Raw genomic sequence first — 57671 nt, forward strand, 5'->3', positions numbered from 1 at the left:
CTGATCGAGGTACAGGCCGCCATCAAACGCTTCATCGCCGAGAGCAACGGCAATCCGAAGCCGTTCGTCTGGACCGCCGACCCGGATCGCATCATCCAGGCCGCAAAGCGCGGGCACCAAGTGTTAGACTCGTACCACTAGTACGTGCCGAACTTGTAGTTGATGCCGGCGCGGGCGAGACTGCCCTCGGTCGAGAGGCGCGAGATGTAGCCGATGCCCGGCGTGCCGGCGGGGCCGACATTGGCGACGAAGAGGTTGCGACTCCCGAGGTCGTAGCGGAGGTACTCGCCCTTGATCGTGACCGCGCTGGCGCGGAAGAAGTTCAGGAACGACTCGGTCGGCAGCGCGTACTCGATGCCGCCGCCGTAGGCGTAGCCGGTCTCCATGCTGGAGCGGCGGGCGGCGTAGGTCACCGGAGCGCCGGTCTGGAACGTGACGGACTGGGTCACGTCGCCGTAGGCGAAGCCGCCGGTGCCGTACACGAACACCCGGTCGAAGGCGTAGCCGATGCGGCCGCGCACGGTGCCGAGGTAGTTCAGCTCGGTGCGGTAGCTGTTGGTGAGGACGTTGGGGTTGAAGGCCGGGTTGAAGATCGTCTCGGTGCGGCGGCGCTGCAGGTCGGTGTACTGCGCGTCGGCCTCGATGCCGACGACGATGCCGGAGCCCGGGGTGAACTGGTAGTTCTAGCCGATCTGGCCGCCGCCGGTGAAGCCGTCCTGCGGCAGCGGCACGCTCGAGCGGCGCAGGCCGCGGTCGACGTTGAGCTGCAGCGCGCCGATGCCGGCGGTGCGGACGTTGTCGCGCTCGGAGAAGGCGTAGCCGGCATTCGCGCCGAGGTAGAAGCCGGTCCAGGTGAAGACCGGGACGGGCGTGAACACCGGCGGCGGGGCCCGGCGCGGAAGATCGGCGGCGCCGGCTGAGGCGGCGAGGGTCGCCGAGGCGACGGCGGCGAGGGCGAAGGACTTCAGCACGGGCGGCATCCGGGGTTGGGGACTGACGTTGCAGACCAGTAACCCCGCCGCCTCACCTTGAATATGACTTCGCGGCAACACTCGGAAACATCGTTAGTCCAGTCGCGACGATGCTTTCGTCGATTCTATACGCTACGTTTATCCCGAAAAAATCATCCCACGCCGAGCATCATTTTTTCTAGCACGCGCAAAAAGCCGGTGCCGAAACCCTGCAGGACGGCTGGATCCGCCGCCATGCAGGGCCACCGCCTCACGCCGTCTCGTCGATGATCTCGCCGCCTTCGTCCTCGCCGGCGATGTGCTCGACGGAGACGACGCGCTCGTCCTTGGCGGTGTCGAACACGGTCACGCCCTGCGAGGCGCGGCCGACGACGCGGATGTCGTCCACTGGCACGCGGATGAGCTGGCCGGCATTGGTCACCAGCATGATCTGGTCCGCCGCCTCGACCGGGAAGGAGGCGACGAGGTTGCCGTTGCGGGCGTTGACCTCCATCGCCTTGATGCCCTTTCCGCCGCGTCCCGAGGTCCGGTACTCGAACGACGAGGTCCGCTTGCCGTAGCCGCGCTCGGCCAGCGTCAGAACGAACTGCTGGTTGGCGCCCATCTCGGCGTAGCGCTCCTGCGACAGCAGCGGCGCATCGGTGGCGGCCTCCTCGGCATCGGCGTCGCCGGCCTCAGGTGCGGTGTCGCCGATGACGGCGCGCTGCATCTTCAGGAAGCCGACGCGCTCCTCGGGCGTCGCGTCGAAGCTGTTGAGGATCGTCATCGAGATGACGCGATCGCCCTTGCCGAGGCTGATGCCGCGGACGCCGGTGGAATCGCGGCCCTTGAAGACGCGGACGTCCTCGACGGGGAAGCGGATGCACTGGCCGAGCGCGGTGGTCAGCAGCACGTTCTGCTCGGGGCGGCAGATCTCGACGTGGACGATGTGGTCGCCCGGATCGAGCTTCATCGCGATCTTGCCGTTGCGGTTCACCTGCACGAAGTCGGAGAGCTTGTTGCGCCGGACGCCGCCGGACGCCGTCGCGAACATCACGTCCAGCGTCTCCCAGGACGATTCGTCCTCGGGCAGCGGCATGATCGTGGTGATGCGCTCGGCCTGGTCCTGCAGCTGCAGGATGTTGACGAGCGCCTTGCCGCGGGCGTTCGGCGCCGCCATCGGCAGGCGCCAGACCTTCTCCTTGTAGGCCTGGCCCTGGCTGGAGAAGAACAGCACCGGCGTATGCGTGCTCGCCACGAACAGGCGGGTGACGAAATCCTCCTCGCGGGTGGACATGCCGGAGCGGCCCTTGCCGCCGCGACGCTGGGCCCGGTAGGTCGAGAGCGGCACGCGCTTGACGTAGCCGGCATGGGACACGGTGACGACCATGTCCTCGCGCTGGATCAGGTCCTCGTCGTCGACGCTCGAATCGTAGTCGAGGATCACCGTCCGCCGCGGAGTCGCGAACTGGGTCCGCACCTCGGCGAACTCGTCCTTGACGATGGTCTGGATGCGCTGGCGCGAGCGCAGGATGTCGAGGTAGTCGGCGATCTCGTCGGCGAGCGACTTCAGCTCGTCGCCGACCTCGTCACGGCCGAGCGCGGTCAGGCGCTGCAGGCGCAGGTCGAGGATCGCGCGGGCCTGCACCTCCGAGAGGCGGTAGGTGCCGTCGTCCGCCACCCGGTGGCGCGGGTCGTCGACCAGGGCGATCAGCGGGGCGATGTCGTGGGCCGGCCAGTCGCGGGCCATCAGCGCCTCGCGCGCCGAGTTCGGGTCGGGCGAGGTGCGGATCAGCCGGATCACCTCGTCGATGTTGGCGACCGCGATCGCGAGGCCGCACAGCACGTGGGCGCGCTCGCGGGCCTTGTTCAGCAGGAACTTGGTGCGGCGGGAGACGACCTCCTCGCGGAAGTCGATGAAGGCCTGGAGCAGGTCCTTCAGGTTCATCAGCTCGGGGCGGCCGCCGTTCAGCGCCACCATGTTGCAGCCGAACGAGGATTGCAGCGGCGTGAAGCGGTAGAGCTGGTTCAGCACCACCTCCGCCATCGCGTCGCGCTTGATCTCGACGACGATGCGCATGCCGTCGCGGTCGGACTCGTCGCGCAGGTCCGAGATGCCCTCGACGCGCTTCTCCTTGACCAGCTCGGCGATCTTCTCGACCAGCGTGGCCTTGTTCACCTGGTACGGGATCTCGGTGAAGATCAGAGCCTCGCGCTCCTTGCGAAGCTCCTCGACGTGGGACTTCGCCCGCATGATGATCGAGCCGCGGCCGGTGGCGTAGGCCTGGCGGGTCCCGGCGCGGCCGAGGATCGCCCCGCCGGTCGGGAAGTCCGGGCCGGGTACGATCTCGGTGAGCTGCTCGATCGTCAGCCCCGGATCGTCGATCAGCGCGATGCAGGCGTCGATCAGCTCGCCGAGATTGTGCGGCGGGATGTTGGTCGCCATGCCGACGGCGATGCCGCCGGCGCCGTTGACGAGCAGGTTCGGGAACCGCGCCGGCAGGACCGACGGCTCCTCGCGCGACTCGTCATAGTTCGGCTGGAAGTCGACGGTGTTCTTGTCGATGTCGGCGAGCAGCGCGGTCGCCGGCTTGGCGAGCCGCGATTCGGTGTAGCGCATCGCCGCCGCGGGATCGCCGTCGACCGAGCCGAAGTTGCCCTGGCCGTCGATGAGCATCAGCCGCATCGAGAAGTCCTGCGCCATGCGGACCAAGGCGTCGTAGATCGATTGGTCGCCGTGCGGGTGGTAGAGACCGATCACGTCGCCGACGATGCGGGCCGACTTGACGTACTTGCGCTCCGGCAGGTGCCCGCTCTCGTAGGCGGCGAACAGGATGCGCCGGTGCACCGGCTTGAGGCCGTCGCGCGCATCCGGCAGCGCCCGGCTCACGATCACGCTCATCGCGTAGTCGAGGTAGGACCGGCGCATCTCGTCGGTGATGGAGACGGGCTTGATGTCGCTGGCGGGCGGCGGCGTGCCGGCCCCTGTCTCGTCGTTGTCGGCCAAGGGCTTTTATCCGTGTGGCGAAGGCCCCGCGTCCGGGGCCGTTGTCAGGTGCATCCCACGCCGAAGCGCCGCGCGCGGCGCGACGTGGGGGAAGACGAATGATATCAGACGGTTAATTATTCCTCCCGCCGCACCGGCGCAAGCACCCGATCCCGGCCCGTCCGCCGCCTTTTTCGCAACCGCAAGCGACGCCTGCAACCGCAGGATCCCCGCGCGTTCCCGCCTTGCGCCGGCTCCGGCCAAGCTCGCGCCCGAATGCCGCCGCGCGATCGGCAGGGTTTGGGTGCGGTGCGGGGAACAAGAGCTGGGCCGACCGCTTCTGTGACAGACGTGGCTGTTCACGCCCGGCACCGTTCCGGGGATCGCCCCCGCGCGATCCGGACCGACCCGTGAGCCCCGAACGATGAGGATGGTGGCCCGATGCGGCGCACGCACAACATGGCCTTCGGCGCCGAGATCGCGGACCAAGGCGTCCGCTTCGCGCTCTGGGCCCCGACGGCACGGGACGTCGTGCTGGTGGTCGACGGGACGGATCACGCGCTTCCGGATGCCGGCGAGGGCTGGCGCCGAACGACCGTCCCCGGGGTCGCGGCCGGCGCCCGCTACGGCTTCCGCGTCGACGGCGACCTCGTGGTGCCCGATCCCGCCTCGCGCTTCCAGCCGGACGACGTGTCGGGCCTGTCCGAGGTGATCGACCCGGCCGCCTTCGCCTGGAGCGACGACGCGTGGAAGGGCCGCCCGTTCGAGGAGGCGGTGATCTACGAGACGCATGTCGGCACCGCGACGCCGGAGGGCACCTATGCCGGGCTGCAGAAGCGGCTGGCCGACCTGAAGGCGCTCGGCGTCACCGCCATCGAGCTGCTGCCGCTCGCCGACTTCAAGGGCACCCGCAATTGGGGCTACGACGGGGTGCTGCCCTACGCGCCGGACGCCGCCTACGGCCGCCCCGACGACCTCAAGCGCCTGATCGACGCCGCGCACGGGCTCGGGCTGATGGTCTACCTCGACGCGGTCTACAACCACTTCGGGCCGGCCGGGAACTATCTCCACGCCTACGCCAAGACCTTCTTCACCGAGCGGCACCAGACCCCGTGGGGCGCGGGCATCAACTTCGACGGCAAGGAGAGCGGCCACACCGTGCGGCAGTTCTTCATCCAGAACACGCTGTACTGGCTCGAGGAATACCATTTCGACGGCATCCGCTTCGACGCCGTCCACGCGATCCTCGACGATTCGCCGACGCACTTCCTGGCCGAGCTCGGCGAGACGGTCCGCGCGGCCTTCCCCGATCGCCAGATCCATCTCATGCTCGAGAACGAGGCCAACCAGGCCAAGTGGCTCGAGCGCGACGGCTCGGGCAAGCCGCTCCAGCACGACGCCCAGTGGGCCGACGACCTGCACCATTGCTGGCACGTGCTGCTGACGGGCGAGGATTCCGGCTACTACGAGAGCTTCAGCGACAAGCCGGTCGAGCGGCTGGCGCGCTGCCTGTCGGAGGGGTTCGCCTATCAGGGCGAGCCGTTCAAGACGCTAGGCGACCATCCGCGCGGCGAGCCCTCGGCCCACCTGCCGCCGACCGCGTTCGTGACGTTCCTACAGAACCACGACCAAGTCGGCAACCGCGCGCTCGGCGAGCGCCTGAGCCAGCTCGCCGATCCGAAGAAGCTCGATCTGGCGCGCGCCGGGCTCCTGCTCAGCCCGCAGATTCCGATGCTGTGGATGGGCGAGGAATGGTCGGCCTCGACGCCGTTCCTGTTCTTCGTCGATTTCGCGCCGGACGCGGAGCTGAACAAGGCCGTCCGGGAAGGGCGCCGCAAGGAGTTCAAGAGCTTCGCGGCCTTCGCCGACGACACGTCGGTGATCCCGGATCCGACCGAGGCCGAGACCTTCGAAGCGTCGAAGCTCGACTGGTCCGAGCGCGAGCGCTCGCCGCACCGGGAGGTGCTGGCCGAGACCACCCGGCTCTTGGCCCTGCGCCGGGACGTGGTGGTGCCGCTCGCCAAGTCCGGCTATCGCAACGCGAAGGCGGTCCTTCCCCGCGCCGACGTGGTCGACTGCACCTGGTCCTACGCGGGCGGGACCCTGCGGTTCGTCGCCAATGTCGGCGATGCGCCGTTCTCCGTCGAGACCGGCGACGACACGCCGGTCTGGACCAATGCGCCGGACGGCACCGGTGCGACTCTGCCCGCCTGGACGGGTGTATTTCTGACGAAAGCGGCCCGATGAGCAGTGCACTGCAACGCCTTGCCGACCTCGCAGGCATCGCCGACGGCTACGTCGACGCCTTCGGCAAGCCGGTCGAGACCGCGCTCGAAGTCCGCCGCGGCATGCTCGCGGCGCTTGGCTTCGCGGTCGACACCGACGAGGAGATCGCCCGGAGCCTCGGCGAGGTCGAGGCCCTGCGCAACGGCCTGATTCCGCCGCTGCTGCCGGTCGAGGCGCGCCGCGCGGTGCGCGTTCCGGTGCGCGGGGAGGGGACGGCGGTCTGGCGCCTCGTCGACGAGCGCGGCAACGCCCGCGAGGGCCGCGCGACCTTGTCCAGCGATACCGCCGGGTTCGAGCTGCCGCCGCTGACGCCGGGCTACCATCACCTCGCCGTCACCCTCGGCGACCGGACTGCGGAAGCCTGGATCATCTCGGCGCCGCAGCGCTGCTGGCGTCCGCGCGCCTATGCCGACGAGGGCGCCAGCGATTGGGGTCTCGCGGCCCAGCTCTACGGCCTGCGTTCCGACACCAACCTTGGCATCGGCACTTATGCCGACGCGGGTCAGGCGGCGCGTGATGCGGGCCTGCGCGGCGCATCGTTTCTCGGCCTGAGCCCGGTGCACGCCCTGTTTGCCGCCGACCGGACCAAGATCTCGCCCTACTCGCCGTCCTCGCGCCTGTTCCTCGACACGCTGTTCATCGCGCCGACGAGCATGCCGGGCTTCGTCGGCTCGCGGGCGGAAAGGCGTCTCGCCGAGATGGCGCCCCGCGTCGAAGCGTTGCGCGCCGCCGCCCTGGTCGACCACCAGGGCGTGTGGGACGTGCTCTCGCCGGTGCTGCACGACTTCTGGGCGGAGTCGGATGCGAGCCGGGGCGCGGATGCGGGCTTCACGGCCTTCCGGGAGGAGGGCGGCGAGGATCTTCAGTCGCACGCCACGTTCGAGGCCTTGTCCGAGCACTTCAAGGGGCGGGGCGCCCAGTGGCTCGGCGACTGGCCGGAGGAATTCCGGCGCGCCGGAACGGACGCCGTCGCGGCCTTCGCCGACGAGCACCGCGACGCGGTGTCGTATCACGCCTGGCTCCAGTACCTCGCCGACCGGCAGCTCGCAGACGCCTCCGAGCGGGCGCTCGCGACCGGCATGCGCATCGGCCTCTACCGCGACCTCGCCGTCGGCGCAGACCGTGGCGGCTCGGAGATCTGGTCGCATCCCGAGCGCTTCGCCGACCGCGTCTCGATCGGCGCACCGCCGGACCTGCTCGCGCCCAAGGGCCAGGATTGGGGACTGCCGGCCTTCGATCCGCTCGAGATGGAGCGCGACGGGCTCGCCGCCTTCCGGGCGCTGGTGCGCGCCAACATGCGCCATGCCGGCGCGATCCGCATCGACCACGCCTTCCAGCTCGCCCGCCTGTTCCTGATCCCGCTCGGCGGCGGCGCGAAGGACGGCGCCTACGTGGCGATGCCGTTCGAGCCGATGATCGCGGTGCTGCGCCTGGAGAGCCATCGCAACAAGTGCCTCGTCATCGCCGAGGATCTCGGCACCGCGCCGGAGGGCTTCTCGGACGCGCTGATGCAGGCCGGCATCCTCAGCTACCGGATCCTGGCGTTCGAGCGCGAGCAGGACGGGCGGTTCAAGGCGCCCGAGGCCTATCCCCGCGACGCGCTGACCGCGATCACCACGCACGACCTGCCGACCTTCGTCGGCTGGTGGCGCGGGGTCGACACCGACACGCGCCAGTCCCTCGGCCTCTACGACGCCGAGCGTGCCGAGGCGGAGCGCAACGAGCGTGTCACCGAGCGCCGGCGCCTGTCCGAGGCGCTGGCCGCGCAGCAGCTCATCGTCGGCGCCGAGCCGCCGGACGCGGCCCCGTTCGAGGCGGCGGCGCGCTACCTCGCCCGCGCTCCGTCGATGCTGACCGCGGTGCAGTACGAGGACGTCGTCTCCGAGCTGAGCCAGGCCAACGTGCCGGGCTCGACCGAGGGCTACCCGAACTGGCGGCGCAAGCTCGACCGCGACCTCGCCGCCATCGCCGCGCCGGGCGGCCCGCTGGCGAAGCTCGCCGCCGCCCTGTCGGCCGAGGATCGCGGCCCGCGCTCCGGTGCCGCCCGCCTCGCGACCGCCCCGCCGCGCGCGACCTACCGCCTGCAGTTCCACAAGGACTTCACCTTCGCCGACGCGGAGAAGATCGTCCCGTACCTGGCGAAGCTCGGGATCAGCCACGTCTACGCCTCGCCGCTGCAGAAGGCCCGGCCCGGCTCGACCCACGGCTACGACATCGTCGACCACGGCGCGATCAACCCTGAGCTCGGCGGCGAGGCCGGCTTCGTGCGCCTGTCCGACGCGCTGCGGGCGCACGGGCTGAAGCTGCTGCTCGACATCGTCCCCAACCACATGGGCGTCGGCGGCGCCGACAACCCGTGGTGGCTGTCCGTGCTCGAATGGGGCGCGCTCTCGCCCTTCGGCCATGCCTTCGACATCGATTGGGAACGCCTGGGCGCCAACCGCAACCTGGTGATCCCCTTCCTCGGCGAGCGCTACGGCGAGGCGCTGGAGAACGGGAACCTCGAGCTCAAGTTCGACGCGGTCGCCGGGGCCTTCAGCGTCTGGCACTACGAGCACCAGTTCCCGATCCGCCCGCTGAACTACCCGACCATCCTCAATCGGGTGCTGGCGGCGCTCGGCGACGTGGACGAGGAGGCGCAGGGCGAGCTGCTCGCCATCTCCGAGCGCCTGCGCACCATGGGCGCCGAGACCGACGCGAAGCGCCGCGTCGCCTTCCCGGAGGAGGCGGAAGGGCTCAAGCAGCGGCTCGCCACCGTCTGCGCCGCATCGCCTGAGATCCGAGCCGCGATCGACCGCAGCCTGAAGCTACTCAACGGCTTCAAGGGCCGCCCGGACAGCTTCGGCCCGCTGCACCGGCTCCTGGAGAGCCAGGCCTATCGCCTCGCTCATTGGCGCGTCGCGTCGAGCGACATCAACTACCGGCGCTTCTTCGACGTGAACTCGCTGGCGGGCCTGCGCGTCGAGCTGAACGACATCTTCCACCGCTCGCACGAGACCGTGTTCCGGCACGTCCGCGAGGGGCGGATCGACGGTCTGCGCATCGACCACATCGACGGCCTGGCCGACCCGCAGGGCTATGCGCGGGCGCTGCAGGCGGCCGTCGGACCGGGCTTCTACGTCGTGGTCGAGAAGATCCTGGAGCCGGGCGAGAAGCTTCGGCCGTGGCCGGTCGCCGGCACCACCGGCTACGACGTGCTGAACCACCTCGACGGCATCCTCGTCGACCAGGGCAAGCGCGGCAAGATCAAGCGGCTCTACGAGTGGGCCACCGGCTTCGACGAGCCCTACGGCTTCCAGCTTCGCGCCGCGAAGGCCGAGATCCTCGAGATCAGCTTCGCCAGCGAGCTCGAGGTGCTGACCACCGACCTCAAGGAGATCGCCGATGCCGACCGGCGCACGCGCGACTTCTCGGTCAACGCGATCCGCCGGGCGCTCATCGAGATCATCGCGCGGTTCCCGACCTATCGCAGCTACCTGCCGCCGGACCTCGACGAGAGCGATGTCGAGGCCGAGGACGTTCGGCTGATCGAGGGCGCGGTCGCCAAGGCCAAGCGCTGGTCGGCGCTGCCGGACCGCTCGGTTCACGACTTCGCGGCCGCCGCGCTCATCGGCCGGATCGAGACCTCCGGGCCCGGACGGCCGGACCCGATCGTGATCCTGCGGTTCCGCCGCCGCTTCCAGCAGCTCACCGGCCCGGTGATGGCCAAGAGCCTGGAGGACACGCTGTTCTACCGCTACGCGATGCTGCTCGGCCTCAACGAGGTCGGCGGCGATCCGGGCGAGTACGGCCTCGACGCGGAGCACTTTCACGCGCTCCAGGCGGCGCGTGCCCGCGACTGGCCGAACGCGATGATCACGACGGCGACCCACGACACCAAGCGCGGCGAGGACGCGCGCTCGCGCCTGCTCGCCCTGTCCGAGCTGCCGGAGGAATGGGCCCGCGCCTGGGACCTGTGGCGCGCGATCGCCGTCCCGCACCTGACGACCATCGACGACGAGCCGGCGCCGGACGCCAACGACCAGTGGATGTTCTTCCAGGCCATCCTCGGGGCGTGGCCGCTCGAGCTGCTCGATGCCGACGAGCCGAACGCCATCGAGGATTTCAGCAAGCGCCTGACCGCCTACAGCGAGAAGGCGATGCGGGAGGGCAAGCGCAGGTCGAGCTGGGTCAACGTCGACGAAGCCTACGAGGGTGCGGTCGCCAAGCTGTTCGAGGCGCTGATCGCGCCGGGGTCCGAGTTCCTGGCCAAGCTGCGGCCGTTCGCCCGGCGCCTCGCCCATCTCGGGATGATCGCCGGCCTTGGCCGCACGGTCCTCAAATGCACGCTGCCCGGCCTGCCGGACGTGTACCAGGGCACCGAGTTCTGGGACTTCTCGTTCGTCGATCCCGACAACCGCCGGCCGGTGAACTACGCGGCGATGGAACGCGCTCTTGCGGACCAGGGGGCGCTGCCCGAACTGCTGGCGCATTGGCCGGACGGGCGGGTGAAGCAGGCGACGCTGACGCGTCTGCTCGCCGACCGCGCCGCGCGTCCGGCCTTCTATGCCGAGGCCGACTACCGGGCGATCGAGGCGACGGGGCCGCGTGCGGACAACGTCGTCGCCTACCTTCGCTCCGACGCGAGCGCGGACGGCGACATCTTCGTCGCGGTCCCGCGACTGGTCGCCGGACTGGTCACGGACGCCACCTGGTCGGGGGCGGGGTTCGCCGGCACGACGGTCGATCTCGGCGCGGGCACGTCCTGGCACGACATCGTCACGGGGGCCGGCTACGACGGCTCCGCCGATCTCGGAGCGTTGTTCTCCACGCTGCCCTACGCCGTCCTCCGGCGCCGGGCGTGATCCGAGCGTGCCGCACCGCATCCGCGGGCACGGCACGCACCCGGCATTCGGGCGTTAGTCGATGACGCCATCCAACAACTCGAGGCCAGCATGAACGCACCGACCACCGCATCGAGGAATGCCGCAGCGGATGGGGCCGCCCCCGTCGCGCCGCCGGCCGGCCTCGCGACGCGGGCCTCGGACGCGCGCATCCAGGGGCCGCGGATCTACAACCTGTTCCCGCTCCTCGTCGGGCGGGTCTCGGACTGGACGGCCGAGCTGCCGCGGATCGCCGCCCTCGGCTTCGATTGGGTCTACCTGAACCCGTTCCACGCCACCGGCGGCTCGGGCAGCCTCTACGCCGTCGCCGACCCCGAGCGGCTGGACGATCGCTTCCGCGATCAGGACGGCACCTCCGACGACGATCAGATCCGGTGCTTCTGCACGGCGGCCGAGGCCATCGGCCTCTCGGTGATGACCGACCTCGTCATCAACCACACCGCCAACGACGGCCGCCTCGCCCGCGACAGGCCGGACCTGTTCGTGAAGGAGGCCGACGGCTCGATCGCCAGCCCGGCGGCGGTCGATCCCGACGATCCGTCGATCCGCACCGTCTGGGGCGATCTCGCCGAGCTCGATTACCATTCCGAGGGCCCGCGCAGCGAGCTGACCCGGATCTGGGACGCTTACATCGCCCATCTCCAGAGCCTCGGCGTCGCCGGCTTCCGCTGCGATGCGGCCTACAAGGTCCCGCCAGAGACGTGGCGCGCGCTGATCGGGCAGGCGAAGGCGCGCGAGGCCGGCTGCCTGTTCGCCGCCGAGACCCTGGGCTGCACCTTCGAGGAGGCGAAGGCCACCGCCGGCGCCGGGTTCGACTACCTCTTCAACTCGTTCGCGTGGTGGGACCTGAAGAAGCCCTGGGCACTGGAGCAGTACGAGCGCCTGCGCGTCATCGCCCCCTCGATCGCGTTTCCCGAGAACCACGACATGCCGCGGCTCGCGGCCAAGGTGTCGGGCGGCCCGGAGGCCGTCGCCGCGCAGCTACGCAGCCGCTACGCCCTCGCCGCGTTCTACTCGGCCGGCGTCCTGATGCCGATCGGCTACGAGTGGGGTTATCGCCGCGCGGTCCACGTCGTCGACACGACGCCTGCGGACCGCGAATCCGAGACCGGGATCGACATCTCGGCCTATGTCGCCGCGATCAACGCCCTGCGCGCCGAGCTTCCGGCCGCCAACGTCGAGGGCGCGCAGGCTCGGATCTCCGCGCCGGACGCCGATTTCGTCGCGCTCGCCCGCTACGATTCCGGCCATGCGGCCTCCGCCCGGCACGCCGTCATCCTGCTCTTCAACCCGACCGACAAGCCGGTGCCGGTCGATGCCGGAGCGCTGATCACCCGGACGGGCGGCCTGCTCGGGCCGTTCGTCGACCGCACGCCGGAAGCCGAGCCGATCGCCTTCCATCCCGGCAGCGCCATCGACCTGGCGCCGGGCGAGCTGCGCATCATCAGCGCCGTCGCGGCGGCCGTGACCAAGCTGCCGAGCCGCGGAACGCCGGACGGCACCGGCCGCGTCGTGATCGAGGCGGTGACGCCGGAACTCGACGGCGGCCGCTCTCCGGTCAAGCGCGTCGTCGGCGAGAACCTGCGGATCGAGGCCGACATCTTCTCGGACGGTCACGAGATCCTGAACGCGGCGATCCTGTCGCGCGTCGTCGGCGCGAGCGAATGGCGCCGGGACCCGATGGTCTTCGTCGACAACGACCGCTGGGCCGGGCAATTCCCGCTCGAGAAGAACGCCCGCTACGAGTTCACCATCGAGGGCTGGCGCGACGGATTCTCGTCCTGGATGCGCGATACGCTGAAGAAGCGCGACGCCGGCGTCGACGTCCGCCTCGAGACGATCGAGGGCGTCACCCTGGTCCAGACCGCGGCGGACCTCGCCGAGGGGCGCGACAAGGAGCGGTTGCAGGCGCTCGTCGCCGCGCTCGGCGCCGAGGAGACCGGCTCGGCCACCCAGCTCGACCGCATCCTCGTGCCCGACGCGGCGAGCCTCGTCCGCCGCAACGCGGAGCGGGTGAACGCCTCGCGCTACCCCGTGACGGCGCAGGTGATCGCCGATCGGCTCGCGGCCCGGTTCTCGGCCTGGTACGAGATCTTCCCGCGCTCGCAGTCGATGGACGTGAATCGCCACGGCACCTTCGACGACGTGATCCGCCGCCTGCCGGAGATCCGCGAGCTCGGCTTCGACGTGCTGTACTTCACGCCGATCCACCCCGTCGGGCGCACCAACCGCAAGGGCAAGAACAACACCCTGAAGGCGCTGCCGGGCGACGTCGGCTCGGTCTACGCGGTCGGCACCGAGGAGGGCGGCCACGAGGCGGTCCATCCCGAACTCGGAACGCTGGCCGACTTCGAGCGCCTGGTCGCGGCGAGCCACGCCCACGGCATGGAGGTGGCGCTCGACTTCGCGATCCAGTGCTCGCCCGACCATCCCTGGATCAAGAACCATCCCGAGTGGTTCGAGTGGCGCCCGGACGGGACGCTGAAGTTCGCCGAGAACCCGCCGAAGAAGTACGAGGACATCTCCAACGTGCACTTCTACGGCGGCGCGCTGCCGTCGCTGTGGATCGAGCTGCGCGACATCCTGCTCGGCTGGTGCAGCCGCGGCGTGCGCATCTTCCGGGTCGACAACCCGCACACCAAGCCGATCCCGTTCTGGGAATGGGTGATCGCCGAGGTGAACGGGCGCTATCCGGACGCGCTCTTCCTCGCCGAAGCCTTCACCCGGCCGAAGATGATGAAGAAGCTCGCCAAGGCCGGCTACCAGCAGAGCTACACCTACTTCACCTGGCGCAACACCAAGGCCGAGCTGACCGAGTACGCGACCGAGCTTGCGGGCGAGATGGGCGAGTACTATCGGCCGAACTTCTTTGCCAACACGCCCGACATCAACCCGCATTACCTCCAGACGAGCGGCCGCGCCGGCTTTGTCGTGCGGGCGACGCTGGCCGCGACCCTGTCGTCGGTCTACGGCATCTACAACGGCTACGAGATGTGCGAGGCGGCGCCCTATCCCGGCAAGGAGGAGTACCTCAACTCCGAGAAGTACGAGCTGAAGGCCTGGGACTACGACCGACCCGGCAACATCCGCGAGCACATCATCAAGCTCAACCACATCCGTCGCGAGAACCCCGCGCTCTGGGATTTCCGCAACGTCGTGTTCACGGCGGCCTACAACGACAGCATCATCGCCTACGCCAAGACGACGCCCGACCGCGACAACTGCGTGTTCGTGATGGTCAACCTCGATCCCAAGAACCGCCAGGAATGCACCTACGAGGTGCCGCTCTGGCTGCTCGGCGAGGGCGACGGCGGGGCGGTCGCCGTCGAGGACCTGCTCGACGGCTACACGTTCGAGCTGCGCGGCAAGTCGCACCGCATCGCCCTCGATCCCGTCGAGCGCTCGTGCATCATCTGGCGGCTCAGCCGGCCGAAGCGGGTTGCGGGCTGAGGCTGCCCGTGTGAACAGAAATCCAGCGCGATCGGCCCGGTCGGTCGCGCTGTCGCCACCATCCTGCGGTTCTACAGCCGCACACCGATCACGCGACGATCATCCTCGCGCGGGACCGGCACCACCGCCCCTGAATCCGACGTGCGAGGCAACGACGCGATGATCGATCGCAGCGATCCGCAATGGTACCGTGACGCCATCATCTACCAGATCCACGTCAAGTCGTTCTTCGACTCGAACAACGACGGGATCGGGGATTTCGAGGGCCTTACCCAGCGGCTGGATTATGTCCGAGACCTCGGCGTCACCGCCATCTGGCTGATGCCGTTCTATCCGTCCCCGCTGCGCGACGACGGCTACGACATCGCCGACTACGAGGAGGTCAACCCGTCCTACGGGACGATGGCCGACTTCCGGCGCTTCGTAGACGCCGCGCACGAGCGCGGCCTGCGGGTGATCACCGAGCTGGTCATCAACCACACCTCGGACCAGCATCCGTGGTTCCAGCGCGCCCGCGAGGCGCCGGCCGGATCGCCCGAGCGCGACTTCTACGTGTGGTCGGACACCGACACGCCGTATTCGGACACGCGGATCATCTTCCTCGACACCGAGACCTCGAACTGGACCTGGGACCCGGTCGCCAAGCAGTATTTCTGGCACCGCTTCTACAGCCACCAGCCCGACCTGAACTTCGACAACCCGAAGGTGCTGGAAGCGGTCATCGAGACGATGCGCTACTGGCTCGACATGGGCGTCGACGGCCTGCGCCTCGACGCGATCCCGTACCTGATCGAGCGCGACGGCACGAACTGCGAGAACCTGCCCGAGACCCACACGGTCATCAAGGCGATCCGCGCGGCGCTGGATGCGAGCTATCCCGACCGGATGCTGCTGGCGGAAGCCAACCAGTGGCCGGAGGAGACCGCGCAGTATTTCGGCGACGGCGACGAATGCCACATGGCGTTCCACTTCCCGCTGATGCCGCGCATGTACATGGCGATCGCCCGCGAGGACCGGCACCCGATCACCGACATCATGCGCCAGACGCCCGAGATCCCGGAAGGGTGCCAGTGGGCGATCTTCCTGCGCAACCACGACGAGCTGACGCTCGAGATGGTGACAGCGGAGGAGCGCGACTACCTGTGGTCGTTCTACGCCGCGGAGCGCCGCGCCCGCATCAACCTCGGCATCCGCCGCCGTCTCGCGCCGCTGCTCGAGAACGACCGGCGCAAGATCGAGCTGATGAAGTCCCTCGTCCTGTCGATGCCCGGCACGCCGGTGCTGTACTACGGCGACGAGATCGGCATGGGCGACAACATCTACCTCGGCGATCGCGACGGCGTGCGCACGCCGATGCAATGGTCGCCCGATCGCAACGGCGGCTTCTCGCGGGCCAACCCGCAGCGGTTGTTCCTGCCGGCGATCCAGGACCCGATCTACGGCTTCGACGCCCTCAACGTCGAGGCGCAGACGCAGTCGCAGACCAGCCTGCTCAACTGGACGCGGCGGATGATCGCCATTCGCAACAACAGCACCGCGTTGGGCCGCGGCTCGATGCAGTTCCTGTATCCGTCGAACCGCAAGGTGCTCGCCTGGATCCGCGAGTTCGAGGGCGAGCGCGTGCTCTGCGTCGCCAACCTGTCGCGCGCGCCGCAGGCGGTGCAGCTCGACCTGTCCGAGCTGCGCAGCGCCGTGCCGATCGAGCTCACCGGCGGAACCGAGTTCCCGCCGATCGGCGAGCTGCCCTACCTGCTCACCCTGCCATCCTACGGCTTCTACTGGTTCTCGCTGTCGTCGGCGAACACCGGCACGATCGGGCCGATGAAGGAGGCGCCCGAGCTGTTCACGCTGGTGCTCACCGGCGGCATCGAGAGCCTGATGGCCGGTCGCGAGCGCCTCGCTTTCGAGCGCACGGTGATCCCGCCCTTCATCGCCAGCCGGCGCTGGTTCGGTGCCAAGGGCTCGCGGATCAAGAGCGTGCAGGTGGTCGACTGCGCGACCGTGAAGGAGGCCGGCGGCGAAGCCCGCTTCCTGCTGCCGCGCCTCGACGTCCAGCTCTCCAACGGCGAGCGCCAGCAATACTTCGTCCCCGTCGGCGTCGACGAGGGGCGCGAGGACGAGACGCTGCTCGAATTCGCCGTGGCGCGCGTGCGCCGCGGCCCGCGCACCGGCCTGCTCTACGGCGCGGCGGCCTCGCCGGACTTCGCGATCTGCCTCGCCGAGGGGATGCGCGACGGCCGCGAGATCCCGACCGAGGGCGGCAAGCTCGTGTTCTCCTCGACCTCGGCCTTCGACCATAGCGTGCCGTTCGAGGCGAGCGACGTCCGCCGGCTCTCGGCGGAGCAGAGCAACACCTCGATCGCCATCGGCGCGAAGATGATGCTCAAGCTGCTGCGCCGCCTGCAGCCGGGCACGCACCCGGAAGTCGAGGTCGGGCGCTTCCTCACCGAGGAGGCCAAGTTCCCGAACACGCCGGCGCTGCTCGGCACCCTCGAGCACGTCGCCGAGGACGGCACGCGCACGGCGCTCGCCGTGCTGCAGAGCTTCGTCCTGAACCAGGGCGACGCCTGGACGGTGATGCTCGAAGGCCTGCGCCGCGATTTCGAGACCGTGGTGCTGGCCCCCGAGAGCGAGGCGCCGACGCCGGCGGAGGCGTTCCACGATCACCTGCGCTGGGCCGACCTGCTCGGACGGCGGACCGCCGAGATGCACAACGCCTTCGCGATCGAGACCGGCGACGCGGCCTTCGCGGCCGAGCCCTTCACCGCCGACGACCTGGCGGTGCTCGGCGCCGATGCCCGTCACCAGGCCGATCGGGCCTTCCGCGGCCTGAAGGCGATCGCGGAGCGCGGGCTCGATGCAGGCCGCCCGTCGAGCGTCGCGCTCGCCGGGCGTCGCGCCGAGGTCGATGCCCTGATCGCGTCGCTGACCCGCGACCCGCCGAAGGGCGCGTTCAAGACGCGGATCCACGGCGACTACCATCTCGGGCAGGTACTGGTGTCGAGCGGCGACCTGGTGCTGGTCGACTTCGAGGGCGAGCCCTCGCGTCCGGCCGACGAGCGCCGGGCGAAGTCGACGCCGCTGCGCGACGTGGCGGGCATGCTGCGCTCGTTCGCCTACGGCGCCGAGACGGTGACCCGCGAGATCGCCGGCCGCTTCGCGGATTCGGAGGATCGGGCGCGCACCGCCGCCTTCGCGTGGCGTGGCATGATCGATGCGGCGTTCCTGAAGGGCTACGAAACCGCGGTCTCGGAAAGCCGCGCCGCCGTGACCGACCCCGAGACGCATGGCCGGCTGCTTCGCCTCTGCCTGCTGACCAAGGCGCTCTACGAGGTCGATTACGAGGCCAACAACCGCCCCGACTGGATCGAAATCCCCGCCCGTGGGGTTCTGACCATTCTGGAGGACGCCAAGGCGTCCTGATCCCATGCGCGTGCCGACGGGGCAAGAACGGCTTCGTCGGCGCGCGCGGAGACTGACCGGCCTGAAGCCGTCCGACCTTCTCGGACGCCGCTTCGGTCACCCGAGAGAGGCACCTGAATGACGGCCATCGACCAGACCTTCGCGACCCGCACCGATCCGTCGGACACGAACCCGGTCTCGAATGTCGCCCCGTCCGGCTCCGCGCAGGCGGGCACGACGCACAGCGTGCATCCCGATGCGATCGCGGCGGTGATGGCGGCCAACCACGGCGACGCGTTCAGCGTGCTCGGCCCGCATCAGGTCGGGCCCGGAGCCTGGGAGGTCCGAGCCGTGCTGCCGGAGGCGAAGTCCGCCGCGCTCATCGTTGGCGGCGAGGCGGTGCCGTTCGAGCGGCGCCACCCGGACGGGTTCTGGGTCGCCAAGGTCGAGAGCCAGGGCCGGCCGCTCTACGAGATCGAGGTCGAGACCTGGGACGGGGCCAAGCGCCGCCGTCACGACCCCTACGGCTTCGGCTCGTCGCTGGAGCAGCACGACGTCGACACCCTGCGCGAGGTCGGGACCAACCTCGTCTACAAGATCCTCGGCGCGCAGCTCGGCTGCCTCGATGGCATCGACGGCTTCCGCTTCGCGGTGTGGGCGCCGAATGCCCGGCGCGTCAGTGTCGTCGGCGACTTCAACGAGTGGGACGGCCGCCGCCATCCGATGCGCCTTTGGCAGAACGGCGGCCTGTGGGAGCTGTTCGTGCCCGGCCTCAAGGCCGGTCAGCACTACAAGTTCGAGATCCGCGGCCCGGACGGCGCGCTGCTGCCGCTGAAGGCCGACCCGGTCGCCTTCGCCGCGCAGCACCCGCCGGAGACGGCCTCCGTGCTGCAGGGCACCAGCGAGCCCGCCTGGCACGACAAGCAGTGGATGGCGACCCGCGGCGACAAGGACCCGCGCCACGCCCCGATCTCGATCTACGAGGTGCATCTCGGCTCGTGGGCGCGCGTGCCCGACGAGGGCAACCGCTACCTGACCTACAAGGAGATGGGCGAGCGCCTGATCCCGTACGTCAAGGAGATGGGCTTCACCCATATCGAGATGCTGCCGATCACTGAGTTCCCGTTCGACGGCTCCTGGGGCTACCAGCCGGTCTCCCTGTTCGCGCCGACGAGCCGGCACGGCACGCCCGACGACTTCGCGGCCCTCGTGAACGCGGCGCACGAGGCCGGCATCGGCGTGATGCTCGACTGGGTGCCCGGCCACTTCCCGCTCGACGCGCACGGCCTCGGCCAGTTCGACGGCACGCACCTCTACGAGCATGCCGACCCGCGCCAGGGCTTCCACCAGGATTGGGGCACGTACATCTACAATTTCGGCCGGGCCGAGGTCGCGACGTTCCTCGCCGCCAATGCCCGGTTCTGGCTCGAGCACTACCACCTCGATGGCCTGCGCGTGGATGCCGTCGCCTCGATGCTTTACCTCGACTACTCGCGCCGCCAGGGCGAGTGGATCCCGAACCAGTACGGCGGCAACGAGAACCTCGACGCGATCAACTTCCTGCGGAAGACCAACGAGGCGACCTACGCGCACGCCCCCGGCACGATCACGGTCGCCGAGGAATCCACCTCCTGGCCCGGCGTCTCGCACCCGACCTACACCGGCGGGCTCGGCTTCGGCTTCAAGTGGAACATGGGGTGGATGCACGACACCCTGAACTTCGTCTCGACGGACCCGATCCACCGCCGCTACCACCACCACGACCTGACCTTCGGGCTGCTCTACGCCTTCTCCGAGAACTTCATCCTGCCGCTGTCCCACGACGAGGTGGTGCACGGGAAAGGCTCCCTGCTCGGCAAGATGCCCGGCGACCGCTGGCAGAAGTTCGCCAACCTGCGCGCTTATTTCGGGTTCATGTGGGGGCATCCCGGCAAGAAGCTGCTCTTCATGGGCGGCGAGTTCGGCCAGGAGCGCGAGTGGAACCACAACCAGTCGCTCGACTGGCACCTGCTCGACGACCCCGCCCATGCCGGCGTCAAGGACGTGATCCGCGACCTGAACCGGCTCTACGTCTCGACGCCGGCACTGCACAGCCGCGACACCGAGGCGGCGGGCTTCCAGTGGCTGGTGGCCGACGACCAGGACAACAGCGTGATCGCCTGGGCCCGAAAGGGCCGCGAGGCCGGCGAGATCGCCATCGTCGTCTCGAACTTCACGCCCGTGCCGCGCGAGAACTACCGCATCGGCGTCCCGACGGGCGGCTTCTATCGCGAGGCGTTCAACTCGGATGCCGGCATCTACGGCGGCTCGAACATGGGCAACATGGGCGGCCGCGAGGCCGACGCGGCGGAGAGCCACGGCCAGGGTCATTCCCTGAGCCTGACCCTCCCGCCGCTCTCGACCATGATCTTCGTTCGCGAAGGCTGAGGGCATCGCTGAGACGGCGGTACCGAAGGGGTCCCGCCGCCCGCGACGCGCGACGAGGGGAGGTCGCCTTGCTCGAATCGGTGCGGACGTCGTCGGTCGCTCTGCCGAGCATCCGCCTGCACGTCGCGGAAGCCGGTCCGGCGGACGGGCTTCCCACGATCGTCCTGCACGGCTTCCCCGAGTTCTGGTACGGCTGGCGCCGTCAGATCGGCCCCTTGACGGAGGCGGGCCTGCGCCTCGTCCTGCCCGACCAGCGCGGGTACAATTGCAGCGACAAGCCCGAGGGTCTCGCCGCCTATCATCTCGACCGGCTCGCCGCCGACGTGATCGAGCTGGCCAACCATTACGGCTTCGCGGCGTTCCGGCTCGTCGGCCACGATTGGGGCGGCCTCGTCGCGTGGTGGACGGCCTCGTTCCATCCCGAGCGGATCGTGCGGCTGGCGATCCTCAACGCGCCGCATCCGGCGGTCTTCGGCCCCTACGTCCGGCGGCATCCGACGCAGATGCTGCGCAGCCTCTATGTCGGCTTCTTTCAGATCCCGCGCCTGCCCGAAACGCGCCTGACCGCGAACGACGGTGCGGTGCTACGCCAGGCGCTGGCGAAGACCGGGCGGAAGGGCAGCTTCACCGCGGCGGACCTGGATCGCTACGCCGAGGCCTGGGCCAGGCCCGGAGCGATGACGGCGATGCTGAACTGGTACCGGGCGCTACGCCTTCCGCGGCCCGGCACCGCGCCGCGGATCACGATGCCGACCCTGATCCTGTGGGGGCGGCGCGATCACGCGCTCGAATCCGGCCTCGCCGAGGCGAGCCTCGCGCTCTGCGATGCGGGCCGCATCGCATGGTTTCCCGAGGCGACCCACTGGGTCCAGCACGACGCGGCGGAGGCGGTGAACGCGTCGCTGATCGCCTTTCTGGCCGACGGGAAGATCGAAACATGAGGAAGCCCGCGGATCCTTCGATCCGCGGGCTTCCACGCGCTTGCGAAACGTCGCGAGGCTGAGGTTCAGCGCTTGAACTTGCCGTCGTATTTGAACTCGGGCGCCGCCTTGAGCTGGTCCTTGGTGGCGCCGATGATCGCCTTCCACTTCTTCGCGCCCTCGTCGTAGCCGAGCGCCACCGAAGACGGCTCGACCGAGACGTAGCGCTCGCCCATGCCGAGGAAGCCGCCGACCGAGAGGATGTAGCTGCTGAGCTTGCCGTTCTCGATCGCGAGATCCTTGATCTCGCCGACGTTGTTGTTCGAGCCGTCCATCACGTTCAAGCCGATCAGGTTGTAGCTCAGCACCGCGTCCTGTGGGACCGGGACGAACTTCGCGGCCGTGGTCGGGGTGGTCTGCTTCTCGGCGGCGAACGCCGTGCCGGAAACGGTGAGGGCAACCATGGATGCCAGGATCAGACGACGCATTGCTATCTCCACAACCCGAATGGGGTGGCTAGGAATGCTGCGCGGCCGCGATCGTTCCGTCACCGATTCGTGGGTGATCGCGCCTGTTCCGATGTCCCGAAGCCGAACGGAAAAAGCCCGCGGATCGCTGGGATCCGCGGGCTGGGCAGTCGGGCCGAGCAGCCCTTCAGGCCGCTTGCTTGCGCTTCTCCGGCGCCGCCTTCTCCAGGGCCGCCTTCTCGGGCTTCGCCTCGGTCCGCGTCTTCGAGGCTATCAGCGGCAGCTCGATGTCGAGCCCGAGCGTCGAGACGCCCTCGCCGCGTTCGAGCGTGATCTTGACCTTGTCGCGCTCGACCGAGACGTGCTTGGCGATGACCGCCAGGATCTCCTCGCGCAGCGTGATCACGAGGTCGGGCTGGCCGGTCTCGGAGCGCTCGTGGGCGAGGATCAGTTGCAGGCGCTCGCGGGCGACGGAGCCGGATGCGCGCTTGTTGAAGAGACCGAGGAGGGTCATGCGGCCCTCCGCAGGAACAGCTTGTCGAGGAAGGACTTGCGGTCCGTCGGCATGGTCATCGGCAGCTCTTCGCCCTTGAGCCGGCGCACCGCGTCGGAATAGGCACGGGCCGGCGCGCAGTGCGGGTTGTTCAGCGTCACCGGGCAGCCGACGTTCGAGGCGCGCAGCACTTCCTGGCTCTCGGGGATGATCGCCAGGAGCGGGATCGAGAGGATCTCGAGCACGTCCTCGACCTTGAGCATGTCGCCGCGGTCGGCCCGGGCGGGGTCGTAGCGGGTCAGGATCAGGTGCTTGTCCATGTTCTCGCCGCGCTCGGCCTTGATCGTCTTGGAGTCGAGCAGGCCGATGATGCGGTCGGAGTCGCGCACCGACGAGACTTCCGGGTTGGTCACCACCACCGCGACGTCGGCGTGGCGCATGGCAAGCTGGGCGCCCCGCTCGATGCCGGCGGGCGAATCGCAGATCACCCAGTCGAACTTCTCGCGAAGCTCTTCCATGACGCGGGCGACGCCCTCGTCGGTGAGCGCGTCCTTGTCGCGGGTCTGCGAGGCCGGCAGCAGGTGCAGGGTCTCGAGCCGCTTGTCGCGGATCACCGCCTGGTTGAGCTTGGCATCGCCGTTGACCACGTTGATGAGGTCGTAGACGACCCGGCGCTCGGCACCCATGACGAGGTCGAGGTTGCGCAGGCCGACGTCGAAATCGACGACGCAGACGCTCTGCCCGCCCTGCGCGATCGCGGCACCGAGTGCCGCCGTTGTCGTCGTCTTGCCGACGCCGCCCTTGCCCGATGTGACGACCAAAACCTTTGCCACGCGTGTCGCTCCTTGATCTGCGGTGATCGGATCGAGTTCTGAAAGTTCGAAAGTCATTCCAGGCCGGCCATGCGGATCGCGCCGCCGTCGAGCCAGATCTGTACGGGTTTGCCCTGCAGCTGCGTGCCGATGTCCTCGGCCGTGCGGACGAGGCGATCGATCCCGAGCAGCTCGGGCTGGAACTTGCGGCAGTAGATGCGGGCCCGCGGGTTGCGGGCGGCGCCCGCGATCGCCCGGCCGCGCAGCGCGCCGTAGATGTGGATGGAGCCGCCCGCGAGGATCTCCGCCCCGGACGAGACCGAGCCCATCACCGTGACGTCCCCGGTGGGATGCACCACCGTCTGCCCGGAGCGGACCGAGCCCTCGATGGTGATCGAGGTGGAGACCGGCTCGTCCGGCACCTTCGGCAGATCCAGATTGGTCGCCGGACGCCCGCCGACGAGCAGCGGCGGCAGGCCGGGTGCGATCGTCTCCACGCCCTCAAAGCCGAGGATGCGGACGCGTCGTCCGACGAGGTCGGCCACCAGCGCCTGCAGCGCGTCGTGGTCCGGGCGCAGGGCGCCGAGATCGAGGATGATCGCGCGCCCGTCGAACAGGGTCGGCGAGCGCTTGAGCGCCGCGTCGAGGTCCGCCAGCCAGTCGGCGAGCGGCGGCTCGGGCTTCAGCGCCATCGCCTTGAACGCACGCCCTCGGAAGGCGAGGGCGCGTCGGGCGGCGGGCTTCGCCGGGGCGGCAGGTTTTGCCGGGTCCGAGGCGGCCGTAGCCGGCTCGGGCGCGGACGATTCGGTGCCGGCGGGCGCAGCAACCGTCTCCAGGGAAACGGCTTTCTCGGGCTGTGCCGGAACGGGACGGTCGGGGTCCGGAAAGATCTGTGTTTTCACGGGTCAACGATTCCTTACCGGATCATTGACGGCGGATATGGTTACCGAACGGTTAAGGATGAGGATCCTGTCGCAATCTCATGCCCGGATCCTGTGACGTCGGCTCAGCCGCGCTCCAGCAGCGCCAGGCGGATCGCGTCCTCGACGAGCCGCACCTCGACGCCCTGGCCGGTGAAGCTCGGATCGAGGTCGTCGGCGGCCTTGTACAGGCCGTCGATCGCGATCAGCTCGGGCTCGAACTTGCGGCACCAGATCCGCGCGTTCGGGTTGCCGGCGGCACCGGCGATCGCACGGCCGCGCAGGGCGCCGTAGACGTGGATCGAGCCGCCGGCGATCACCTCGGCGCCCGAGGCGACGGCGCCCATCACCGTCACGTCGCCTTCGAGATGCAGGACCGCCTGGCCCGAGCGCACCGGTGCGTCGAGGATCAGCGAGACGGCCGAAGCCTGCGCGGGCGGCGCCGGCACGGCCGCCTCGGGGGAGGGGGCTTCGGCCTCGGGGATCTCGATCTCCCCGGTCGGCCGCCCTCCCGCCAGCGCCGGCGGCAGGCCCGGCCCGAGCAGCGCGGGCGCCGCGCCCTCGATCCCGTAGATCGCGATGGCGCGCGCCGAGAGCTCGGCCACCAGACCGGTCAGGTCGTCGCGATCGAGCGTGAGCCCGGTGAGATCGAGGATCACCGGGCGCCCGGCGAAGAACGCGGGTGCGCGCTGGCGCAGGGCGTCGAGATCGGCGAGCCAATCCTCGATCGGGGGCAGCGGCGCGAGCACGGTCGCCATGAACGAGCGGCCGCGGAAGCGGATCGGCGGACGGGGCGCATCGGGCTTGGGCTGGGTCACGGGGGTCGGCATCTCGCGTGTCGGGCCTGGACCCTGCCTGCATGCGGCGTGCGCGCCCGCGGAGCAATCCTTGCCGGGCGCTTGCCCACGCCCCTTGTCGCCCGCCGATGGTCGCGCACGTTCGAGACGCACCCCGCAATCCCGTCGTCGACGGCAGCTAAACCGTTGGGCGAGAACTGGAATGGTTCTGAAACATAGCGGTTGCGCGGCCGCAGGGCGCCTTGCTACCCCCGGCACGGAACGCCGCCCTTCGAGGGCGTGAAGCCCCGTGGAGTCGGCCCGATGGCACCGCAGAAGGACGCACGCCGCCGTCCGGCCTACCGCCTCGCGGTCGTGGGGCGGATCGTGCTCGCGGTCGCCGGCGGCTACGCGGTCGCGGCGCTGCTGACCGCCCTGCTGGCGTTGACGCTGCCGCTCGTCCGTTCCGAGGCGGTCGCGACGGCGACCCTCCTGAGCTTCGCGGTGATGGTCGCCGTGGTGATCTACGTCTTCGCCGCGCCGACGCTCGGCCGTGCCGCCCTGACGGTCGCCGGGCTCGCAGCCGTCCTCGGCGGCGGGCTCTGGCTCGCCGGCGGCTTCGCCGCGGTCGGTGCTGCATGAGGCAGGGTTTTCGCCAATCGATGGCGTGGCTGCACGCCTGGTCCGGCCTCGTCGTCGGCTGGGTGCTGTTTTGCGTCTTCGTCACCGGTACCGCGAGCTACTACCGGACCGAGATCTCGCAGTGGATGCGGCCGGAGCTCGCCGAGACCGCGAGCGACCCGGCCCGCTCCGCCGACCTCGCCGCCGCCTACCTGCAGAGGGCGATGCCCGACGCCACCGGCTGGTACATCGAGCTGCCGAAGCCCGAGAAGCCGCTGATCGGCGTGATGTGGTGGAAGAGCCTGGAAGGCCCGTTCCATCAGGCCCTGCTCGATCCCGCCACCGGGACGCCGACCAAGGCCCGCGACACCCGCGGCGGCGACTTCCTCTACCGCTTCCATTTCGAGCTCGGCATGCCGCCGCTTTGGGGCCGCTGGATCGTCGGCACCTGCGCGCTGGTGATGCTGGTGGCGCTAGTCTCGGGCATCGTCACCCACCGCAGGATCTTCGCCGACTTCTTCACCTTCCGGCGTCGTCGCTCGCAGCGCGGCTGGCTCGATGCGCATAACGTGTTCGGCGTGCTCGCGCTGCCGTTCCACCTGATGATCACCTATTCCGGCCTCGTCACCCTCGCGCCGATGTACATGCCGTGGGGCGTCGTCTCCGCCTACAAGGGCGACGAGATGCGCTTCTACGTCGACAGCGGGCTGATGCCGGAGCTGCGCGCCCCGTCCGGGAAGCCCGGCACCTTGGCGCTGCTCTCCGGCATGGTCGCGCAGGGCATCGCCGCCAGGGGCGAGGCGCCGGAAGGGGTCTCCGTCTTCAACCCCGCCGACGCGACGCCCTCCGTGCTTGCGGTCTTCGAGGAGCCGCACGGGCTTGCCCACGAGCATCCGCAGATCGCGTTCGACGGCGCGACCGGGGCGATGCTCGGCAGCAACGGCGCGACCCGCGCCGCGGCCAAGACCTCGACCGTCATGCTCGGGCTGCACGAGGGGCACTTCGCCGGCGCGGCCCTGCGCGTGCTGTTCTTCCTGTGCGGGGTGATGGGCGCCGCCACCGTCGCCACCGGGCTCGTGCTGTGGGCCGTGGCGCGGGCGCCGCAGGGGGCGGAGGCGGAAGGCTTCGGCCTGCGGCTGGTGCGGACGCTCAACGTCGGGACCATCGTCGGCTTGCCCGCCGGAATTGCCGCCTACTTCCTGGCCAACCGCCTGCTGCCGCTCGACCTTGCCGCCCGCGCGGATTGGGAGGTCGGAACGTTCTTCGGCGCCTGGGCGCTGGTGGCGGTCGCCGGCGCCCTCCGCCCGGCCGGATCGGTCTGGCGCGAAGGCCTCGGGCTGGTCGGAGGCCTGTTCCTGGCGGTGCCGGTCGTCGGCGCGCTCACCACCGGCCTGCATCCGCTCGCCGGCGAGACGCGCTTCCTCGGCTTCGACGCCGCGATGATCGCCCTCGGCATCCTCCTCGGGCTCGCCGCGCGGAAGGCGGGGCAGGCGCGGCTCCGGCCGGCGCTCCGGGCGGACGCCGGCATCACGGGCGGGGAGGCCCTGCGCGCGTGACCGCCATCGTCGTCGGCCTCAACCTCGCCCTGTGCTTCGCCGGACTGTCGGCGCTGGCGCTCAGCCTCGACCGTCACCATCGCGACGCCTTCCTGGTGCGTCCCGGCGCGGCCCGCGCCCGGACCCTGCGCATCGCCGGCTGGGCCGGCATCGGCCTCTCCTTCGTGGCGGCGGTGGCGCTGGAAGGCTGGAACTTCGGTCCGGTGCAATGGATCGGCGCCCTGACCGGCGCGGCGCTGCTCGTGGTCGCCTTCCTGTCCTACCGCCCGGGCTGGCTCCGCCCGGCGGCGTTGCTGGCGCTACCGATCGCGCTCGTGGCGCTGCCGCTCGCCCTGAACGGTTGAGCAGGGCTCGCGATCACCGCAGAACCGCTGCCCCCTTGCCGCCGAGGCCGACTCCTTATATTGCGGCGCAATAGCTCGAACCCGTTCTCGACCCGGCGTGGCCGACTGCAATCGCGGTCCGTCCCGTGGCGGGTTCTACTCGCTTCGGAAACACCATGAAGCTGCGCAACATCGCCATCATCGCCCACGTCGACCACGGCAAGACGACGCTCGTCGACAAGCTGCTGTCGCAGTCCGGCTCCTTCCGCGACAACCAGCGGGTCGAGGAACGGGCGATGGACTCGAACGACCTCGAGAAGGAGCGCGGCATCACCATCCTGGCCAAGGCGACCTCGGTCGTCTGGAAGGATACCCGCGTCAACATCGTCGACACCCCCGGCCACGCCGACTTCGGCGGCGAGGTCGAGCGCATCCTGTCGATGGTCGACGGCGTGATCGTGCTGGTGGACGCGGCCGAAGGCCCGATGCCGCAGACCAAGTTCGTGGTCGGCAAGGCCCTCAAGATCGGCCTGCGCCCGATCGTGGCGATCAACAAGGTCGATCGTCCCGACGCCCGCATCACCGAAGTGGTGAACGAGGTGTTCGACCTGTTCGCGGCGCTCGACGCCACCGACGACCAGCTCGACTTCCCGATCCTCTACGGGTCCGGCCGCGCCGGCTGGATGGCCACGACGCCGGACGGCGATCAGAGCGAAGGGCTCGCGCCGTTGTTCGATCTCGTGCTCGAGCACGTGCCGCAGGCCCGCGTCGAGGAAGGCCCGTTCCGGATGCTCGGCACCCTGCTCGAAGCCAACCCGTTCCTCGGCCGCATCATCACCGGCCGCATCGCCTCCGGCACCGTGAAGCCGAACCAGGCGATCAAGGTGATGGACCGCGAGGGCAAGCTCGTGGAGACCGGCCGCGTCTCGAAGATCCTCGCCTTCCGCGGCCTCGAGCGGGCGCCGATCGATGTCGGCGAGGCGGGCGACATCGTTTCCATCGCCGGCCTCGTGAAGGGCACCGTCGCCGACACGTTCTGCGACCCGCAGGTCGAGACCCCGATCCAGGCCCAGCCGATCGATCCGCCGACCGTCACCATGTCCTTCATCGTCAACGATTCGCCGCTCGCCGGCACCGAGGGCGACAAGGTCACCAGCCGCATGATCCGCGACCGCCTGTTCAAGGAGGGCGAGGGCAACGTCACGCTGAAGATCGAGGAGGCCGCCGACAAGGACAGCTTCTTCGTCTCTGGTCGCGGCGAGCTGCAGCTGGCGATCCTGATCGAGACCATGCGCCGCGAGGGCTTCGAGATCGCCGTGTCGCGTCCCCGCGTCGTGCTCTCGAAGGACGAGGATGGCGGCATCCTCGAGCCGATCGAGGAGGTCGTGGTCGACGTCGACGAGGAGTACTCGGGCGTCGTCGTGCAGAAGATGTCCGAGCGCAAGGCTGAGATGATCGAGATGCGTCCGTCGGGCGGCGATCGCCTGCGCCTCGTCTTCCACGCACCGACCCGTGGCCTCATCGGCTACCAGAGCGAGCTGATGACCGACACGCGCGGCACGGCGATCATGAACCGCCTGTTCAAGGCCTACGAGCCCTTCAAGGGCGAGATCGCCGGCCGCCGCAATGGCGTGCTGATCTCGAACGACAAGGGCGAGGCCGTGGCCTACGCCATGTGGAACCTCGAGGACCGCGGCCCGATGATGATCGAGCCCGGCGCCAAGGTCTACCAGGGCATGATCATCGGCGAGCACAACCGCGAGAACGACCTCGAGGTGAACGTGCTCAAGGGCAAGAAGCTCACCAACATCCGCACCACCTCGAAGGACGAGGCCGTGCGCCTGACCCCGCCGATCCGGATGACGCTGGAGAAGTCGCTCGCCTGGATTCAGGACGACGAGCTGATGGAAGTCACCCCGAAGTCGATCCGCCTGCGCAAGACCCACCTCGATCCGAACGACCGCAAGCGCTTCGAGCGCTCGGGCGGAGCGGCGAGCAGCGCGAGCTGAGGATCGCTGGAGATCGGAATACGAAGGGCCGGGCGGCGATCACCCGGCCCTTTTTCGTTGGGTCGATATCGTGACGCTATCGAAATAGGGGCAGCCCCCTCCCCCCTCTGCGGGGGAGGGTGGCCCGCGAAGCGGGTCGGGTGAGGGGAGCGCGCTGTCCGGAGAGGTCGCTCCCCTCTCCCGACCCTCGCTCACGCGAGGCCCACCCTCCCCCGCAGAGGGGGGAGGGAAGGTGCGTCTGCCGCCCGGCAGGAGAGGCGGGCACCGTCGGCGAGCCTCACCCGCCGCCCGGGTCGGTATCCTTGTCAGTGCCGCCGCCCTTCGGCCCCATGCCCGGATGGCCCTCGGTCTTCTCGTTCGGGTCCATCACCGCATCGGGTGCGGCATTCGCGGGCTTCTTCGTGTCCGGCGTCTCGTCCGCCGGCTTGTCGTGATCGCTCATTCGCCCTCCTCGCGCTCGGCCTTGTAATGCCCGGAGGCGACGGTCTCGTCGGCCTGCGGGCCGCGCGATGCCTTCTGGTCGGAATGCCCGCCCGACGATCCGCCGGGCGTCGGCGGAGCGCGGCCGGGCTCGCCGCCCTGCTTCCAGTCGGACTTGCGCTCGGGGTCGGACTTGCCGCCCGTGCCCATGTCGGTGATCGCCGACTGCTCGGCGGTGTGGCCGCCGCCGCCGGCCGCGGGCTCGCCGCTGCTGCCGACCTGATCGTCCGGCTTGCGGGTGACGGTCTGCGAGGCCTCGTCCGTGTCGCGGGCCATCAGCGCTTGCCGTCGTCGTGGCCGACCGGCGCGGTGGCACGGTCGATCGCCTCGGAGGCGGAGGCGCCCGGCTGACCCTCGCCGCGGATCGCCCGCAGGTTCTCGGCCGGCGTCTCGGCCTCGGTCTGGTCGGTCGCGTCCTCGCTCGGCATGCCCGAGGCGATCCGGGCGGTCTCGGCGTCACCCGCCGGGTCGCCCTTCAGATCGGCCTGGGTCCGGGCCGGGCTGCCGACGTCGAGGGGCGAATCCTGCCCGAGATCCTGCCCGTTGCGATCCGCGTTCGCGGAAAACCCCTTCAGCGAGGGGCGGTCTGCGTCGTGCTCGGCCATGATGCGCCTTTCGGGCTGTCGATCCATCGTGTGGACCAACAACACCGACGGCAGGCGGCGGTTGCTTCCGACCGCCGGGCGCGATCGTCACGCGCCCCGCCCGCCACATGGCGCAACGCGGCGTCTTCGGCGTCGCGAGGGCGGCGGAACCGGTCGATCAGGCGGCCGTCTCGGGCTTGCGGGATTCCGGCGTGCCCGAGCGCATCAGCGTCACGAACCTCTCGAACAGGTAGTGGCTGTCGCGCGGGCCCGGCGAGGCTTCCGGGTGGTGCTGGACCGAGAAGGCAGGCCGGTCGGTGAGCGTCAAACCGCAATTCGAGCCGTCGAACAGCGAGACGTGGGTCTCGACCGCGGTCTCGGGCAGGCTCGCCGGATCGACGGCGAAGCCGTGGTTCATCGAGACGATCTCGACCTTGCCGGTGGTCTTGTCCTTGACCGGATGGTTCGCGCCGTGATGGCCCTGGCCCATCTTCACCGTGCGGCCGCCGAGCGCGAGCCCCATCAGCTGATGGCCGAGGCAGATGCCGAAGGTCGGCACCTTCTCGGCGAGCAGTTCGCGGATCACCGGGACGGCGTACTCGCCGGTCGCCGCCGGATCGCCGGGGCCGTTCGAGAGGAAGACGCCGTCGGGCTTCAACGCCAGGATGTCGGCCGCGCTGGTGGTGGCGGGAACGACCGTGACCGAGCAGCCGGCCTCGGCCAGCAGGCGCAGGATGTTGCGCTTCACCCCGTAATCGATCGCGACGACGCGCAGGCCCTCGCCCGGAACGCCGCGGCCGTAGCCGGCCTTCACCGTCCAGGTCGATTCGCTCCAGTCGGAGCGCTCGCGGCTGGTGACCGGGGGCACGAGGTCGAGACCTTCCATCGGCGCCAGCGCGGCGGCGCGCGCCTTCAGGGCCTCGCGGTCGAAGTTGCCCTGGGGGTCGTTGGCGATCACCGCGTTCGGCATGCCGTGGTCGCGGATGCGGGCGGTCAGCGCGCGGGTGTCGATCCCGGTGATGCCGAGGATGCCGCGGGCCTTCAACCACGCATCGAGGTGGGACGACGAGCGCCAGCTCGACGGCTGCGTCACGGCCGAGGCGATCACCGTGCCGCGTACGCCCGAGGCCGGGGCCGCGTCGAGGCTCTCGAGGTCCTCGTCGTTGGTGCCGGTGTTGCCGATATGCGGGAAGGTGAAGGTGACGATCTGCCCGGCATAGGACGGATCCGTCAGGATCTCCTGGTAGCCGGTCATCGCGGTGTTGAAGCAGACCTCGCCGTCGGCGATCCCGGTCTGGCCGATGCCGAAGCCTTCGAGGATGGTGCCGTCGGCCAGAACCAGCAGGGCGGTGGCGACGGGCTCGGCCCAGGGGGCGGGGGCGGGGCGCGCCTGAGCGGCGGCGCCGTCTTTCGGCGCGGAAGCGCTGTCTTGCAGCATCGGCGTGATCTCGCTTATGTCCGGCCTCGACCGGCGCCGTCGAGACGGCGTGAGCGGGCGGCTGATGATCGTGTGCCGCGGTCTTATCGAGCCCGCGGCGATGGGGTCAATGTGGGGCCGCGTCGAAGGCGGCTCAATCGCTGCAAACCGCAGGCCAGCCACCCGTTTCTGCACAACAAGGACAACATCGATGCTGCGCGCCCGCCTCACCACCGAGATGAAGGAGGCCATGAAGGCCGGCGAGAAGGCCAAGCTCGCCACGATCCGCATGATTCAGGCGGCGCTGAAGGACAAGGACATCGAGGCGCGCGGGCTCGGCAAGGAGCCGGCGACCGACGACGAGATCCTGGCGCTGCTGCAGAAGATGATCAAGCAGCGCGCCGAATCGGCCTCCGTCTACGAGCAGGGCGGCCGGCCGGAGCTCGCCGAGAACGAGCGCGCCGAGATCGCGATCATCGAGGGCTACCTGCCCCGGCAGATGGACGAGACCGAGACCAAGGCCGCCGTCGACGCCGCGATCGCCGAGGCGGGCGCCGCTGGCCCGAAGGACATGGGCAAGGTGATCGCCGTGCTGAAGGGCGCCTATGCCGGCCGCATGGACTTCGCGAAGGCGAGCGGGCTGGTGAAGGCGGCGCTGAACGCCAAGGCGTGAGAGGTCCGGTCAAGCACGATCGCCTTTGCCGCGTGCCTCCACGTAGGCACGCAGCACGGCATTGATGCGGCTTTGGTAACCGTCGCCGCCGCGCTTGAAGTGCTCGACGAGATCCCGGTCGAGGCGGATCGAGATCGCGACCTTGCGCGCTGGAACCACCGGCTCCCCGGCCGCCCAGTCGAGATCGAGGGGAGCTGCGTCGGGGTCCGCCGCGACACGCTCGGCGATCGCCTCATCGCTCAGCCGATCCAAGGCAGCCCAGTCGGTGCGGCCGCGGCTACGATCGTCCAGCGACGTAGGCGTGATATTGCTCTTTCTCATTTCGCCTGGCGGCACGCGCAGAGATCAGACGCCGGTTGGGCCCGCGCGGCGTGAAGACGACCACGATGACCCGTTCCCCGGCCTGACCCAGTGCGCCCCACCGCTCCTCTCCGTTTCGATCCGATCGGATCAGGATATGCGGATGCGCGAAGACTTCGAGCGCATCCATGAAGTCGATGTGGTGCTTATGCAGGTTGGCGCTACGCTTGGCCTCGTCCCACTCGTAGGCGTCCGACATCCCGGCGTGTCTCGGTGCCGCACCTCGGGAAGATCGTATATACAACGCGACGCGTCAACGGCTCGCCGGAAGCGGGACGCCTTTCGGCCGTGGGGACTCGTTAGGGCGGTTCAGGCTATGATGAGCGATTGCCGAAAGAGTCCCGCATCTCCGTGCGCTACCCGCCCCACATCCTCGAAGAGATCCGCAACCGGCTTCCCGCCTCCGACGTGGTCGGCCGGCGGGTGAAGCTGAAGAAGGCCGGGCGCGAGTGGCGCGGGCTGTCGCCGTTCAACGCCGAGAAGACGCCGTCCTTCTACGTCAACGACCAGAAGCAGTTCTACCACTGCTTCTCGTCCGGCAAGCACGGCGACATCTTCAGCTTCCTGATCGAGACCGAAGGCCTGAGCTTCCCGGAAGCCGTCGAGCGGCTCGCCGCCGACGCCGGCGTGACGTTGCCGGCCCCCACCGCCGACACCCGCGAGATGGAGACCAAGCGCCGCGGCGCGATCGAGGTGATGGAGCTGGCCACCGCGTGGTTCGAGGAGCGGCTGGCCTCGCCCGCGGGCGCGGCCGCCCGCGCCTATCTCGACCGGCGCGAGCTCGGCCCCGAGATCCGCCGGAGCTTCCGCCTCGGCTACGCTCCGGCCGACCGCTACGGCCTGCGCGACCACTTGGCGGGCAAGGACGTCGACAAGGCGCTGATGGGCGAGCTCGGCCTGCTGGTGACCGGCGACGACATCGCCGTTCCCTACGACCGGTTCCGCGACCGCATCATCTTCCCGATCGCCGACGTGCGCGGCCGGGTGATCGCCTTCGGCGGCCGGGCGATGCAGGCGGACGCCAAGGCGAAGTACCTGAACTCGCCCGAGACGCCGCTCTTCCACAAGGGGCACGGCCTCTACAATCTCCATCACGCGAGGAAGCCCGCGCACGATCGTGGCACGATCATCAGCGTAGAGGGATACGTCGATGCCATCGCGATGACGCGGGCAGGCTACCCCAACACCGTGGCACAGCTCGGCACTGCGCTGACGGAGGAGCAGCTGGCGCTCATGTGGCGCTACGCCGACGAGCCGATCCTCTGCTTCGACGGCGACGGCGCCGGCCAGCGTGCCGCGAACCGTACCCTCGACGTGGCGCTGCCGATGCTGGAGCCGGGCCGGTCGCTGCGATTCGCGATGTTGCCGGAGGGCCAGGACCCGGACGACCTGCTGCGCTCGGGCGGCTCGGACGCGATCGACAAGGTGGTCGAGGCGGCCAAGCCCCTGGTGGAGATGCTGTGGAGCCGCGCCGTCGAGACCGGCTCTACCGACACGCCCGAGCGCCGGGCGGGCCTGGCCAAGACGCTGCGCGGCCTCGTCGCCGGCATCCGCGACGAGACGGTGCGGGGCTACTACCGCGACGAGATCGAGGAGCGGTTGCGCAGGCTCTCGCCGCGCGGCGCGACGCAGCAGCGCGGCGCCTACCAGCCGGGCGGGCGGCCGAATGCCTACCTCCGCAAGCCGCGCCCCGGCGATCCGCCGCCCTCGCCGCGGCTGACCGCCGGGCCGAGCGCGGGCCTCGCCCGCTCGAACGGCTTCTCCGGCAGCGGCGGCTCGCGCGAGGCGATGATCGTGGCGAGCCTCCTCGTGCATCCCGAGCTGCTCGGGCTCGAAGCCGAGGATCTCGCCGCCCTCGATCTCGAGGACGCGGATGCGGTGGCCTTGCGCTCGGTTCTGCTCGACCGCGCCGCCGACGCGGCGGACCCGGACGTGGCGGTGGTCGAGAATCGGCTGGCGCGGGCCGGTCTCGAGGCGGCGAGCGCGCGGCTGGCGGCACGGGTGCGCCCGGGCGACCGCTGGGCCCTCGATCCGCACGCCGATCTCGTCAAGCTGGAGGACGCTTTGCGGCAGGCCGTGATCTTGCACCGCAAGGCCGGCGCGCTAAATAGCGAACTCCGACAGGCGGAACGTGCGCTCGTCGAAGAAGAAACAGAGGCGAACTTCGCTTGGCTGTGCGACGTCAAGGAGCGCTTGGCGGTGATCGCGGGAGCGGAGACCGAAGCGGACCTGCAGGACACGAACGACTCGACTGTGTCGTAGGGCCTGTGCGATGGCGGAATACGACACGCCTTCGCGGCATGGTTAACAATCGGTCAAGCGTCTCGCTTGCATACCGAGCTCGAGAATACGACGCGGTCGAAGCGGTTCGCCCGGGTCTCACACGCATTGCGGCGCCGACGGCGCGGCGTGGCCGAAAGGCCCCCGCATCGTGGCGCGCCGAAACAATAGGCTGATCATGGCGACGAAGGCAACGGAACGGGACGAGACGGACACCGCTCCGGCAGAGCAGACCGATGGGCCGCTCCTCGACCTGACGGATGCTTCGGTCAAGCGGATGGTGAAGCTCGCCAAGAAGCGCGGCTACATCACCTACGAGGAGGTCAACGAGGTCCTCCCCGAGGGGCAGTCCGACCCCGACCAGCTCGAGGACGTCCTGTCCCAGCTCTCCGAGATGGGCATCAACGTCGTCGAGGCCGAGGAGACCGACGAGGCTGCTGCCGACAAGCCGGCTAATGGCGAGGCGTCGGACGACGAGGAGAGCGCCGAGGGCACGGAGGTGGCCGAGGTCGCCCCGACGCGCGCCGTCGCCGTCGTCACCGCGACCAAGGAGCCGACCGACCGCACCGACGATCCGGTGCGGATGTACCTGCGCGAGATGGGCTCGGTCGAGCTGCTGTCGCGCGAGGGCGAGATCGCCATCGCCAAGCGGATCGAGGCCGGGCGCGAGGCGATGATCGCCGGCCTGTGCGAGAGCCCGCTGACCTTCCAGGCGATCATCATCTGGCGCGACGAGCTCGTCGACGGCAAGGTGCTGCTGCGCGACATCATCGATCTCGAAGCGACCTATGCCGGCCCCGACGGCAAGAACCCGCAGATCGCGGAGGCCGCCGCCGAGGGCGAGGATGCCGAGCCGGAAGCGCCGACGCCCGAGGGCGGCGACGACGACGACGACATGGAGAACAACGTCTCGCTCGCGGCGATGGAAGCCGAGATCAAGCCGCGCGTGCTCGAGACGTTCGACGCGATCGCCAACAACTACCGCAAGCTGCGCAAGCTCCAGAACGAGGAGACCGAGCGCAAGGCGAACAGCGAGAAGACCACGCCGGCCCAGGAGAAGAAGCAGGCCGAGTTCAAGGACACCGTCGTCGCCGACGTGAAGTCGCTGTCGCTGAACAACAACCGCATCGAGGCCCTGGTCGAGCAGCTGTACGACATCAACAAGCGCCTCATCTCGCACGAGGGCCGGCTGATGCGCTACGCCGAGAGCCATGGCGTCGCCCGCGACGAGTTCCTGCGCCACTACCAGGGCTGGGAGCTCGACCCGAACTGGATGACCCGCGTCGGCACGCTCGGCGGCAAGGGCTGGAAGAACCTCGTCGAGAAGGGCTCGAAGCAGGTCTCGGACCTGCGCGAGCAGATCCTGACGCTCGCCTCCGAGACGGGCCTGGAGATCGGCGAGTACCGCAAGATCGTCAACATGGTCCAGAAGGGCGAGCGCGAAGCCCGCCAGGCCAAGAAGGAGATGATCGAGGCCAACCTCCGCCTCGTGATCTCGATCGCCAAGAAGTACACCAACCGCGGCCTGCAGTTCCTGGACCTGATCCAGGAGGGCAACATCGGCCTGATGAAGGCGGTCGACAAGTTCGAGTACCGCCGCGGCTACAAGTTCTCGACCTACGCCACCTGGTGGATCCGTCAGGCGATCACCCGCTCGATCGCCGACCAGGCGCGCACCATCCGCATCCCGGTGCACATGATCGAGACGATCAACAAGATCGTCCGCACCTCGCGCCAGATGCTGCACGAGATCGGCCGCGAGCCGACTCCGGAGGAGCTGGCCGAGAAGCTGGCCATGCCGCTCGAGAAAGTCCGAAAAGTCCTGAAGATCGCCAAGGAGCCGATCTCCCTCGAGACGCCCATCGGCGACGAGGAGGACAGCCACCTCGGCGACTTCATCGAGGACAAGAACGTCGTCCTGCCGATCGACGCGGCGATCCAGAGCAACCTCCGCGAGACCACGACGCGCGTCCTCGCCTCGTTGACCCCGCGCGAGGAGCGGGTGCTCCGCATGCGCTTCGGCATCGGCATGAACACCGACCACACCCTCGAGGAAGTCGGCCAGCAGTTCTCGGTGACCCGCGAGCGCATCCGTCAGATCGAGGCGAAGGCCCTGCGTAAGCTGAAGCATCCGAGCCGGAGCCGGAAGTTGCGGAGCTTCCTGGACAACTGAGCGTCGGATACGCCATTCTCGAATTCGCCGAAATGCGATCGTCGGATCGCGCCGTGCTCACGGCGCGATCTCGCGTTCCAGGCGGCGAAGGGATGATGGTCTTCGATCCGGATCGATCTCGCCATCGTCAGCCGGAACCTTGCTTTGGCGGTTCGTGAACCCACCTTGGCCGTATGCTTGAGCGTCGCCAGCATCCACCCGTGCCGCCGACCGCCGCAGCCGACGGCTCGGAGGCGGACGACGTGCCGTTCGGCGCGCTGCAGGATTGCGTCGCGATCCGCGACTGGCTGCTGAGCGAGGGCGCCCGCCTGCCCGAGCCCGACGACCTGATCGCGGGCTTCGCCGAGCGCCTCAACGCGGTCGGCGTTCCGGTGGACCGGACCTCGACGGCGATCGATACGCTGCACTCGGAATATTCCGGCATCGGCCGCATCTGGACGCGCGAGTCCGGCACGACGGTGCGCCTGTTCCCGCACGGCGAAGCCTCCGAGCGCGCCTACGCGGCGAGCCCGTTCCGCAAGGTGCACGAGGACGGCGAATGGCTGATCCTCGACCTCGCCGAGACGCCGGACGACGCCTACTCGGTGATCCCCGACCTGAGGGCCGCCGGCTACCGCCACTACATCGTGGTGCCGCTGTTCTTCACCAACGGCACGCATAACGGCATCACCTTCGCCACCCGCGACCCGGACGGATTCCGCGACGAGGACGTGGCGATCCTGCGCTTCATCATGCCGGCCCTGGCCGCGGTGATGGAGATGCGGATCGTCACCAAGCAGCTCGACACGGTGCTGCGCATCTACGTCGGTGACGAGCCGCACCGCGCCATCCTGTCGGGCGACATCCGCCGCGGGCAGGTGAAGCGCATCCGCTCGGCGATCCTGTTCGCCGACATGCGCGACTACACCCGCATCTCGGCGAACATGACGCTGGAAGAGGCGGTCGACCTGCTCAACATCTTCTTCGACTGTCTCGTGCCGCCGATCGAGCGGGAGGGCGGCGAGGTGCTGAAGTATCTCGGCGACGGCCTGCTCGCCATCTTCCGCGAGCCGGGTGACGACCTCGGCGGCGCCGCCAAGGGGGCGCTGACGGCGGCACAAAGTGCGCTCGCGGCGCTGGAGGAGGCCAACACCCTCCACCAATTCACAGTGCCGATGATGGCCGGCATCGCGCTCCATCACGGCGAGGCGGCCTACGGCAACGTCGGCTCGGGCACGCGCCTCGACTTCACGGTCATCGGCCGCGACGTGAACATGGCGAGCCGCATCGCCCGGCTCAACAAGACGCTCGGCGAGCCGCTGCTGATGTCGAAGCCCTTCGTCGACTTCCTGTGGGGCGATCCGGTGCCGCTCGGCGAGCACGTGCTCGACGGGTTCGCCGAGCCGATGATGGTCTATCGCCCGCGCCCGAAGCCGCACCGCGGCCAGGGCTGAGGCGGGCCTCAGCCCCGCAGCGTCATCGTCCCGCCGGCGATGCTGAAGTCGCGCACGCGCTTCAGGAACGACATGCCGAGGAGGTTCGTGCCGAGGCGTCCGCTCGGGACGATCACGGCCTCGACGTCGCGCACGGTGACGGGCCCGATCCGGATCGTGCCGATCCGCACCGGTGCGACGCGGATCGTCCCGTTGGCGGTCATCACCGGGCGCGTGAAGTCCCGCGGCCCGACGACGATGCCGAGGCGGGCGGCATCCTCTTCCGCAAAGCTGCACGTCGTGGCCCCGGTGTCGACCATCATGCGCAGCGATCGCCCGTCGACCAGCGCGTCGGCGAGGAAGTGGCCGTTGCGGTCGGCGCCGAGCGCGATCGCCGTCGGCGCGGACGCAACCAGTTGCACCGTCGGCACCGGTGGGGCCGCGGCCTTGCGGCTGGTCAGGCGGTTGCCGATGCCTCCGAGCACCCCCGCGACGAGGCCGGCCGCGAGGCAGAGCATCAGGATCGTCCGCATCGCCTACCTTCGCCCCCGCCGATCGAGGACGCTTAGACGAGCACGACGCCGGTGAACGATGCGTGGCGGCGTGCCCGCCGCCGGACGGAACCGCGCGGCCATCTGCCGACAGGGTTTCCGGTCCGTCTCGGCGCGACGACGAATCGCGCGCATCCGCAGGAGGGGATCGGCCCGCGGGGTTGACCGAGGCGGCCGGCGGGACCACATCTGCGGTGTTCCAGGGAGATCCCCGGCAAGGGGCTGAGAAACCGCTGGCAGGCTCGTGAGGGCCCGCGGCGCGGAAATCCTTCGAACCTGATCCGGTTCACACCGGCGTAGGGATTGGACCGTGGGCGCCGTCTTCGACGACGGGGTGCCCCAGCTTCTCAGACGAAGCGTCAGGCCCGGTCTCTGCGACAGCACGCGGAGGATCACTTGGGTCGTCATTCGGGTCGTCACGCAGCATCACCGATCGGGACGCGCCGGACGAGCGGCGGCGCCCGGCCAACCGTCCCGCTGCCGGCGCGTGCCGACGTCGCGATCGTCGGCGGCGGCCTGATCGGGCTGTCGATCGCCTGGCGGCTGGCGCAGGCCGGGCGGTCCGTCGTCGTGGTCGAGCGGGAGACCATCGGCTCCGGCGCGAGCCTCGCCGCCACGGGCATGCTGGCGCCGGCGGCCGAGCACGAGCCCGGCTCCGACCCGCTGCTGCCGCTGGCGCTTGATTCGCTCCGGCGCTGGCCGGGGTTTAGCGCTGAGCTCGAAGCGGCGTCCGGCCTCGACATCGACTACCGCGAGGACGGGACGCTGGTGCTGGCCATCGGGCGCGACGAGGTCGAGCGCCTGCGCTTCCGCTTCGACCTGCAGCGCCGCTCGGGCGTCGCCGCCGAGTGGATCGCGGGTGCCGACGTGCGTCGCCGCGAGCCGGCCCTCCGCCCCTCGGTCACCGCGGGCGTGCTCTGCCCGCTCGATCATCAGGTCGACCCGAGCCGGGTGATGGCGGCGCTCGTCGAGGCGTGCCGTGCCGCCGGCGTGGCGCTCGTCGAGAACAGCCCGGTCGTCGCCCTCGAACGCACGGGCGGCCGCGTCGCGGGCCTGCGCACCGCCGACGGCGTGGTCGTGGCCGAGACCGTGGTGCTCGCCGCCGGCGCCTGGAGCGGCGAGGGCGGCCTGCTGCCGCAAAGCCTCGCCCTGCCCGTGCGCCCGCTGAAGGGACAGTCGCTGGCGCTGAAGACCACGGCCCGCACCGGCACGCTCTCCCACATGGTCTGGACCGAGCAGGTCCACATGGCGCCGAAGAGCGACGGCCACATCGTCGTCGGCGCGACGGTCGAGGATTGCGGCTTCCGCCCCGGCGTCACCGCCGGCGGGCTCTATGCCCTGCTCGAAGGCGCGCGCCGGGTGCTGCCCGGCATTGAGGAGATGGAGGTCGAGGCCGTCTGGAGCGGGTTCCGCCCGACCTCGGACGACGACGCGCCGATCCTCGGTGAGATCGCCCCCGGCCTTGTGGTCGCCACCGGCCACCATCGCAACGGCTACCTGCTCGCCCCGGTGACCGCCGACGCGATCGCCGCCCTCGTCACGACGGGCGCGATGCCGGCGGTCGCGCAGGACTTCTCGCTGGCGCGGTTCGCGCCGGGCGCCGAGCTGAGGGCGTCGGCATGAAGCTGACGGTGAACGGACAGGCTCGCGAGATCGAGGCCGCCGACGTCGCCGCCCTGTTCGCGCAGGCGGCGGAGGAGACCGGCAGCACCGATCCGCAGGGCGTCGCCATCGCGCTCAACGGCCGCGTCGTCCGCCGCCGCGACTGGGACACCACACCGATCTCCGAGGGCGACCGCATCGAGATCGTACGCGCCATGCAGGGAGGCTAGAGGATGGTCGACACGCTCACACCCCTCCGACCGGAGGCCGACGACCCCTTCGTGATCGCCGGCGTCACGCTGGGCTCGCGGCTGTTCATCGGCACCGCGGGCTACCCGACGCAGGTGATCATGCGCGATGCGGTCGCGGCCTCCGGGGCCGAGGTCGCCACCGCCTCGATCCGCCGGGTCTCGCTGCAGGGCCACGGCTCGGACACCGTGAAGATCCTGAAAGGACGCCGCTTCCTGCCGAACACCGCCGGCTGCGAGACCGCCCGCGACGCGATCATGACCGCCGAGCTGGCCCGCGAGGCGCTCGACACCAACTGGATCAAGGTCGAGGTGATCGGCGACCGCGAGACCCTGTACCCGGACGTCGCCGAGCTGATCGAGGCCTGCCGCCACCTCGTCGACGACGGCTTCGTCGTGCTGCCCTACTGCAACGACGATCCGATCGTCTGCCAGCGGCTCGCCGACATCGGCTGCGCCGCGGTGATGCCGATGGGCTCGCTGATCGGCTCCGGCATGGGCATCGCCAATCCGACCAACCTCGAGTTGATCTGCCGCCGCACGAGCGTACCGGTGATCGTGGATGCCGGTATTGGCACGGCCTCCGACGCGGTGATCGCGATGGAGTTGGGCGCCGACGCCTGCCTGATCAACACCGCGGTGGCGAAGGCCGCCGATCCCGTCCGCATGGCGCGCGCGATGCGCAACGCCGTGCAGGCGGGCCGCGATGCCCACCGCGCCGGCCGAATCCCGCGCCGCGGCCGGGCCGAGCCGTCGAGCCCGCAGCTCGGCCTTGTCGGCTCGTAGCCTGCCGTCGCCGCTCCTTGCGGTGACCGACCGGCACGGGCCCCGCCCCCTGGGCGAGACCATCGCCGCCGTGCTCGACGGCGGGTGCCGGTGGGTCTGGTTTCGCGACAGGGATCTGCCACCGCCCGAGCGCCGGGTGCTGGCGGAGCGCATCGCGGAACGCGTCCGCGAGGCCGGCGGCGTGCTCTCGGTCGGCGGCGATCTCGAGCTTGCCGCGGCCCTCGGCGCGAGCGTCCATCTCGGCGGCGGGACGGATCGTGCCGCCATCGCCGATGCCAGGCGCCGCCTCGGCACCTCGGCGCTCGTCGGCGTCTCGGCGCACGGCCTGCGCGACGTCGAGGCGGCGGAAGACACGGATTACGTGACCCTGAGCCCGGTCTTCGCCACGGCGAGCAAGCCCGGCTACGGTCCCGCCCTCGGCCTCGGCGCCATCGCAACGGCCGCGCGGATCGGAATCCCGGTCGTTGCGCTGGGTGGCATCGGCGTCGCCACCGCCGCCGCGTGTCGCCGAGCGGGCGCGGCGGGCGTGGCCGTGATGGGCGGCCTGATGCGGGTCGACGACCCTTCCGCCGAAGCTCGGGCACTGTTGCGCGGCTGGGAAGCGGCCTCGGACGGGCCACCGTGAGCCTTACGCAGGATCAGAATTCGACGCTCGCCGATTCAGCCCCGTCCCCACCCTCGACCTCATCCTGCGGTGCCGCGTCGGCGACCTCGAAGGGGGGCTCCAGAAATCGCGCGCGCGCTGCAGGGCTCCTTCGAGGCCTCCGCTTCGCTGCGGCACCTCAGGGTGAGGCTCACGGTTGGAGGATGTCCGGCGTGAGAAACTACTTCGCTGCGGCAGGCCCGTAGGGCGGGCGCGGGATCGCCCGATGCGCGGCGCGGAGCGCCGCCGACCAGCGCTCGCGCAGGTCGTGGAAGTAGCCCTCGCCGGCCTCGATCCGATGATTCACCTCGAGGTCGAGGGCGTTGCGGCGCGCCAGCGCGATGTCGATCGGCAGGCCGACGCCGAGATTCGAGCGCATGGTCGAATCCATCGAGACGAGTCCGACCTTGAGGGCGTCGTAGAGCTCGGTCTCGAACTTCACCGCCCGGTCCAGGATGGGCTTGCCGTACTTGTGCTCGCCGATCTGCAGGAACGGTGCATCGGTGCTGCACTCGATGAAGTTGCCGGCCGAGTAGATCAGGAACAGCCGCATCGGCTCGCTGCCGATCTGGCCGCCGAACAGCAGCGAGACCGAGAAGCGCAGGCTCGCCGCCTCGAAGCCCGCCTTCTCGATCGCGCGCACGTGGCGGATCGCGCGGCCGACGAGCTGGGCTGCCTCGAACATCGTCGTCGTCTCGACGAGCTTCAGCTTGGCCTCGCCGTTGTCGCCGGGCACGCCCTCGGAGAGCAGGCTCAGGACCGATTGCGTCACCGACAGGTTGCCGGCCGAGGCCAGCATCATCACCCGCTCGCCCGGCACGTTGAAGTGATGGAGCTTGCGATAGGTCGAGATGTCGTCGAGCCCCGCATTGGTGCGGGTGTCGGCGATCATCACCAGGCCTTCCTCGACGAGGACGCCGACGCAGTAAGTCATGGGATCAGGCTTTTCGAAGAGGCGCGGAGCGTCAGGATTGCGGTGCCGCCTGGGCTTGCTCCACCCGGAGCTTCACGTCCAGCGTTTCGGTGCCGCCGCCGGTGCGACTGCCGCGAATCGGGGCAGCCCCGAGGTAGTCGAGCCCGGATGCGACGCGGATATAGGCTTCCGTGGTGGCGTCGCCGGTGGTCGGATCGAAGCCGACCCAGCCGAGATCCGGCACCAGCGCCTCGGCCCAGCCGTGCGGCGTCTCCTGCTCGGCGTCGCTCCCCTCCGGGCGGTGGTAGCCGGAGACATAGCGCGCCGGGATCGCCCGGTGGCGGGCGGCGGCGATGAAGACGTGGGCGAAGTCCTGGCATACGCCGGCCCCGGCCTCGAAGGCCTTCGGCGAGGGCACGGCGGCGCTCGCGGGGCCTGGCGTGTAGGCCATGTGCGCGTGCACCGCGGCCATCAGCCGGTGCAGGAAGGGGAGGGCGGCCGGGTCTCCGGCGCCGGCGACTGCGTCGGACAGCGCCTGGATCTCCGGGCTCGGCAGCACGAGGTCGGTGTCGCGCAGGTAGAACGTCTCGGGCAGGCGCTCGACGGCGCCGCGGACGATGCCGTGGGTCTCGTGGGTGTCGACCTCGCCGGTGACGCGAATCACCAGCGCGTCGGAGGCCTGGTCCGGCGTGAACCAGTGGACGACGTTGCCGTAGCCGTCCTCGCGCTCGGTGAGTCGTCCGTCGACCGAAGGCTCGATCCGCCAGCGCCGGACGTACTGCCCGTCATGGTCGCGCGGCGTCATCCGCAGGACCTGGATCAGCCCGCGTGCCGGTTGTTCGTAGCTGTAGATGGTCTCGTGGACCACGCGAATGCGCATGCGTCGATTCTGCCCGTCCTGGCTCCGCCGGTCTCGGCGACACGGCGCCCGCGATGGACGCCGCGGCGCCCGGAGTCACACGTTTTACACGACGTTCCGACGGAGCGCGCAACCGCGGAAGCGGAACTGCGCGTATTCCGCTGCGGCTTGGGCCTCAGCCGAGATACTGCTCGGCGATGGCGGCGCCGACCTTGTTGTTCTCGCCGATGAAGGCGATCACGAACTCATGCAGGCCGGACGCGAAGACGCGGTCGATCTCCTCGCTTTCCAGCCGTGCGAGCAGGTTGCTCGCCAGGCGCTGGCTGGCGCCGCGGCGTCCGTAGGCGTCGGCGATCAGGTCGAGATGCTCGACGAGGACGCCGTAGCAGTTGGCGAAGGAGCGCGGCATCTGCCGGTTGAGGATCAGGAGGTCGGCGACCAGCAACGGCTTGACGCTCTCGCGATACACCCAGTGATAGGCGTTGAAGGCCGAGACTTCGCGCAGGATCGTCGTCCACTGGAAGTAGTCGAGGCTGCCGCCGATCTTCTCGGTGTCCGGCAGCAGGATCTTGTACTTCACGTCGAGGATGCGGGCGGTGTTGTCGGCCCGCTCGATCGCGGTGCCGAGACGCGTGAACCAGTAGGTGTCGTTGCGCAGCATCGTCCGGTAGGCCGAGCCGTCGAAGGTCAGCGAGATGCCTTTCACCCAATCGAGGAAGCGCGTGAACGCGTCGCGGTCGAGGTCCTTCTTCTCGTAGGACCGCAGCTCGAGCCAGGCGCCGTTGATCGTGTCCCACATCTCGGTGGTGAGCGCGGTGCGCACGCTGCGCGCGTTCTCGCGGGCGCTCTCGATGCAGGAGCGGATCGAGGACGGGTTGTGCGGGCTGAAGGCGAGGAAGTCGCACACCGTCGCGGCGTTCACGCCGTCGTAGTGCGGCTTGAACACCTCCGGATCGCCGGCCGAGGCGAGGGCCGAGGCCCACTCGTTGGTCTCGCCCCCGCCGTAGCTCGTCGGCAGCGAGGCCAGGCGATGCGCCGCATCGAGGATGCGGGCGACGAACTCCGCCCGTTCGACGTAGCGCGAGAGCCAGTAGAGGTTGTCGGCAGTCCTGGAGAGCATGGCTGTTTCGCTGGGGTCTCTTCGGCTTCGGCCCGGGGGCGTCCACCGCTGGGCGGTTCTCGGTGAAAGCAGGCGTCACGCCATCACGCGTCGAGAACCCAGGTGTCCTTCGTACCGCCCCCTTGGCTGGAATTCACCACCAAAGATCCTTCCTTCAGCGCCACGCGGGTGAGGCCGCCCGGCACGATGCGGATCTCGTCGGCGCCGCACAGCACGAAGGGGCGCAGGTCGACGTGGCGCGGGGCCACCCCGGAGGCGACGAAGGTCGGGCAGGTGGAGAGCGACAGCGTCGGCTGGGCGATGAAGCCGTCCGGGGCGTGGCGCAGGCGCTTGGCGAATTCCTCGATCTCGCGCTTGGTCGCGTGCGGCCCGACGAGCATGCCGTAGCCGCCCGAGCCGTTGACCTCCTTGACCACCAGCTCGGACAGGTTGTCCATCACGTAGGAGAAGGCCTCCTTCTCGCGGCAGCGATAGGTCGGCACGTTGTGCAGGATCGGCTCCTCGCCGGTGAAGAACTTCACGATCTCCGGCATGTAGCTGTAGACCGCCTTGTCGTCGGCGATGCCGGTGCCGACCGCGTTGGCGAGCGTCACGCTGCCGCGCTCGTAGGCGTTCATGATGCCCGGCACGCCGAGCATCGAATCCGGCCGGAACACCAGCGGATCGAGGAAGTCGTCGTCGAGGCGGCGGTAGATCACGTCGACCCGGCGCGGGCCTTCGGTGGTCCGCATGTAGACCACGTCGTCCTTGGTGAAGAGGTCGCCCGCCTCGACCAGCTCGACGCCGAGCTTGTCGGCCAGGAACGAGTGCTCGTAGAACGCCGAGTTGTAGCGCCCGGGCGTCAGCAGCACGACGGTCGGGTCGCGGGTCGCCGTCGCCGGCGCGAGGCTGCGGAGCGTCGCCAGCAGCGCGTCCGGATAGTTCTCGACTGGCGCGACGCGGTGGCGGGAGAACAGGTCCGGGAACAGCCGCAGCATCACCTCGCGATTCTCGAGCATGTACGACACGCCGGACGGGATGCGGGCGTTGTCCTCGAGCACGAAGAAGTCGTTCTCGCCGGTGCGGACGATGTCGATCCCCGCGATGTGCACGTAGAGGTCGTGCGGCACCCGGAACGACCGCATCTCCATGCGGTAATGCGCGTTCTTGTAGACGAGGTCGGCCGGGATGATGCCGGCCTTGATGCATTCCTGCGCGCCGTAGATGTCCTTCAGGAACATGTTGATCGCGGTGACGCGCTGCTTCAGCCCGCGCTCCAGGAAGCCCCATTCCGGCTTGGTGATCACCCGCGGGATGATGTCGAACGGGATCAGCCGCTCGGTCGATTCGTTGTCGCCGTAGACCGCGAAGGTGATGCCGATGCGCCGGAACAGCAGCTCGGCCTGGCTGCGGCGGGTGTTGAAGTGGTCGGCCGGCGTCGTGTCGAGCCAGTTCTTCAGCTGACCGTAGGCCTCGCGGACGTCGTCGGGACTCGTCGCGGCGCCTGCGAAGGCGGTCATCTCGTCGAAGGCCACGGCCGCCATTCAGTCTCTCCCAGATCCGTCACGCTAGAGGCAAGAGGCGCGCCACGCAAAGGGATTACGGCCTCGTTCGGGGCTCGTTCCAAACACGCGTCAGATGAGGCGCAGGCCTTTCAGGCTGGCATGGCCTGACCGGCCGAGGATGACGTGGTCGCGCACCACGATCTTCAGCGGGCTGAGCACGGCGATCACTTCGCGCGTCATCGTCACGTCGGCGGCCGAGGGCGCCGGATCGCCGGACGGGTGGTTGTGCGCCAGGATGATCGCGGTGGCCGAGAGCTCCAGCGACCGCCGCGCCACCTCGCGCGGGTAGACCGGCGTGTGGTCGACGGTCCCGCGCCCCTGGATCTCGTCGGCGATGAGGTGGTTGCAATTGTCGAGGAACAGCACCCGGAACTCCTCGCGGGTGGCGAAGGCCATAGTGGCGCGCAGGTACTCGATGAGCTCGGCCCAGGAGGAGAGCAGCGCGCGCTGGGCGATCGCGCCGCGCGCCAGCCGGCGGCCCGCCGCCTCCATCAACTTGAGGTCGGCGACCACGCCGGCGCTGACGCCCTCGACCTCGGCGAGCCGGGCCGGATCGGCGCTCAGCACCTCGGCGAAGCTGCCGAAGCGGCGGATCAGCGCCTTGGCCAGCGGCTTCACGTCCCGCCGCGGGATCGCGCGGAACAGGGCAAGCTCAAGCATCTCGTAGTCGGGCAGGGCGTCGGCACCCTGCTTGGCGAAGCGCTCGCGCAGGCGATCGCGGTGGCCGAGATAGTGCGGCGGCTCCTCGGGCTTCGGCGCGACGGCCGGCCGCTCGGCGAACAATCCGCCCTCGGCCGCGTCGCCCGGGCCCGTCACGACCTCAAGCGCCCGGGTTGCCGGGCTGGTGCAGCCCCTTCGGCGAGACCGTGAAGATCTCGACGCCGGTCTCGGTGACGGCCACCGTGTGCTCGAACTGCGCCGACAGCGAGCGGTCGCGCGTCACCGCGGTCCAGCCGTCGGAGAGCACCTTCACCGCCGGCCGGCCGAGGTTGATCATCGGCTCGATGGTGAAGAACTGCCCCGGCCGCAGCGGCACGTCGTAGCTCGCCTCGACGTAGTGCAGGATGGTCGGCGCATCGTGGTAGCTCCGACCGAGGCCGTGGCCGCAGAAGTCGCGCACCACCGAGCAGCGCTCGCCCTCGGCGTAGTCCTGGATCGCGCGGCCGATGTCGTTGGTCGATCCGCCGGGCTTCACCGCGGCGACGCCCCGCATCAGCGCCTCGTAGGTGATCTCGCACAGGCGCGCCGCCTTGCGCGGCACCTCGCCGACGAAGGCCATCCGGCTCGAATCGCCGTGCCATCCGTCGAGGATCAGGCACATGTCGAGGTTGACGATGTCGCCCTCGCGCAGCGGCTTGTCGTTGGGGATGCCGTGGCAGACCACGTGGTTGATCGAGGTGCAGATCGACTTCGGATAGCCGCGGTAGAGCAGCGAGGCCGGGTAGGCGCCGTGATCCATCGCGAACTCGTAGGCGAGCTTGTCGAGCGCCTCGGTGGTCACGCCCGGCTGCGTCGCCTCCATCAGCACGTCGAGGCCTTCCGCCGTCAGGCGTCCGGCACGGCGCATGCCCGCGAACCCCTCCGGCCCGTGGATCGGTGCCTGGGGCACGCGCCGCGTCGCTTGGTCTTGCTGGGTCATCGAGGGGCTTGTCCGCGCCGGGTCGGTCTTCGAAGGCTTATGTACGGCGTGGCCGCCGAGGCGCCAAGTGACCGGCGTTCGCCCCCAGGCTTGCGCCGGACGAACGCACGGCGGCATAAGCGGGGCTCGGGCGACCCGGTGCGAGGGTTCCCAAGGCACAGGACGGCGCGATGGCTGACAGGGCGGTACCGCACTTCCACAACGAGCTCGGCGTCGCGGTCATCCATGTCGGCTCGCGGGAGTTCATGTGCATCGGCGCATTGCCGCCGTTCGATCATCCGCACGTGTTCCTCGACATGGGCGCCGACAACGAGATCATCTGCCAGTACTGCTCGACGCTGTATCGCCACCGCGCCGACCTGAAGGCCGGCCATGCCGACCCGGCGGCATGCGTCTGGCACGATCAGAAGGCGGCGGCCGAATAGGGTCATGCCCCGAGACCCTCAGCCGCCGCTGACCGTCGCCATCGTCGGAGGCGGGATCGGCGGCCTGACCGCGGCGCTGGCGCTGAACGCCGCCGGCCATGCGGTGACGGTGGTCGAGCGCCGCACCGGCTTCAGCGAGGTCGGCGCCGGCCTCCAGCTCTCGCCGAACGCGAGCCGCGTGCTCGCCGATCTCGGGCTCGCGGCGGCGCTCCGGCGCGCCGGCTCCGAGCCGCCGGGCGTGACCGTCCGCGCCCTCGATTCGGGCCGGCGGATCGGGGCGGTGGCGCTGGGCGCCAAGGCCCGCGAGCAGTTCGGCGCGCCGTACTACGTCATCCACCGGGCCGACCTTCAGACCCTGCTCCTCGACGCGGTGCGCTCCCGCCCCGGCATCCGCCTGATGATGGGCCGTGCCGTCATGGGCCTCACCGAGACCGAGGACGCCGTCACCCTCGCCCTCGAAAGCGGCAACGGCACCCGCAACGACAGCCTCTCGGCCGACCTGGTAATCGGGGCGGACGGCCTGCGCTCGCGCATCCGCGGGCACCTCGACCCACGCCCGCTCGCGACCGCCGGGATGGCGGCGTGGCGGGCGATCGTGCCGCGCGAGGCCGTGCCCGAGGCGCTGGCCGGCGAGGCGACCGGTCTGTGGCTCGGGCGCGGCCGGCATGTGGTCCACTACCCGATCCATGCCGGCCGCGACCTCAACGTCGTGGCGATCGTGCCCGAGCGGCAGGGCGACGAGGATTGGGGCCGGCTCGGGGATCCGGCGGTGCTGCGCGCGCATTTCCGCACCTGCGCGCCGGAGCTGCTCGAGCTGCTGACCGTGCCGGATTCCTGGCTGGTCTGGTCGCTCGCCGACCGCCCGGTGGCGCGGCCGATCGCGCGCGGCCGGGTCGCGCTGCTGGGCGATGCCGCCCACCCGGTGCTGCCGTTCCTGGCGCAGGGGGCGGCGCTGGCGATCGAGGACTGCTCGATCCTGACGCGATGCCTCGCCGAGCATCCGGTCGCGGACGCGCTCGCGGCCTACACCAAGGCGCGCCGGCGCCGCGTCCGCCGGGTGCAGCGCGCCGCCCGCGGCAACGGCCGGACCTACCATGCCGGCGGCCTCACCGCCTTCGTGCGCGACGCGGTGATGCGCCGCCTCGGGCCCGACGGCATGCGCGCGCGCTACGCCTGGCTCTACGGCTGGACGCCGAACGCTTGATCTCGCCGACGCCGGCGGCTACCGCTTCGGCACATCGAGGGGCCGCTTGCCGAAATTGGTAGACGGAAGGCACTTAAAATGCCTCGGGCTTCGCCCGTGTGGGTTCGAGTCCCACAGCGGCCACCACGCCCCGATCCTTGCCCGGCACCGGCCGTCCTGATACGCGAGCGGGATCATCTCCAGGGATTGCGGGGAAGGGTGCGACGCGCACGCTCCGCAGAACCGTACCGCGCAGGGTTCGCCGCGGGCATGGCGCGTGCCTGCCCGTGCGGCCCTGTACCCGTCATCGGGCCGGGCGCGCTCCCGCGCCGGCCCCGCCGAACCTGATAGGATGCCTGCGATGGCCCGCGAATTCATCTACCACATGAAAGGCCTGACCAAGACCTACACTGGCGGGAAGAAGGTGTTGGACAACGTCAACCTGTCCTTCTACCCCGACGCCAAGATCGGCGTGCTGGGCATCAACGGCTCGGGCAAGTCGACCCTGCTGAAGATCATGGCCGGCATCGACACCGAGTGGACCGGCGAGGGCTTCGTCGCCCAGGGCGCCCGCGTCGGCTACCTGCCGCAGGAGCCGCAGCTCGATCCGACGAAGTCGGTCCGCGAGAACGTGATGGAGGGCGTCGCCGAGAAGCAGGCTCTGCTCGACCGCTACAACGAGCTCGCGATGAACTACTCCGACGAGACGGCGGACGAGATGACCCGTCTCCAGGACGAGATCGAATCGAAGAACCTGTGGGAGCTCGAATCCAAGGTCGACCAGGCCATGGAGGCCTTGGGCTGCCCGAGCGACGAGCAGCCGGTCGCCACGCTGTCGGGCGGCGAGCGCCGCCGCGTCGCGCTGTGCCGGCTGCTGCTGTGGGAGCCGGAGCTGCTGCTGCTCGATGAGCCGACCAACCACCTCGACGCCGAGACGGTGAACTGGCTCGAAGGCCACCTGAAGAACTATCCCGGTGCGATCCTGATCGTGACTCACGATCGCTATTTCCTCGACAACGTCACCAGCTGGATCCTCGAGCTCGATCGCAGCAAGGGCATCCCGTACGAGGGCAACTACTCGGCCTGGCTGGTGCAGAAGCAGAAACGCCTGCAGCAGGAGGGCCGCGAGGACATGGCTCGCCAGCGCTCGATCGCTCGCGAGCAGGAGTGGATCGCCGCCTCGCCGAAGGCGCGCCAGTCCAAGTCGAAGGCGCGCATCACGCGCTACGAGGAGCTGGTCGCCAAGCAGAACAACAAGGTCGATGCCGCGGCCCAGATCGTGATCCCGATCGACGAGCGGCTCGGCAACAACGTCATCGAGTTCGACCACCTCAACAAGGCCTTCGGCGACCGGCTGCTGATCGAGGACCTGTCGTTCAAGCTGCCGCCGGGCGGCATCGTCGGCGTCATCGGCCCGAACGGCGCCGGCAAGACGACGCTGTTCAAGATGATCACCGGCCAGGAGAAGCCCGACGGCGGCGCGATCTCGGTCGGCGAGACCGTGCATCTCGGCTACGTCGACCAGTCGCGCGATGCGCTCGATCCCAACGCCACGGTCTGGCAGGAGGTCTCGGGCGGCAACGACATCATCTATTTCAACAAGCGCGAGATCAATTCGCGGGCCTACTGCGCGGCCTTCGCCTTCAAGGGCGGCGACCAGCAGAAGAAGGTCGGCACGCTGTCGGGCGGCGAGCGCAACCGCGTGCACCTCGCGCGAACGCTGAAGGGCGGCGCCAACGTGCTGCTCCTCGACGAGCCGACCAACGATCTCGACATGGAGACGCTGCGGGCGCTCGAGGACGCGCTGGAGGATTATGCCGGCTGCGCGGTGATCATCAGCCACGATCGCTGGTTCCTGAACCGGATCGCGACCCACATCCTCGCCTTCGAGGGCGACAGCCACGTCGAGTGGTTCGAGGGCAACTTCTCCGACTACGAGGCCGACAAGATGCGCCGCCTCGGTGCCGACTCGCTGATGCCGAAGAAGATCAAGTACAAGAAGTTCTCGCGCTGAGGCCGGTTTCCCTCCCCCTTCTGCGGGGGAGGGTGGCCCGCGAAGCGGGTCGGGTGAGGGGGCAACGCTTCCGGAGAGGCCGATCCCCTCTCCCGACCCTCGCTGACGCGAGGCCCACCCTCCCCCGCAGAGGGGGAGGGGATCATGCGGCGGACGATCAGTGAAATCCTAGAAGTACGACTTCAGCGTTCCGCGACGGCGCACGTCGAGCGTCGCGCAGTGGAACGAGCCGCCGAACGGGCCGTAGCTCAGGAACGGCGCCGGGATCGGATCGAAGCCCCAATCCTTGAGCGCCTTGATCAGCGTCGGCTGGCTCTGGTCGACGACGATCTTCTTCTCGTCGATGGCGAGCACGTTGATCGAGGTCCAGGGCGAGCACATCGAGATCTTGCTCATGAAGCCCTCGACCGGGTCGGGACGCGGGGCGACCAGCACGTCCCACTTCTTCAGCACCGCCGGCAGCTTCTCGACGTCGATGTAGTCCGGGTTGACCAGCACCTTGCCGGGCGCGAGCGGCATGAACGACGAATCGATGTGCATCGGCTGCGGGCAGCGGCTCTCGATCTCGTGGACGCGGAAGCCGGACCCGAGGTGGCGCCGCAGCCACTCGATGCCCATCAGGTTGGTGACGTTCGAGCGGGTGACGAAGATATCGCGGCCGCAGCGGACGAAGTCGGCGGCGTCGAAGACCGGCTCGAACTCGTTGACCGTGAACTGCATCGGCTCGCCGGCCTTCAGGTTCGGCACGCGATAATCGTAGTTGTAGAGCTCGTCCGTCAGCTGCGGCCGCGGTGCCGAGGTCCAGCGCGCGCCGTTGCGGAAATACTCCTTGAACAGCGAGCGGTAGGCGTCGCCCTCGAAGTAGCGCGAGCGCCAGCACATTGGGCTCTCGATGATCTCGTCGCCGATCACCAGGTACGGGTCGCGCGGGCAGGCGACGCAGAAGCCGCGGGACGACCAGCGCGGGGCGCGGTACTTCTTCGAGAAGTCGATGCTGTCCGGGCGGCGGATCTTCACGCCCTCGCCGGCGAGGATGCCGATGAAGTTATCGAGCTCCTTCTGCGCGAGCTTCTTCATGAAGGCCGGATACCGGAAGCCCGAGGCGAAGCGGTAGAACGGCTGCGCGGCGCGCGGCAGGTTGAAGATCACGGTCAGGTGGTGCGTCGGGATCGTGGCGCCGTCGAGCGAGCCGACGATCACCTCCTCCAGCGGGTCCCACTCGTTCCAGGCCATCACCGGCGAGTGCGGCGCCGGCACGCCCGGGTCGCCGCGGACGAAGCCGTCGGTACGGGCGTCGTCGAGCACGGCCTCTCCGGCCGAGTGGGAAGCGTCGCGGTCCATGGTGATCCCTTCGTGATACGCTGCGCGGGCGGTCTGCTCGGGGCGAAACCCCTGGTGCCGCTTTGGTCCGCACTGTGTCTATCGGGTGATAGACATTGCCGATCGTTGCTGCAACTTGAGCCTTACTCCTCGTCCGCAGCGGTCTTTTTCGGTCGAAATCGCGGCGAGAATCCAGCATCAAGCCACCCCCGAGCTTGAAAGAGGATCATGAAGCGTCTGACGACCCTGGCCTTGATCGCCGGCCTCTGCACGGTCGTCGGCCTGTTCCTGTCTTCCGGTCTCGAGGATGTGGCGGCCGCGGTGGTGAGTGCCGGCTGGGGCGCGCTGGCGGTGGTCGCCGCGCGCGCGGTCGCCGTCGCCTGGGCCGGCCTCGGCTGGTTCGTGATCTTCCCCGTCGCCGGCCGCCCGAGCCTGGCCGCCTGCATCAACCTGCGCTTCGTGCGCGAGGGCATCAATACGCTGCTGCCGGTCGCGACGGTGGGCGGCGACTTCATCGGCGCGCGCCTTCTGGCCAAGCGCGGCATCGCCGGGGGCCTGGCCGGCGCCAGCATGTTCGTCGACATGATGACGCAGGCGCTGACCCAGCTGCTTTTCACCGTCGCCGGCCTCGGGCTCCTGATCTGGCTCGCGGGCGACGGGCCGATCGTGCGCACCGTCGCCGGCGGCCTCGCCATCGCCGCCCCCGCCATCGGCGCGTTCTACCTGATCCAGCGCCGTGCCGGGCACCGCCTGATCCAGGGGATCGTCGACCGCTTCGCCTCGGGCCGCGAATGGCAGGCGCTCGGCGCCGTCGACGTGCTCTACGACAACCTGCGACGCCTCTACGGTGCGCCCCTGCGCATCGTCTCGGGCATCGGCGTGCACCTCGTCGGCTGGGTCATCGGCTCGCTCGAGGTCTACGTCTGCCTGCACTTCATGGGCTATCCGGTGAGCTTCGCAGAGGCGATCGTGATCGAGAGCCTGGCCCAGGCCGTGCGCGGCGCCGCCTTCGCGGTCCCCGGCGCGCTCGGCGCGCAGGAGGGCGGGCTGATCGCGCTCTGCGCCCTGTTCGGCATCCCGGCCGAGGCGGCGCTCGCCCTGTCCCTGGTCAAGCGTCTGGCCGACCTCCTCGTCGGCGTTCCCGGCCTGTGGCTCTGGCACACGCAGGAGGGCCGCCTGCGCCGCGAGGCGAGCGAGCCCGAGGCCTCCGCGCAGGAGGAGGGCCGGACCACCTTTCGCCGAGTCGGGGCCGTCCCCGCACCCGCGACGCTCGGACCGTTCTACAGCTATGCGCCCCCCCGCGGGCAGAGCGCCCACATCGAGGACACCGCGGTGCCGGAGTTGAAGAAGTGCGCCTGATGCGCCGGTTGATCCTCGCGCTGGCGCTCGTCGCCGGCACCGTTCCGGCCTTCGCCGCCGACGACCCGGCGGTCGCGGTGGTCGACGGGCTCTACGCCCGCTTCGACGCCGCCGTGAAGAACGGGGCCGGCACCCTCAAGGACCGCATCGACGCGGTCGGCCCGACCCTGGAGCGGTCCTTCGACTACCCGGCGATGGTCCGCCTGGCGATCGGCGCCAAGTGGGCGGAGTTCTCGCCCGAGCAGCAGGGCGCGATCACCGAAGCGTTCCGCCGCAACTTCGTCGTGACCTACGCCAACCGCCTCGCACGGGCGGCGGGCGCGAAGTTCGAGGTGACGCGCAAGAGCGAGGCGAGCGGAACGAACCAGCGCGTCCTCACCCACGTCACCACCCCGGACGGGGACGATTCGCAGATCGACTTCGTCGTGAATTCGGACAACCGCATCCAGGACGTCCTGCTCAACGGCAACGTCAGCGAGGTCGCGGGTCAGCGGTCGAGCCTCGGCCAGCCGCTCAAGGCCGGCGGCGCCGACGCGGTGCTGAAATTCCTGCGCGAACGCACCGACGGCATGCTGAACGCCAAACCGGCGCCTTGAACGGCCTGCACAGAGCTTTCGTGCCGCACGCCGCGGCCCATCGATCCCACGCACCTTGCGACCGAGCGACGTTCCCATGGACCTGACCTGGCTCTCGCCGATCCTTCTGGTCCCCGCGCTCGCGGGTTGCCTGTACGCGCTCACCGCGGCGTTCCTCGCCGGGCGGTGCTCCGCGAAGGTGGCGCCCGCCTTCGCCGACGATGCGGCGCGGCCCTCGGTGACGGTGCTGAAGCCCCTCTGCGGCCTCGAGCCGAACCTGTTCGAGAACCTGCGGACCTTCTGCGCCCAGGACTATGCCGGCCCGGTGCAGATCGTGTTCGGCGTGCAGAGCGCCGGCGACCCGGCGATCGGCGTCGTGCGGCGCATCGAGGCGGCCTTCCCGCAGCTCAGCATCGACCTCGTCGTCGACGCACGCCAGCACGGCTCGAACCGCAAGGTCTCGAACCTGATCAACATGTCGGAGGTGATTCGGCACGAGGTGGTGGTGCTCGCCGACAGCGACATGGTGGTGCGCCCCGACTATCTCGAGCGCGTCGTGGCCGAGCTGTCCGCCCCCGGCGTGACCGGGGTGACCTGCCTGTACCACGGCGTTCCCGGCGACCGGGGCGTGTTCGCGCAGCTCTCGGCGCTCGCCATCGACGTGCAGTTCCTGCCCAACGTCGTGATGGGCACGGCGCTCGGCCTCGCCAAGCCGTGCTTCGGCTCGACCATCGCCTTCACCGCCGCGTCGCTGGCGAAGATCGGCGGGTTCGCCACCTTCAAGGACGACCTCGCCGACGACTATGCCATCGGCGAGGCGCTGCGCGGGCTCGGCGGCCGGGTCGCGATCCCGAACTTCACCATCGGGCATACCTGCGTCGACACCGCGATCGCGGGCCTCTGGACCCACGAGCTGCGCTGGAACCGCACCATCCGCAACGTCGACCCGGCCGGCTATGCCGGCTCGATCGTCACCCACGCCTTCCCGATCGCGCTGATCGCCGCGTTGATGCCGGAGGCCGGCGCGACCGCGCTCGGCGTCGCGGCCTTGGCGCTCGCCTGCCGCATCATCCTGTCGATGCGGCTGGAGCGTGCCTTCGGGATCGGCCCCCACCCGTACTGGCTGTTGCCGATCCGCGACATCCTCTCGTTCGCGAACTTCTCATGGAGCTTCGTATCGGGGGCGGTGACATGGAAAGGTCACGATTATCGCGTCGTTGCGGATGGAACGCTTATTCCGGAGGGCAATCTCGGCCAGGATGCTGAGTCGCCCACCGTCTGACCTTGCCGTCCCGTCGTTTAAACTTGCCATCCTCGATCCGTCATCCTTTCGATCCGATCGCCCTGCTCTGAGGCCTTGAACCCCATGCGCACGCTCTTCCTCCAGGCTCCCACCTTCGACGGCTTCGACGGCGGCGCCGGGTCCCGCTACCAGGCCAAGCGCGAGATCAAGTCGTTCTGGTACCCGACCTGGCTCGCCCAGCCGGCCGCCCTGGTGCCGAACTCGAAGCTGATCGACGCGCCGCCGCACAACATCAAGCTGGCCGAGATCGTTGCCCAGGCCAACGACTTCGACATGGTGGTGCTCCACACCTCGGTGCCGTCGTTCAAGTCGGACGTGAAGACCGTCGAGGCGCTCAAGGCCGCCAACCCCAAGCTGATCGCCGGACTGATCGGCGCGAAGGTCGCGGTGGACGCCGCCGGCGCGATGGCCCAGGCGCCGTGCATCGACTTCTGCGCCCGCAACGAGTTCGACTTCACCGTCAAGGAAGTCGCCGACGGCACGCCGATGTCGGAGATCAAGGGTCTGTCCTATCGCAACGCCGACGGCGTCGTGGTCCACAACGAGGACCGCGAGATCATGACCGACATGGATCAGCTTCCCTTCGTCACGAGCGTGTACAAGCGCGATCTCGAGATGGAGAAGTACTTTATCGGGTACCTCAAGCACCCCTACATCTCGTTCTATTCCGGCCGCGGCTGCAAGAGCCGCTGCACGTTCTGCCTGTGGCCGCAGACGGTGGGCGGGCATACCTACCGCACCCGCTCGGTCGCGCACGTGATCGAGGAGATCAAGTACTGCCTGAAGGAGTTCCCGCAGACGAAGGAGTTCTTCTTCGACGACGACACCTTCACCGACAACCTGCCCCGCGCCGAGGAGATCGCGCGCGAGCTGGGCAAGCTCGGCGTCACCTGGTCGTGCAACGCCAAGGCGAACGTTCCGCGCGAG

At 69.6% G+C, this 57671-nt stretch carries 45 protein-coding genes, 1 tRNA gene, 2 pseudogenes and 1 riboswitch (1 of these 49 running past the window's edge); of the genes and pseudogenes, 27 read left to right on the plus strand and 21 right to left on the minus strand.

The annotated features are described in order from the left end of the window. Positions 1–141, plus strand: a pseudogene (locus MKK55_RS21930) (IS630 family transposase); the annotation flags it as partial. Here the strand turns inward: MKK55_RS21930 and MKK55_RS21935 are convergent. Next, a pseudogene (locus MKK55_RS21935) lies at positions 138–971 on the minus strand (outer membrane protein). The pseudogenes MKK55_RS21930 and MKK55_RS21935 overlap by 4 nt on opposite strands. A 250-nt stretch (positions 972–1221) precedes the next feature. Then, complete coding sequence (gene gyrA, locus MKK55_RS21940) at positions 1222–3957, minus strand: DNA gyrase subunit A (RefSeq protein ID WP_243937632.1); 2736 nt, start codon at positions 3955–3957, stop codon at positions 1222–1224. A gap of 420 nt (positions 3958–4377) precedes the next feature. Between gyrA and treZ the strand changes: the two genes are divergently transcribed. The 6 genes from treZ (at position 4378) to MKK55_RS21970 (ending at position 21325) form a co-directional block, all read left to right on the plus strand. Then, on the plus strand, positions 4378–6183 hold the full coding sequence (treZ, locus tag MKK55_RS21945) for a malto-oligosyltrehalose trehalohydrolase (RefSeq protein WP_243937634.1): 1806 nt from the start codon (positions 4378–4380) through the stop codon (positions 6181–6183). After that, positions 6180–11066 (plus strand): malto-oligosyltrehalose synthase, encoded by a 4887-nt coding sequence (locus MKK55_RS21950; protein WP_243937635.1) that lies wholly within the window; start codon positions 6180–6182, stop codon positions 11064–11066. Before treZ ends, MKK55_RS21950 begins: the two co-directional genes overlap by 4 nt. 90 nt (positions 11067–11156) lie before the next feature. After that, positions 11157–14555, plus strand: coding sequence for a maltotransferase domain-containing protein (locus MKK55_RS21955; protein ID WP_243937636.1), 3399 nt, complete (start codon positions 11157–11159; stop codon positions 14553–14555). Between the two features lie 159 nt (positions 14556–14714). Then, positions 14715–17978: a maltose alpha-D-glucosyltransferase gene (gene treS / locus MKK55_RS21960; RefSeq protein ID WP_147841851.1), complete on the plus strand. Its 3264-nt coding sequence runs from the start codon at positions 14715–14717 to the stop codon at positions 17976–17978. Between the two features lie 117 nt (positions 17979–18095). After that, positions 18096–20384, plus strand: a complete 2289-nt coding sequence (glgB, locus tag MKK55_RS21965) for a 1,4-alpha-glucan branching protein GlgB (RefSeq protein ID WP_243937637.1) — start codon at positions 18096–18098, stop codon at positions 20382–20384. Positions 20385–20452: 68 nt separating this feature from the next. Then, the gene (locus MKK55_RS21970; protein ID WP_243937638.1) at positions 20453–21325 is read left to right on the plus strand and encodes an alpha/beta fold hydrolase; all 873 of its coding nucleotides are present in this window, start codon (positions 20453–20455) and stop codon (positions 21323–21325) included. Between the two features lie 65 nt (positions 21326–21390). On the opposite strand, the gene MKK55_RS21975 is transcribed toward MKK55_RS21970, so the two are convergent. From MKK55_RS21975 to minC (MKK55_RS21995), 5 genes are all read right to left on the minus strand, one after another. Then, entirely contained in the window at positions 21391–21792 is a 402-nt protein-coding gene (locus tag MKK55_RS21975) for a PRC-barrel domain-containing protein (RefSeq protein ID WP_147726433.1), read from the minus strand. Between the two features lie 166 nt (positions 21793–21958). Further along, positions 21959–22285 (minus strand): cell division topological specificity factor MinE, encoded by a 327-nt coding sequence (gene minE / locus MKK55_RS21980; protein ID WP_147726434.1) that lies wholly within the window; start codon positions 22283–22285, stop codon positions 21959–21961. Next, positions 22282–23097, minus strand: coding sequence for a septum site-determining protein MinD (gene minD, locus MKK55_RS21985; protein WP_147726435.1), 816 nt, complete (start codon positions 23095–23097; stop codon positions 22282–22284). Before minD ends, minE begins: the two co-directional genes overlap by 4 nt. A gap of 53 nt (positions 23098–23150) precedes the next feature. Continuing rightward, positions 23151–23768, minus strand: a complete 618-nt coding sequence (minC, locus tag MKK55_RS21990; RefSeq protein ID WP_243937664.1) for a septum site-determining protein MinC — start codon at positions 23766–23768, stop codon at positions 23151–23153. 314 nt (positions 23769–24082) lie between these two features. Next, positions 24083–24826: a septum site-determining protein MinC gene (minC, locus tag MKK55_RS21995; RefSeq protein WP_243937298.1), complete on the minus strand. Its 744-nt coding sequence runs from the start codon at positions 24824–24826 to the stop codon at positions 24083–24085. A gap of 270 nt (positions 24827–25096) precedes the next feature. On the opposite strand from minC (MKK55_RS21995), the gene MKK55_RS22000 reads away from it, so the two are divergent. From MKK55_RS22000 to typA, 4 genes are all read left to right on the plus strand, one after another. Beyond that, positions 25097–25414: an iron transporter gene (locus MKK55_RS22000; protein WP_243937639.1), complete on the plus strand. Its 318-nt coding sequence runs from the start codon at positions 25097–25099 to the stop codon at positions 25412–25414. Between the two features lie 20 nt (positions 25415–25434). Next, on the plus strand, positions 25435–26949 hold the full coding sequence (locus MKK55_RS22005; RefSeq protein ID WP_243937640.1) for a PepSY-associated TM helix domain-containing protein: 1515 nt from the start codon (positions 25435–25437) through the stop codon (positions 26947–26949). Next, complete coding sequence (locus MKK55_RS22010; RefSeq protein ID WP_243937304.1) at positions 26946–27293, plus strand: DUF3325 domain-containing protein; 348 nt, start codon at positions 26946–26948, stop codon at positions 27291–27293. Before MKK55_RS22005 ends, MKK55_RS22010 begins: the two co-directional genes overlap by 4 nt. Positions 27294–27448: 155 nt before the next feature. Then, complete coding sequence (gene typA / locus MKK55_RS22015; protein WP_147728668.1) at positions 27449–29281, plus strand: translational GTPase TypA; 1833 nt, start codon at positions 27449–27451, stop codon at positions 29279–29281. Positions 29282–29558: 277 nt separating this feature from the next. Here the strand turns inward: typA and MKK55_RS22020 are convergent, their stop codons facing one another. The 4 genes from MKK55_RS22020 to carA all read right to left on the minus strand — a co-directional run bounded on the left by MKK55_RS22020 (position 29559) and on the right by carA (position 31783). Next, a complete protein-coding gene (locus MKK55_RS22020) occupies positions 29559–29723 on the minus strand; it encodes a hypothetical protein (protein ID WP_243937642.1) in 165 nt (54 codons plus the stop codon). After that, positions 29720–30037 carry a hypothetical protein gene (locus MKK55_RS22025; RefSeq protein ID WP_147728666.1) on the minus strand — a complete coding sequence of 106 codons (318 nt, stop codon included), beginning with the start codon at positions 30035–30037 and terminating at the stop codon, positions 29720–29722. Before MKK55_RS22025 ends, MKK55_RS22020 begins: the two co-directional genes overlap by 4 nt. Then, positions 30037–30366 (minus strand): hypothetical protein, encoded by a 330-nt coding sequence (locus tag MKK55_RS22030; protein WP_243937644.1) that lies wholly within the window; start codon positions 30364–30366, stop codon positions 30037–30039. The genes MKK55_RS22025 and MKK55_RS22030 overlap by 1 nt, the downstream gene beginning before the upstream one ends. 157 nt (positions 30367–30523) lie before the next feature. After that, positions 30524–31783, minus strand: a complete 1260-nt coding sequence (gene carA, locus MKK55_RS22035) for a glutamine-hydrolyzing carbamoyl-phosphate synthase small subunit (RefSeq protein WP_147862853.1) — start codon at positions 31781–31783, stop codon at positions 30524–30526. Positions 31784–31973: 190 nt separating this feature from the next. On the opposite strand from carA, the gene MKK55_RS22040 reads away from it, so the two are divergent. Then, positions 31974–32435 (plus strand): GatB/YqeY domain-containing protein, encoded by a 462-nt coding sequence (locus MKK55_RS22040; protein ID WP_243937646.1) that lies wholly within the window; start codon positions 31974–31976, stop codon positions 32433–32435. Positions 32436–32444: 9 nt separating this feature from the next. Here MKK55_RS22040 and MKK55_RS22045 read toward each other — a convergent pair whose 3' ends face one another. Beyond that, on the minus strand, positions 32445–32756 hold the full coding sequence (locus MKK55_RS22045; RefSeq protein WP_243937648.1) for a BrnA antitoxin family protein: 312 nt from the start codon (positions 32754–32756) through the stop codon (positions 32445–32447). Next, positions 32713–32994: a BrnT family toxin gene (locus MKK55_RS22050; RefSeq protein WP_147842137.1), complete on the minus strand. Its 282-nt coding sequence runs from the start codon at positions 32992–32994 to the stop codon at positions 32713–32715. The genes MKK55_RS22045 and MKK55_RS22050 overlap by 44 nt, the downstream gene beginning before the upstream one ends. A gap of 152 nt (positions 32995–33146) precedes the next feature. Here MKK55_RS22050 and dnaG point away from each other — a divergent pair, with 152 nt between their 5' ends. The 3 genes from dnaG (at position 33147) to MKK55_RS22065 (ending at position 38681) form a co-directional block, all read left to right on the plus strand. After that, the gene (dnaG, locus tag MKK55_RS22055; protein WP_243937666.1) at positions 33147–35057 is read left to right on the plus strand and encodes a DNA primase; all 1911 of its coding nucleotides are present in this window, start codon (positions 33147–33149) and stop codon (positions 35055–35057) included. A 196-nt stretch (positions 35058–35253) separates the two neighbouring features. Beyond that, positions 35254–37248: an RNA polymerase sigma factor RpoD gene (gene rpoD / locus MKK55_RS22060; protein WP_147842138.1), complete on the plus strand. Its 1995-nt coding sequence runs from the start codon at positions 35254–35256 to the stop codon at positions 37246–37248. A gap of 173 nt (positions 37249–37421) precedes the next feature. Beyond that, positions 37422–38681 carry an adenylate/guanylate cyclase domain-containing protein gene (locus MKK55_RS22065; protein ID WP_243937650.1) on the plus strand — a complete coding sequence of 420 codons (1260 nt, stop codon included), beginning with the start codon at positions 37422–37424 and terminating at the stop codon, positions 38679–38681. An 8-nt stretch (positions 38682–38689) separates the two neighbouring features. Here the strand turns inward: MKK55_RS22065 and MKK55_RS22070 are convergent, their stop codons facing one another. After that, the gene (locus tag MKK55_RS22070) at positions 38690–39193 is read right to left on the minus strand and encodes a TIGR02281 family clan AA aspartic protease (protein ID WP_243934744.1); all 504 of its coding nucleotides are present in this window, start codon (positions 39191–39193) and stop codon (positions 38690–38692) included. 210 nt (positions 39194–39403) lie between these two features. Further along, positions 39404–39532, plus strand: a riboswitch (TPP riboswitch). Positions 39533–39607: 75 nt separating this feature from the next. Here MKK55_RS22070 and thiO point away from each other — a divergent pair. The 4 genes from thiO to MKK55_RS22090 are packed head-to-tail and all read left to right on the plus strand — an operon-like array spanning position 39608 to position 42472. Next, positions 39608–40834, plus strand: coding sequence for a glycine oxidase ThiO (gene thiO, locus MKK55_RS22075; RefSeq protein WP_279596321.1), 1227 nt, complete (start codon positions 39608–39610; stop codon positions 40832–40834). Further along, positions 40831–41043: a sulfur carrier protein ThiS gene (thiS, locus tag MKK55_RS22080; protein WP_147842140.1), complete on the plus strand. Its 213-nt coding sequence runs from the start codon at positions 40831–40833 to the stop codon at positions 41041–41043. The genes thiO and thiS overlap by 4 nt, the downstream gene beginning before the upstream one ends. A 3-nt stretch (positions 41044–41046) precedes the next feature. Continuing rightward, a complete protein-coding gene (locus MKK55_RS22085) occupies positions 41047–41847 on the plus strand; it encodes a thiazole synthase (RefSeq protein WP_243937652.1) in 801 nt (266 codons plus the stop codon). A 22-nt stretch (positions 41848–41869) separates the two neighbouring features. Further along, on the plus strand, positions 41870–42472 hold the full coding sequence (locus MKK55_RS22090; RefSeq protein WP_243937654.1) for a thiamine phosphate synthase: 603 nt from the start codon (positions 41870–41872) through the stop codon (positions 42470–42472). Positions 42473–42671: 199 nt separating this feature from the next. Here the strand turns inward: MKK55_RS22090 and MKK55_RS22095 are convergent, their stop codons facing one another. From MKK55_RS22095 to map, 6 genes are all read right to left on the minus strand, one after another. Next, a complete protein-coding gene (locus MKK55_RS22095; RefSeq protein ID WP_147726286.1) occupies positions 42672–43424 on the minus strand; it encodes a peptidase in 753 nt (250 codons plus the stop codon). A gap of 31 nt (positions 43425–43455) precedes the next feature. Beyond that, complete coding sequence (locus MKK55_RS22100) at positions 43456–44283, minus strand: transglutaminase domain-containing protein (protein WP_147842143.1); 828 nt, start codon at positions 44281–44283, stop codon at positions 43456–43458. A gap of 154 nt (positions 44284–44437) precedes the next feature. Beyond that, the gene (locus MKK55_RS22105) at positions 44438–45382 is read right to left on the minus strand and encodes an alpha-E domain-containing protein (RefSeq protein WP_147726288.1); all 945 of its coding nucleotides are present in this window, start codon (positions 45380–45382) and stop codon (positions 44438–44440) included. Between the two features lie 83 nt (positions 45383–45465). Then, a complete protein-coding gene (locus MKK55_RS22110) occupies positions 45466–46905 on the minus strand; it encodes a circularly permuted type 2 ATP-grasp protein (protein ID WP_147726289.1) in 1440 nt (479 codons plus the stop codon). A gap of 90 nt (positions 46906–46995) precedes the next feature. After that, on the minus strand, positions 46996–47742 hold the full coding sequence (radC, locus tag MKK55_RS22115; RefSeq protein WP_409566104.1) for a RadC family protein: 747 nt from the start codon (positions 47740–47742) through the stop codon (positions 46996–46998). A gap of 4 nt (positions 47743–47746) precedes the next feature. Then, positions 47747–48565: a type I methionyl aminopeptidase gene (map, locus tag MKK55_RS22120; protein WP_147726291.1), complete on the minus strand. Its 819-nt coding sequence runs from the start codon at positions 48563–48565 to the stop codon at positions 47747–47749. 170 nt (positions 48566–48735) lie between these two features. On the opposite strand from map, the gene MKK55_RS22125 reads away from it, so the two are divergent. From MKK55_RS22125 to ettA, 4 genes are all read left to right on the plus strand, one after another. Further along, positions 48736–48990 (plus strand): zinc-finger domain-containing protein, encoded by a 255-nt coding sequence (locus tag MKK55_RS22125; RefSeq protein WP_147726292.1) that lies wholly within the window; start codon positions 48736–48738, stop codon positions 48988–48990. A 4-nt stretch (positions 48991–48994) separates the two neighbouring features. Next, complete coding sequence (locus MKK55_RS22130; RefSeq protein ID WP_243937655.1) at positions 48995–50194, plus strand: FAD-dependent monooxygenase; 1200 nt, start codon at positions 48995–48997, stop codon at positions 50192–50194. Positions 50195–50234: 40 nt separating this feature from the next. Further along, positions 50235–50320 (plus strand) — tRNA-Leu (locus MKK55_RS22135). A gap of 214 nt (positions 50321–50534) precedes the next feature. Beyond that, positions 50535–52187 (plus strand): energy-dependent translational throttle protein EttA, encoded by a 1653-nt coding sequence (gene ettA, locus MKK55_RS22140; RefSeq protein WP_147728950.1) that lies wholly within the window; start codon positions 50535–50537, stop codon positions 52185–52187. A gap of 168 nt (positions 52188–52355) precedes the next feature. On the opposite strand, the gene MKK55_RS22145 is transcribed toward ettA, so the two are convergent. Continuing rightward, positions 52356–53528: an amidinotransferase gene (locus MKK55_RS22145; RefSeq protein ID WP_147842102.1), complete on the minus strand. Its 1173-nt coding sequence runs from the start codon at positions 53526–53528 to the stop codon at positions 52356–52358. A 207-nt stretch (positions 53529–53735) separates the two neighbouring features. Here MKK55_RS22145 and MKK55_RS22150 point away from each other — a divergent pair, with 207 nt between their 5' ends. From MKK55_RS22150 to hpnJ, 4 genes are all read left to right on the plus strand, one after another. Beyond that, the gene (locus MKK55_RS22150; RefSeq protein ID WP_147859426.1) at positions 53736–54866 is read left to right on the plus strand and encodes a flippase-like domain-containing protein; all 1131 of its coding nucleotides are present in this window, start codon (positions 53736–53738) and stop codon (positions 54864–54866) included. After that, the gene (locus MKK55_RS22155) at positions 54857–55462 is read left to right on the plus strand and encodes a phospholipid-binding protein MlaC (RefSeq protein ID WP_409566105.1); all 606 of its coding nucleotides are present in this window, start codon (positions 54857–54859) and stop codon (positions 55460–55462) included. The genes MKK55_RS22150 and MKK55_RS22155 overlap by 10 nt, the downstream gene beginning before the upstream one ends. A 76-nt stretch (positions 55463–55538) precedes the next feature. Beyond that, positions 55539–56723, plus strand: coding sequence for a bacteriohopanetetrol glucosamine biosynthesis glycosyltransferase HpnI (gene hpnI / locus MKK55_RS22160; protein ID WP_147725742.1), 1185 nt, complete (start codon positions 55539–55541; stop codon positions 56721–56723). Positions 56724–56807: 84 nt separating this feature from the next. Beyond that, positions 56808–57671: the 5' portion of a hopanoid biosynthesis associated radical SAM protein HpnJ gene (hpnJ, locus tag MKK55_RS22165; RefSeq protein WP_147725743.1), read on the plus strand. 570 nt of this gene lie beyond the right edge of the window; 864 of the gene's 1434 nt are visible here — the first part of the coding sequence; it begins with the start codon at positions 56808–56810; its stop codon lies off the right edge, out of view.

The organism is Methylobacterium sp. J-059 (assembly GCF_022829485.1).
In the GTDB taxonomy this organism is placed as follows: Bacteria; Pseudomonadota; Alphaproteobacteria; order Rhizobiales; family Beijerinckiaceae; genus Methylobacterium.

Excerpts from the sequence above, each read along its gene's own strand:
- treZ (WP_243937634.1), top strand. The coding sequence starts at position 4,378 with ATGCGGCGCACGCACAACATGGCCTTCGGCGCCGAGATCGCGGACCAA.
- MKK55_RS21950 (WP_243937635.1), top strand. The coding sequence starts at position 6,180 with ATGAGCAGTGCACTGCAACGCCTTGCCGACCTCGCAGGCATCGCCGAC.
- MKK55_RS21955 (WP_243937636.1), top strand. The coding sequence starts at position 11,157 with ATGAACGCACCGACCACCGCATCGAGGAATGCCGCAGCGGATGGGGCC.
- treS (WP_147841851.1), top strand. The coding sequence starts at position 14,715 with ATGATCGATCGCAGCGATCCGCAATGGTACCGTGACGCCATCATCTAC.
- glgB (WP_243937637.1), top strand. The coding sequence starts at position 18,096 with ATGACGGCCATCGACCAGACCTTCGCGACCCGCACCGATCCGTCGGAC.
- MKK55_RS21975 (WP_147726433.1), bottom strand. The coding sequence starts at position 21,792 with ATGCGTCGTCTGATCCTGGCATCCATGGTTGCCCTCACCGTTTCCGGC.
- minE (WP_147726434.1), bottom strand. The coding sequence starts at position 22,285 with ATGACCCTCCTCGGTCTCTTCAACAAGCGCGCATCCGGCTCCGTCGCC.
- minC (WP_243937664.1), bottom strand. The coding sequence starts at position 23,768 with ATGGCGCTGAAGCCCGAGCCGCCGCTCGCCGACTGGCTGGCGGACCTC.
- minC (WP_243937298.1), bottom strand. The coding sequence starts at position 24,826 with ATGCCGACCCCCGTGACCCAGCCCAAGCCCGATGCGCCCCGTCCGCCG.
- MKK55_RS22000 (WP_243937639.1), top strand. The coding sequence starts at position 25,097 with ATGGCACCGCAGAAGGACGCACGCCGCCGTCCGGCCTACCGCCTCGCG.
- MKK55_RS22005 (WP_243937640.1), top strand. The coding sequence starts at position 25,435 with ATGGCGTGGCTGCACGCCTGGTCCGGCCTCGTCGTCGGCTGGGTGCTG.
- typA (WP_147728668.1), top strand. The coding sequence starts at position 27,449 with ATGAAGCTGCGCAACATCGCCATCATCGCCCACGTCGACCACGGCAAG.
- MKK55_RS22020 (WP_243937642.1), bottom strand. The coding sequence starts at position 29,723 with ATGAGCGATCACGACAAGCCGGCGGACGAGACGCCGGACACGAAGAAG.
- MKK55_RS22025 (WP_147728666.1), bottom strand. The coding sequence starts at position 30,037 with ATGGCCCGCGACACGGACGAGGCCTCGCAGACCGTCACCCGCAAGCCG.
- MKK55_RS22030 (WP_243937644.1), bottom strand. The coding sequence starts at position 30,366 with ATGGCCGAGCACGACGCAGACCGCCCCTCGCTGAAGGGGTTTTCCGCG.
- carA (WP_147862853.1), bottom strand. The coding sequence starts at position 31,783 with ATGCTGCAAGACAGCGCTTCCGCGCCGAAAGACGGCGCCGCCGCTCAG.
- MKK55_RS22040 (WP_243937646.1), top strand. The coding sequence starts at position 31,974 with ATGCTGCGCGCCCGCCTCACCACCGAGATGAAGGAGGCCATGAAGGCC.
- MKK55_RS22045 (WP_243937648.1), bottom strand. The coding sequence starts at position 32,756 with ATGAGAAAGAGCAATATCACGCCTACGTCGCTGGACGATCGTAGCCGC.
- MKK55_RS22050 (WP_147842137.1), bottom strand. The coding sequence starts at position 32,994 with ATGTCGGACGCCTACGAGTGGGACGAGGCCAAGCGTAGCGCCAACCTG.
- rpoD (WP_147842138.1), top strand. The coding sequence starts at position 35,254 with ATGGCGACGAAGGCAACGGAACGGGACGAGACGGACACCGCTCCGGCA.
- MKK55_RS22065 (WP_243937650.1), top strand. The coding sequence starts at position 37,422 with ATGCTTGAGCGTCGCCAGCATCCACCCGTGCCGCCGACCGCCGCAGCC.
- MKK55_RS22070 (WP_243934744.1), bottom strand. The coding sequence starts at position 39,193 with ATGCGGACGATCCTGATGCTCTGCCTCGCGGCCGGCCTCGTCGCGGGG.
- thiS (WP_147842140.1), top strand. The coding sequence starts at position 40,831 with ATGAAGCTGACGGTGAACGGACAGGCTCGCGAGATCGAGGCCGCCGAC.
- MKK55_RS22085 (WP_243937652.1), top strand. The coding sequence starts at position 41,047 with ATGGTCGACACGCTCACACCCCTCCGACCGGAGGCCGACGACCCCTTC.
- MKK55_RS22095 (WP_147726286.1), bottom strand. The coding sequence starts at position 43,424 with ATGACTTACTGCGTCGGCGTCCTCGTCGAGGAAGGCCTGGTGATGATC.
- MKK55_RS22100 (WP_147842143.1), bottom strand. The coding sequence starts at position 44,283 with ATGCGCATTCGCGTGGTCCACGAGACCATCTACAGCTACGAACAACCG.
- MKK55_RS22105 (WP_147726288.1), bottom strand. The coding sequence starts at position 45,382 with ATGCTCTCCAGGACTGCCGACAACCTCTACTGGCTCTCGCGCTACGTC.
- MKK55_RS22110 (WP_147726289.1), bottom strand. The coding sequence starts at position 46,905 with ATGGCGGCCGTGGCCTTCGACGAGATGACCGCCTTCGCAGGCGCCGCG.
- map (WP_147726291.1), bottom strand. The coding sequence starts at position 48,565 with ATGACCCAGCAAGACCAAGCGACGCGGCGCGTGCCCCAGGCACCGATC.
- MKK55_RS22125 (WP_147726292.1), top strand. The coding sequence starts at position 48,736 with ATGGCTGACAGGGCGGTACCGCACTTCCACAACGAGCTCGGCGTCGCG.
- MKK55_RS22130 (WP_243937655.1), top strand. The coding sequence starts at position 48,995 with ATGCCCCGAGACCCTCAGCCGCCGCTGACCGTCGCCATCGTCGGAGGC.
- ettA (WP_147728950.1), top strand. The coding sequence starts at position 50,535 with ATGGCCCGCGAATTCATCTACCACATGAAAGGCCTGACCAAGACCTAC.
- MKK55_RS22145 (WP_147842102.1), bottom strand. The coding sequence starts at position 53,528 with ATGGACCGCGACGCTTCCCACTCGGCCGGAGAGGCCGTGCTCGACGAC.
- MKK55_RS22150 (WP_147859426.1), top strand. The coding sequence starts at position 53,736 with ATGAAGCGTCTGACGACCCTGGCCTTGATCGCCGGCCTCTGCACGGTC.
- hpnI (WP_147725742.1), top strand. The coding sequence starts at position 55,539 with ATGGACCTGACCTGGCTCTCGCCGATCCTTCTGGTCCCCGCGCTCGCG.